This window comes from Pedobacter sp. Bi27 (assembly GCF_918698255.1).
Lineage (GTDB): Bacteria > Bacteroidota > Bacteroidia > Sphingobacteriales > Sphingobacteriaceae > Pedobacter.
The window spans coordinates 346,030-403,700 of the sequence record NZ_CAKKMW010000006.1 but is presented as its reverse complement, the minus strand read 5'-3'; the positions used below and the strand labels follow the sequence as shown (position 1 = coordinate 403,700).

Genomic DNA, 57,671 nt, shown 5'->3' with positions numbered 1-57,671 from the left:
GGACAAGGACAAGTTTTGAGTCCGGAGTCTTAAGTTTTGAGTAAAAACAAAAATCTATAAAAAATATATAATGACTGTTATTGAAAGCGCAGTAGAGGTAAATAAACCGGTTGCAGAGGTTTATGCATTTCTATCCAATATGAACAATCATCAGCAACTGATGCCAGAAAATATTTACAACTGGGAATCTACCGAAGATGATGCACGGTTTACCATCCAAAATATGGCAAAATTGGCCATTAAGATTTCGAGCCGTATCGAAAATCAGGAAATAACAGCAATTCCGAGTGAAAAAGCACCTTTCGATGTAGAATTGAAGTGGACTGTGGCAGATAATGGAAACGGAACAACTACAGCTAAACACATTATCTCAGCTGATCTGAACATGATGATGAAAATGCTGGCATCTGGTCCCCTACAAAAACTGGCCGATCACCAAACGGGAAAACTAAAAGAGATATTAGGTTAATAAGGCTGATTACACAGATTTAAATGATTGCACAGATACAAAAGACGAGTTAAACCTCGTCTTTTTTTATGCGTAAAAATTCCATTGCGTTCTCTTATCAGCACATTATTTTAATACCTTAGTTTTCGAATAACCTTTAAACTATGAACCTCAGATTTCTCCAGGTAACTGCTTTATTTTTTGCCCTTGCTCCTATTTCCAAAACACTTGCTCAATCGCTTGCCGCTTTAAAAACCGAATATCTGGTAAACCCAATCGGCTTAGACAATCCAAATCCGCGTTTTACATGGCAAATGAACGACGCCAATCAGGGTGCAAAACAAACAGCCTACCGCATTCTGGCAGATACCGATTCGGCTCTTCTTGTTAAAGCCAGTGCAAAACTTTGGAATACAGGCTGGGTTAAATCAGATGATAATTTGGTTATTTATTCGGGCCAGTCACTAAAACCTTTTACTAAATATTATTGGAGGGTTGATATTGCTGATGGAGGCCAAAAGAAATCAAACAAGGTGTATATCGCCAGCTTCGAAACCGGGATGATGAAAATGGAAAACTGGCAAGGCGCATGGATTTCGGATAATGAAAATACCAAGCTTAAACCTGCACCCTATTTCCGAAACACTTTTACTACGGTTAAAAAAATCAAGTCGGCCAGGGCTTACATCGCTGCAGCTGGCTTGTATGAACTTTCTATTAACGGCAAAAAAATTGGCAACCATCGCATGGACCCGATGTATACCCGTTTTGATAGACGAACGTTATACGTTACCTACGATGTAACCAAGGCCATCAGCAAAGGCAAAAATGCTATTGGTGTACTGCTAGGCAATGGTTGGTACAACCACCAATCGACCGCAGTTTGGTATTTCGACCGTGCCCCTTGGCGCAACAGGCCAACTTTTTGTCTTGATGTACGCATCACTTATGAAGATGGCACAACCGAAACCATTAAATCGGGTAAGGAATGGAAAACAGCTTTAAGTCCGATTATTTTTAATAGTATTTATACCGCAGAGCATTATGATGCCCGCCTTGAAAAAGCAGGCTGGAACACGCCAGATTTTGACGATACAGATTGGAAAAATGTGATGTACCGTTCAGCACCATCTAAAAATATTGTTGCACAGGCCATGCACCCTATCCTCAATGTTGAAGAAATAGCAAGCAAAAGTTTAAGAAAGTTTAACGACACCACTTATCTTTTCGATCTGGGCAGAAATATTTCAGGTGTAAGCAAAATCACGGTAAGCGGGCCGGCCGGAACTGTTATAAAACTAAAGCACGGCGAGCGTTTATATACCAACGGACACGTAGATATCTCCAATATTGACGCCCATTACCGGCCAACTGATAATACTGACCCATTTCAGACGGATATCCTGATTTTGAACGGAAAAGGTGCACAAAGTTTCATGCCCCATTTTAATTATAAGGGTTTTCAATATGTAGAAGTGAGTAGCTCCGCTCCCATCCAATTAAAAAAAGAAGATCTGGTAGGCTATTTTATGCATAGTGATGTGCCAGTTGTTGGTGAGGTTAAATCTTCAGAACCCATCATCAATAAAATCTATTACGCCACCAACAATTCTTACCTATCAAATCTTTTTGGTTACCCTACAGACTGCCCGCAGAGAGAGAAAAATGGCTGGACAGGCGACGCACAGATTGCGATAGAAACTGGTCTTTATGGCTTTGACGGCATTACCATTTACGAAAAATGGCTCGCCGATCACCGTGATGAACAACAGCCAAATGGCGTTTTACCTTCCATTATCCCTACCGATGGCTGGGGTTACGAATGGGGCAACGGACCCGATTGGACCAGTACAATTGCCATTATCCCATGGAATGTTTACCTGTTTTACGGAGATAAAAAACTGCTTGCCGATTGTTATGGGAATATTAGAAAATACGTGAACCACATAGACGAAACCTACCCAACGGGTTTAACCACCTGGGGTTTGGGCGATTGGATCCCAGTGAAATCTAAATCTCCTGTTGAGCTTACCTCTACCTGTTATTATTATGCTGATGTGCTTATTTTGGCAAAGGCGGCAAAAATTTTAGGTAAAAACGATGATTATGAAAAGTACACAGCTTTGGCTAAAAAAATTAAAGATGCTTTTAATGCCAGGTATTTGAATAAGGAAAAAGGGATTTATGCTTCTGGCGTACAGACCGAAATGAGCGTTCCGCTTTATTGGAAAATTGTTCCGGAAGAATCGATTGCTTTAGTTGCCAAGAATTTAGCCAAACGTGTAGAAGCCGATGGTTTCCACTTAGATGTTGGATTATTGGGTACAAAAGCCATTTTAAATGCACTAAGCGAAAATGGTTACAGTGATATTGCCTACAAAGTTGCCGCTCAAAAAACCTTTCCAAGCTGGGGCTGGTGGATGGAAAACGGAGCCACCACTTTATACGAGAACTGGCCCATTGATGCAAAATCGGATATTTCAATGAACCACATTATGTTTGGAGAAATTGGCGCGTGGTTATACAAATCCCCCGGTGGTATCAAACCAGATGAAAAACAGCCTGGCTTTAAACATGTAATATTGGATCCACACATTATGACAGGCCTAGATTCTTTTGAGGCCAGCCATATTGGTCCATATGGTAAAATTATAAGTATATGGAAAAGAGTTAATAATGGAATCAGGTACGATATTACCATTCCTGCCAACTCCACCGCTACCTTTAATGTACCGACTACAAGTGGTATGAGTGTTTATGTCAATGGTAAAATGACTAATAGCACCAAAATAGATTTAGCTGCCGGTAAGTATATAATTGAACATAAAGCCCGAAAATAATCCGGTTCCCGAGATACCGTCATCCAATAGCTTTCGGATGACGACCCTTCTATGGAGTCTGTCATCCTGAGGCACGAAGGATCTTTAAGCGATAGATTATTGATTTCATCAATTAATATTGCTTCAAAGTGTATGCATTGTAAATAGAGATTCTTCACTGCGTTCAGAATGACACCAATGATTCCGCGTTAGGGATTGTAAGGGTTCAGCACCGATCCTTCATCGGTACCGGAGCGCAGCGCAGCCCTGAAAAGCCCGGACCCTTTCCCGATTCATCGGGATTAGGGTAACACCCAAATCAGTTGGCAGTTAACGGTTGGCAATTTATAACACAAACCTGGTATACTGAAAACAATATACGACAATTTTTCAGTATAAAGTATTACAAATCAGCAATTTAGTCATTAAAAATTAAATCTTACCGACAAAATTTCCGATTGCAAAATCAAAACTGCTATGGCATTTGTTTTGACTTAAACGGAATATGAACTTCAACAATTTTACTATAAAAGCCCAGGAAGCAGTTCAACAGGCTTCTGAAATAGCCCAAGGCAATCAGCAACAGGCTATTGAAACGGCACACCTGCTTAAAGGTTTGCTTACTGTTGATGAAAATGTGGTTTCTTATGTTTTAAAGAAACTGAACGTGAACCTAAATTCACTAAATCAAAACTTAGATGCAGAGATTGCCAAGTTCCCTAAAGTGAGTGGAAGCAATGTCTATCTGTCATCTAATGCCAATAGCGCCCTGCAGAAAGCGCAAACATTTTTAAAAGAATTTAAAGATGAATTTGTCTCTGTAGAGCATTTATTATTAGGCATATTAGCCGTTAACGATAGCACTTCGAAATTATTAAAAGAACAGGGCGTTAACGAAAAGGATCTTAAAAAAGCCATTGTAGAATTGCGTGGCGATAACCGTGTAACGGATCAAAATGCAGAAGCTACTTACCAGGCCCTAAGCAAATATGCAAGGAATTTAAACGAATATGCCGAGAGCGGAAAACTTGATCCTGTGATCGGCCGCGATGAAGAAATTCGCCGCGTGATCCAGATTTTATCACGCAGAACCAAGAACAACCCTATTTTAATTGGTGAGCCCGGTGTAGGTAAAACAGCCATTGCAGAGGGTATTGCCTTCAGGATTATTAAAGGTGATGTACCTGAAAATTTAAAAAGCAAAGTGGTTTACTCGCTCGATATGGGTTCGCTTATTGCAGGTGCAAAATATAAAGGCGAGTTCGAAGAACGTTTAAAAGCTGTGGTTAAAGAAGTTACCCAGAGCGATGGCGAAATCGTATTGTTTATTGATGAGATCCACACTTTGGTAGGTGCTGGTGGTGGCGAAGGCGCAATGGATGCAGCGAACATTTTAAAACCTGCTCTTGCCCGTGGAGAGTTGCGTGCCATTGGAGCAACAACTTTAGACGAATATCAAAAATATTTAGAAAAGGATAAAGCACTAGAGCGTCGTTTCCAAAAAGTAATGGTTGAAGAACCTGATACACAGGATGCGATTTCTATCCTCCGTGGATTAAAAGAACGTTACGAAACACACCATAAGGTAAGGATTAAAGATGAAGCAATAATCGCAGCTGTAGAAATGAGTCAGCGGTACATTTCAGACCGTTTCTTGCCAGATAAGGCCATCGATTTAATGGATGAGGCCGCATCTAAATTGCGCATGGAAATGGACAGCGTGCCAGAAAATGTGGATGCTTTAGACCGTGAAATTATGCGTTTAGAAATTGAACGCGAAGCCATTAAACGCGAAAAAGACGACAGAAAGGTCAAAGAACTTTCAGAAGAAATTGCCAACTTATCAGCCGAACGTGATGAATTTAAAGCCAAATGGCAAGGCGAGAAAGACCTGGTAGATGCGGTAAACAACGAGTTAGAGCAGATTGAGCACTACAAGTTAGAAGCCGAACAGGCAGAACGTGCAGGCGATTATGGTAAAGTAGCCGAAATCCGTTATGGAAAAATTAAAGAGGCACAGGATAAAGTTGAAAAACTGAAAGTCGATTTAGAAAGCCAGCAAAGCGATAGCCGTATGCTTAAAGAAGAAGTTACAGCTGATGATATTGCAGGTGTGGTTGGTCGCTGGACAGGTATTCCGGTAACCAAACTGATTGCCAGTGAACGTGAAAAATTACTTCATTTAGAAGAAGAATTACACCAGCGCGTGGCTGGTCAGGATGAAGCAATCGAAGCCATTTCTGATGCGATCCGTCGCTCGCGTGCAGGCTTGCAGGATAAACGTAAACCAATCGGCTCTTTCATCTTTTTAGGTACAACCGGAGTAGGTAAAACTGAGCTGGCAAAGGCCTTGGCAGAATTCTTATTCAACGATGAAAATGCGCTAACACGGATCGATATGAGTGAATATCAGGAACGTCATGCAGTATCGCGTCTAATTGGAGCGCCGCCGGGATATGTTGGTTATGATGAAGGCGGACAGTTAACCGAAGCCGTTAGGCGTAAACCTTATTCTGTGGTATTGCTTGATGAGATTGAAAAAGCACACCCGGATGTATTTAATATCCTGTTACAGGTGTTGGATGATGGCCGTTTAACCGATAATAAAGGCAGGACAGTGAATTTCAAAAACACCATCATCATCATGACCTCGAACATCGGTGCGCATTTAATTCAGGATAACTTTAAAAACTTGATTGATGAAAACCGCGAGGAGATAATTGCCAAAACCAAAAACGAATTGTTCGAGGTATTAAAACAGACCATTCGCCCGGAATTTTTGAACAGGATTGACGAGCTGATTATGTTTACACCATTAAACCGCAGCGAAATTAGAAACATTGTAAGCTTACAGTTTAAACATGTACAGCAAACATTGGCCGAAATGGGTATAGAAATGGATGCCAGTGATGAAGCTTTAGATTGGCTGGCACAATTGGGTTACGACCCTCAGTTTGGTGCCAGACCGTTAAAAAGGGTTATCCAAAAAAGAATACTAAATGAATTATCGAAAGAGATATTGGCGGGTAAGATAGATAAAGACAGCAAAATTAAGCTGGATATGTTCGATCATAATTTTGTGTTCCTGAACCAAAATGCTGGTTAATATATTCAGCGATTAAACGCCGTCCCGATTATATCGGGGCGGTTTTTTTTTGCTCTTTAAATCTGTATATCTAAGTTTAGGAGGAAGCTTTTTTTAGCTTTTTTTAACACTTACATTGTTGTGATAGCAATTTAAGATGACTAGAATTGTAAAACACAACCTCTTGAAAATGAACACAAAAATCTATCCGCTCTTGATTTTGGCTTTTTTTACATGCAAGGCCTTCGCGCAAAAATTTCAAAAACCGGCACTCTTAAAAAATATTACAACCTTACCCATGCCTGATACTGGCACATTTGTTTCAGTGTTTTACACCACAAATGAAAATCCAGAGATCATTGCAACCCATCGCCTTGTCCCTCAAACCGAAGTTTTAACTACAGTTATAATGACTGGTAGCCTTGGTAAAGGGCAGATTTTTGCCATTGGCTCATCAGATTATTTTAAAAGTAAATTATTGGCCGATCAAAACATCCAGAAACTACTAAAAAATATTCTCGAAAATGCAACTGATCATCCAAAAAAACTAAAAGTAGCGGTAACCAAAACTGCCGACCCTGCTTTGCTTAGTCTATTAAAAGCCAATAAAGCAAAAGTTTACGTAGCGGAAAACACTAAAATAGAGGATAAAACCGATCTTTACTTTTTAACAGAAGATGTAACAGATACCACAGAACAGCATGCACTCGAAAAATTTGTTCGTGATGGTGGCAGTCTGATTTATGGTTCGCCATATCCCTATATTTTTAAGCACCGCGATCAATCCAAATCATATTTAAACGATCTGGTGAAAATCAATAGCGTATTAAGCAAAGCAGGCATATTTAACGCATATACTTTGTTTCTGGTAGAAAATACAAAAGATAGCCTAACATTCAAAAATGAACCTTTTTATCTTAACCTGAAAAATATTACAAGAGAACTGGTCAAACCCGTTCCCAAAGCAATCGACCCAAGCGAGTATGCCTATGTTATAGAACCAACCCTCGAACTCGCTTTTTTGTATAATGCAGATACCAGCCAGATCATAAAAAAAGTAAAGTCGATATTATCAATTAGTGATACACTCGCCGTACCAAGCATAAAAAACCCTCTTGATATTTCTACTCCTGCAAAAAAGGCAGGCTATAAATTTTCCAAATATCTTTTTGATAAAACCCACAATACCAGCGAAGCAGCAAATTTTGTATATCCTGATAGCAAATTTTTTCCCGGAGAGGTGCCTAAAAATGCAAAACGGACTGTTGAGCAGATTAACATAGAAGTAAAAGTAGGATCACAGGGATTAGCTGATCCTTATCCAAATTATTTCAGGCTGCACAGTACCGGGGTTTACGTACCAGCGGGTGAGAAAGTCAATATTGTGGTCGATTCTAAATACAAAAACCAACATTTAAAGGCTCAGATCGGCATCCATAACGACGATTTAAAACACATGGATAATCTAGTAAGGGGCGGTTTTGATTTAACAAGATCGTTCGAACTGGATAAAGATACCACAACAGTTTTTTCCCCTTATGGTGGTCTGTTATACGTAAAGATTTCGGATAGTTCTACCCTAAAATCAATCAATATTACAGCAAGTGGTGTGGTTAAGGCACCTTATTATAAATTAGAAAAGAATACCCTTGCCGAATGGGAAGCAATCAAAAATAACCCAGCTCCATGGGCAGAACTTGCTACCAACAACATTATTCTTACCGTTCCTTCCTACAGGATCAAAAACTTAAAAAATCCAGAATCGTTAATGAAATTCTGGAACCAGGTAATGGATGCTGATGCCGATCTGGCCATCATCAACCGGAACAGGACACATCCCGAAAGAATTATTATTGATAACCAGGTAGCTTACGGTTATATGTTTACCGTTTGGGATAAAATTGTGGCACCTGACGACCAAAGCTGTGCCTGGATGCTTGATGAAAAAATTGTAGGAACAACAGGAAGTTGGGGGCATTTTCATGAGCTGGGGCATCGCCATCAATTTTGGGCACTTGATATGGACCAGGTAAGCGAAGTAACTACAAATCTTTATTCAATGTATGTGTATGATAAGGTACTGAAAAAAGGAATTTATAATCATGATGCAATTAGCAGCAAAGAAGAAGTAAGAAAAAGAATCAAGGGTTATCTCGAAAATCAACCTAGCTTCGAAAAATGGGGGAATGATCCATTTGCCGCCCTAAGTATGTATATCCAGATTATTGAAAGTTTTAGATGGGAACCCATTATCAAAGCCAATAAAATATACCGTGAAATGGACCCCAGAAAATACTACGACCATCCGCTGAGTAATCAGCAAAGGATCGATCTCTGGTATACAACCATCTGTAAAACTACCAATGCCAATTTATCTTCCTTTTTCGAAGTCTGGAAAATACCCGTGAGTGAAAAAGCAAAAAATGATACACGCGGCTATAAAACCTGGCTCCCCACCGAGCTCGTTGCTTATCTTTCGCATTAACGTATATTATCCCGTAGCTAAATCTGCGGGATTTTATCTAAAAAGTAACTAACATGATAGTTCATTTTCTTGTTTTTTGTTTCAATAATGATTATTATTGATTACACACAAAAACACAAATAAAATGAAACCTAAATTAATCATCATGGCGCTGCTATGCGCCGTCAGTTGGCGCTGTTATGCCCAAACTGAAAAGGGCTCGGGCTTTGTTGGCATGAGCGCCAGTTTTGGAACATCCAAACAAAACAGTTCTTCACCAAGCCTTAACACTTTTACCCTAACGCCGCGCGGAGGTTATTTTTTGGCCAATAATTTTGCCATAGGTTTAGAAATCCCTTTAAATCTTTCTAAACTTAGAAGAGAAGATTATATTGTATGGGATGAAGAAGATGGCAGATACGAAGACCGCCATGGCGTAAAGGAATTTAGTATTGGCTTCTCCCCCTTCGTGCGTAAATACATTGACGTTAAAGACCGTTTTAAATTCTTTATGCAGGCCAATCTCCTGCTTCAATTAAACACCTTTAACCGTATTGATGAGGATGGTTACCTCATCCGTACCGATGCCAGAGTAAAGGGATATGGGGCCAGTATAAGTCCTGGTTTCACCTATTTCGTGTCAGACCATTCTGCAATTGAGTTTTCTTTTCCAATCGTAAACTTCTTTCACCAAAATTATTATTCGGAAGGATCGCTCTACAATTACGACAAAACCAATAACCTGAAATTGGCGCTGCAGAATTTCACCCCAACATTTACATTCAATTATCATTTTTAATCTCTGATCAAATGAGAAACATATTCAACTCACTAAGCTTAAAGGTTTTAAGCTTAGTACTGCTTTTAATCTACGCATGTAATGTGAAAGCCCAGACAACAGAAAGCACTGAAATAAAATATTATAAAAGTATTTTCCCCGAAGAAAACGGGAAGCCAGAGTCTATTGGAAATAAAAAAATAGAATATTATCGAAGCATCTTCCCGGAAGAGAACGGAAAGATTAAATCCATCGGAGATAAAAAATTTGAATACAATAGAAGTATTTTCCCTGAGGAAAATGGTAAAGTTAAATCTATCGGCGATAAAAAAATCGAATATTCCAGAAGCATCTTTCCTGAAGAAAATGGAAAGGTAAAATCAGTCGGGGATATGCCAATCGAATATTATCGAAGTATATTCCCTGAGGAGGATGGAAAAATCAAATCAATCGGTAATGTTACCATCGAATATTACAGAAGCAATTTCCCTGAAGAAAATGGAAAGATCAAATCAATAGGCGGTGCCCAGATCGAATACTACAGAAGCATTTTTCCCGAAGAAAATGGAAAGCTCAAATCAATTACAGGTGAAACAGGTAGTGATTTCAATTTCTCTTCTACTGAACTGTACTATTTTATCCTGAATGCAAATTCGAAGTAAAATACAATCCATTCATTCTTATTACCGAACACCGACCTAATAAATCAGATCGGTGTTTTTTTTATTTACTGACATTCAAAAAATTAACATAAAATTAACTAAATATATAGTTTTATATTGTTTTTTATGCTATCATTGAATACACAAAAACACAAATGAAAATGAAAAAACAATTATTAACGTTGGTAGCACTATGCGCTATCGCCATGGCAACTCATGCCCAAACAGAAAAAGGAGACAACTTAATTGGAGGAAGTTTAAGTATTTCTTCGTCAAAAACTGAATCGCCAAATTACGAAAAAAGATATTTTTATGGCATCAATCCGAGTTATGCACATTTTTTTTCTAAAAACTTAGCAATTGGATTAATTGCTGGTGCTGGTTATACTAAAAATTTTAACAGTAGTTTTGATGCTAACACTAACATCACCCATACAAGAACAAGTAAGCAAAAAACTTTCTCAATCGGCCCCGTGGTAAGATATTATGTAGATATTGTTGATAAATTTAAAGCTTTTGGCCAGTTTAGTGGAACAATCGGTTTTGCAAAAATCAATGAATCAGGTAGTATCCGCAATAGCTATAGTATTATGCCTAATACGAAATTTACACAATACAATGCGTCGATTAGACCAGGGCTAGCATTTTTTCCCACTAAAAAATTTGGCATAGAACTTGGCTTCTCTTTGTTGTCATATCATAAAATTGATTACGGTGATCAATCAGCTGCAAATATTTGGTATGAAGCAGAAGCATTTGAGTTTGGCTTAAACACCTTCGATCCATTTCTTGGATTTAATTTTCACTTTTAAGCTAATGGAGGCTGTTCTGCAAAGTTAATTTCGCATCGAATATGCCACGCTGTCCAAAGGACTCCTACGGAGAGCCTGTTGAAACGCTAAAAACATATATTTTGGCTAGTCTTCTATAGGTAACCATTTAAAGATCTAAAAAGAAAAATCGTCATTGCGAGGAACGAAGATAACCGAACGATTGAGCTCATGAATGCCTGTAAAAACAACTGCACAAATGAATAATCTTAAAGCACACGCTAGTAGCGATCGTAGTAAGATTGCTTCGTCGGCTGAAAAAGCCTTCTCGCAATGACGACTCCTCATTGCCTACAGTTCTTCTCTTTTATTTCTTCTTCGTTTCAATGTTCGGTAAGAATCCGGTTAGTAAACCGATTAAAGGCAGAAATGCACAAATATTAAATACGTATCCGATACTCGTAGAATCGGCAAGTTTCCCCAATAGCGCCGATCCTATACCACCCATGCCAAAGGCAAAGCCAAAAAACAAACCTGCAACCAAACCAACTTTGCCGGGAATCAGTTCCTGTGCATAAACTAAAATTGCCGAGAAAGCTGATGCTAAAATCATTCCAATAGGGACAATTAGCACACCTACCCAAAACAGGTTTGCATGTGGCAGTAGCAATGCAAACGGAGCAGTACCTAATATAGATGCCCATATTACATATTTACGCCCTATTTTATCGCCTATTGGCCCACCCAATAAGGTTCCGGCAGCTACTGAAAATAAAAACACAAATAAATAGATTTGTGAGGTTTGCACCGAAACATGAAATTTATCAATCAGGTAAAAGGTAAAATAATTGGTCAAACTCGCCATGTAGAAATATTTGGAGAAAATCAGCAAGAGTAAAATACACACCGAGAAAACCACCTTAGTTCTTGAAAATTGGTTCACAACAGTTTGAATATTGATTTTTTTACTTTTCGAAAGCATAAATCCCCTGTACCAATTGCCTACATAGGTGAGGATAATAATGGCTAAAAGCGCAATTACCGAAAACCAGATCACGCTGAACTGTCCATAAGGGACTATAATCCAGGCAGCCAACAACGGACCTAAAGAACTCCCTGCATTGCCCCCCAATTGAAAAACAGATTGAGCCAATCCCCTCTTCCCGCCTGATGCAGCGTGTGCCATACGTGACGCCTCGGGGTGAAATATAGAAGAACCTATCCCAATAAAACATACAGAAAGTAATATGGTGTAAAAATGGGTTGATTGTGAAAGCGAAATTAACCCGATCAGGGTAAAACCCATGCCAACAGCCAACGAGTATGGTTGAGGCTTTTTATCAGTGTATAAACCCACAAAAGGCTGTAACAGTGACGCGGCTAACTGAAAGGTCAATGTAATTAGTCCGATCTGCGAAAAACTTAAATGATAGCTGGTTTTAATGATGGGATAAATTGCAGGAATTAACGATTGTATGGTATCATTAAGTAAATGCGAAAAACTTAAAGCGAAAAGTATTGGGAAAACGGTTTTTTCAATAATGGAAGTGGTTGTGCTATTCTCAGTCATATCGGTAAATTATACCGCCAAAAATAGTGATTATAAATTTTTAAACTAAACGATGTGTCCTTGCAAAAACCAAACATTTTTATAAAGTTTTGGTTTTATAGCTATGGAAAAGAATAGAAAAATTGTTGGCTTATGCGGAAGTTTAAGAAAGGGATCATACAATGCCATGCTGCTACAGGTAGCAGGCGGGTTAATCCCTGAAGGTATCCAGTTCGAGACGGTTACTTTCGATGATATTCCTGTTTACAATGCAGATCATGATTTACCCGAAGTTGAAGAAAGGCCCGCGAGCGTAACGAAATTCAGAGATGCCCTTGCCACTGCAGATGCTTTTATTATTGTTTCTCCTGAGTATAATTATTCTATTCCCGGTGGATTAAAAAATGCCATCGACTGGGCCAGCCGTGGAAAAGATTCGCCTTTGATGCATAAACCAGTTGCTGTGATGGGCGCAACACAAGGTATGTGGGGAACGGTTAGAATGCAAACAGCGTTTTTGCCTGTTTTTACATTCCTGAATATGAACCCGGTTTTACAACCAGAAGTTTTAGTTGCCCAAGCTCAAAATAAATTCGATGCTGAAGGAAATCTAACCGACGAGAAAACCATCAGTATTATTAAAAAGAAAATAGAAAATTTAATTTCTGCTTGTAAGGTTTAATCCAAAACTGCAACAGGTCCCTTGCCAAAAACCTGACATTTTCGGCATTTTACAATCTGACATTTATACAAAAATAGTCAGATTGTCAATCTGTCATGTCTAAAAAATTAATCAGTCGATTAATTTATAGTCACGCGAAAATAATATTGACTTAACACTAATTTTATATCTGTTTAACAATTAAGTAGTTGACCAAAAACTGATTTTTTGATGACGCAGGTAAAGGTTTTTGGCACAAGTGTTGACTTTTATCCAAATATAGTCAGAAATTAAAAAAGTAAAATTGACTATATTTTTATAACAAATAAATAATAAAAAAGATGAAAAAACTATTATTATCTTTAGTAGCAGTAGCAGGTTTAGTTTATGGTGCACAAGCACAAACTGAAAAAGGAAATTTTATGTTGGGCGGTAACGTAGGTGTAAACTCTACAAAAGTAGACGGTGCTCCAAAAGCAGATTTCAGCTTTAGCGTATTACCAAGTGTTGGTTATTTTATCAGCAACAATTTTGCAATCGGTACCGGTGTTGGTTACGAATACAATAAAGAAGTAAGCAACAAAACTCAGGATGGCGCTTTTAAAGTTGCTCCATTCGGACGTTACTATGTTGGTTTATCTGATCAATTTAAATTCTTCGGACAATTATCAGTGCCATTGGCATTTGGTGAGTTAAAAGCAACTGATGCTAACGGCGACAACGCAGTTAAATTGGGTACTACCACTAAAATCGGTGTAGAACTTGCTCCAGGATTTGCGTTTTTCCCAACAAAAAGAATCGGTATCGAACTTTCGGTTAAAGGTTTAAGTTATGAAAACTATACTTTGAAAGCAGAAGGTACAGGTGCTAAATTAAAAACAAACACTTTCGGTTTAAACGCTGATACTTTCGCACCAAGATTAGGTGTTCAGTTCTACTTTTAATTAATTCTCCCTTAAGGGAAATTTAATAAATGACTTTTTTTTCGAAGAGCGTCCCGGTTTACCATCGGGACGCTTTTTGTTTACTTCTTTTCTCTGATGGCTTTAAATTCAGAGCCGTCTTTCCATTTCGGATACGAATCTTCATTACTGATTCGGTAACCCATATCAAAAAGCATTCTTACATCTTCTACAATACCTGATAAATCCCATGTTTTGGCATCGAAATTATCCTGTGGCGAATGATAACGGAATTTAGTAAAATCGGCTACCTGCTTCAATCCCCATGCCCTGCCGTTTTTGATATTATCTACGCCAGAACCTGTAAACAAGGAGGGTACACCAACCTTGGCTAAATTAAAATGATCGGAACGGTAGTATAATCCCGATGACGGAACAGGATCTGGCACGATTACCCGCCCCTGCTTTTTAGCCGCCGCTGCAGCATAATCTTCGAGTTCTGACTGGCCAAAACCATATACCACAATATCTTTGGTTTTACCTGCTATACCCATCATATCCATATTGATATTGGCAACCGTTTTAGCCAAAGGAAAAGCTGGGTGTTTGGCATAATACTCAGAACCTAAAAGCCCCTGTTCTTCAGCCGTATAAGAAATAAACAAAATCGTACGCCCGAGAGCTTTAGGTAACTTTTTAAAGGCTGAAGCAATTTCGAATAAAGAAGCTACGCCTGTTGCATTATCAACCGCTCCATTATAAATAGAATCACCCTGTATTTTTTCTCCCACACCTAGATGATCCCAATGTGCTGAATAAATAATAGCTTCATCTTTACGCTTATCGCCTGGTATTTTAGCCAGAACATTATAAGTAACCGATTTTTTGATGGTATTTTTAACCTTTAATGAGGTGGTAACATTTAAATCAACAGCTTTAAAACCTTTTTTCCGCGCACTTAAAGCCAATTGATCGAATGATTTACCATCCAGTGCAAATAGCTGTTTCGCATTATCTAAAGTAATCCAGCCTTCTACTACAGTCCTGCTCATTCCATTGTCTTCGCTTTGCAGGGTAAGTTTAGATTTCGACCAGCCACTGCGCACAACTGTCCAGGGATAAGCTGCAGGCTCGGTATCATGAACAATAATAACCCCTGTAGCCCCCTGTCTTGCCGCTTCTTCAAACTTATAGGTCCATCGGCCATAGTAAGTCATATTTTTACCTTTAAACAAGGTAGAATCAGCAAAGCCCGGATCATTTATCAACACCACCACCGTTTTCCCCTTTACGTTTAGGTTTGCATAATCGTTCCAGCCATACTCGGGTGCAACAATGCCATAGCCCGCAAAAACCAGCGGTGAGTTACTTAGGCTTACCTCATTTTGCACACGGCGCGTGCCAGCCACAAAATCGGTTAAATAATTGAGTGTTAAGGATGCAGTTTTTCCTTTGAGAACCATTTTATCTTCTGGCACAGATTTAATTTCTACCATGGGTACCTCCTGAAAGAAACTATCTCCATTGCCCGGCTCCAGGCCTAGTTTTTCGAACTGATTTTTTAGATAATTAATGGTTTTGGTTTCTCCATTGGTAAAAGGTTTTCGTCCTTCTAAACTATCAGCCGCAATTACCGATAAATATTGGGTTAAACTCGAATCGTTAATGGCTTTAATGGCTAAAGAATCAGCACCAGCGCCAGTACTTTTTGCACCTTGTTTACAGGAGACAAAGAACAGGAGCGCACAACTGGAAAGTAGAAGGAGTTTTTTCATTTGTAAAGAATTGAATTTCAATAAAAAATTTCATTTGCTGAAAAATATGAAGAAAATGGCAAATTCTCACAGGTAACTATGAAACGTCCTCTCATCTCAATCGCAGTGTTCCCAAGGAACTCCTTCGGAGGAGAGATCTGAATGAATAAATCTATTGCTTAATCAGCTTAAATTTCCTCAACTGTTGCCCATTTTTATTGATCACACCAACATAAACACCTGTTGATAAAGCGTTGAGCAAAAAACGGCTCGAACTTGTGGCCTTTTCCTCAAAAACCTTCTGTCCTAATATGTTAAAAATAGATAGACTATAATCTTCGAATGATCCACTCAGAATAGTTAAATAATCGGCAACTGGATTGGGAAAGAAAGAAAATTCATTGTCCTTAAGAAACACTGCCGAAACCAGATCGCTCTGCACCTGGCCGTTGGCAGTTTCGAAAGTAACGCGGTAAAACTGGATTCCAGCTTTTGGCTTTTCATCAAAAATTGTATAATCGAGTTGATTTGAAACTGGCTTCGTCTGCTGTAAAACACTAAAAGTATTTGGCCCGGTCTGTTTTTCCCAAATGATATTCTTTAAATCCAAGGTACTTCCAATACTGAGATCTAGTTTTACTTTACCCTCACTTACAGATGCCGATAAATTCCTTACATAACAGGCAATTCCCTGCTGCGTATAATCTATGGTATAACTTTTTAAACCTGTAAAACCTATCCCGTTAGCTGCTATCGCAAAATATTTACTATTAATTTTGCCTGCACCAAGCTTAACTATAGTATCAGTAAGGGTTAGCACCGGAGAAAGAATATTATCCACAATATTGTACAAAGTATAATCTTTTGCACCAGGCTGTGGGTCCCAACTGAGCACAGCACCGTCTTTACATACATAGCCAACTTTCAATGTCCTCGGACTAGAAATCGTAAATGATTGGCTCAATATTACATTTCCATCCACTTCCATTTTTATCATTGCTTTTGCAAACAAATCTGGAGTATTCCAATTGTAAAAACCTTTGCTTAAATCGATCCCCGAAGCAATTGATTTCCATGTAGCCCCTTCATCATAGCTGACCGATAAGTTGCCAGTTTTACTGGTGTAATTATTTTCCCACCTGATATAATTTTGTTCATTGGCAAAAAAATATTCGTTTTTTTCAGGATTGATGAAAGAAAAAGTGTTTTTGAATATAAAACGATAAGCTATTGCAAAGCGCTGGTTATTACCCTGTGTAATCCTGTTACCCTTAACATGAATATTATAAGTACCTGCTGAGGGGTTATCGAGACTAACCTGCTGAATGGTATTGATAACATCGGCTTTACGCACCGCTGGCTTTGAGAGGGAATCTAAATGAGGAAAGCTGCTTAACACCCAGGGTAGCGTTAAATTTCCAGCAGGATTTTCGAGACTTAAATCCAATCCATTAACCAAACTTTGTGCTGCATTTACAACAGCAGGAGGATCGTTCCAGGTAATGGTTAGTTTCACTTCAGCTACATTAGCCGGAATTGCCAAGGGAATAAGCAAATCCTGATTTTTGGCCACTTCATACAAAGACGCCCTGTTTTCATCTAAAGTTTTTAACGATTGGGCCACATTCAATTTGCCATAGCCATATAAAAAATCTAGCTGTGGTGCTCCCAAATCATCAGCCGAATTAATTACTGTTGCTCTAATTAATGAAGCAGAAGCCGCTTTTTTATATTTCTGCTGATAAAATTGTTCTAACAATGCGATTGATCCACTGGTAATTGCAGCAGAGCCCGATGTTCCGTCTTCGCCCAAGGCAACAAGTTCCGGTTTTACGCGCCCATCATAGGCAGGACCTTTGCTGCTCAGATTTTCAGAAACATTTTCTCTGTTAATCCCTCCGATCACCAATAAATTTTTAGCCTGCTTAAAATTGCCTGTTAAGTTGGCCCTGGCGGTTATCCCTTGATAAAAACCAACTGATGGCGTTGTTGTTCCTTTATTTCCGGCAGAAAAAACATGGATCAAAGTATCGGTTTCGTAAATCTGCTTATCGTATGCTGCGGCTTCCATTCCGTAGTCATTATCTATATCGGTACCATACGAATGGTTTTGAACTTTAATCTGAAGCCGATTTAAATCTGTAACCAAATCTGGCATGAGGTTAGAAAAATCAGAATATGCCAATTTGGATTTAGGTGCGGCACCTAAACCACGGATAAATGAATTGCCGTTTCCTAATGCTAAGGTGGCCATAATGGTAGCATGGGTAGTTGGTGTTTTGCCGATAATCGCGCCAGGTAATGTTTTCCCCAGCAGATCAAGATCAGTCGCATCATACATCCCTTCTTTAAAGGAAACATTTATCCCCGCACCTTCGATACCCGGAAAAAGACTGTGGGCATTAGAAATTTGGTTTAAGCCGAGGTCGATGCCATTAATTACAACTTCCTCTTTAGCTACAGGCAAAACATCGGCGTATAAAACATCGTCCAGTTCCAATATCAACATTAAATCAGCCTGCAAAATATTAACCATAATCAGGTTGTTGACATGGTCTATTGATTTTACGCTTAAGTTTTTAGCTGAACCAGGTAAAGCATTTACATTTTTAAAGGATAACCTAACCAGGATGGAATCGTTCTTTTTTGTAGACTTGGCAAGCACTTTAATTAACCGATCGCTGGCCTTCCATAGTCCGTTAGCTTTCTCTTGATAAATTACATGATTAGAGAGGCTGGAGACAGCCGGTTTTTCGACAATAAAATAATCGCCGGCAAGTTTCTTTTTAGGGTTTAATAATTGAATTTCGGTAGCCGTCAACGTACGATTGAACCGGACCAAAATGAGCCCTTCGGTGCCTAATTTTTGCGAATTGCCATTTTTGGAAATATATTTCTCAAAATATTTTTCTATTCCAGCAGGTTGTACTTGTGCGTTTAAACCAAGCACAGACAGACAAAAACATATAACTAAAAATACAGTATTGACTTTCAAAAATTATTTTATTATAAAATTTTGTTTACATCGTTTATCTTCTCTAAATTAGGATTAATAAGGTAATCCACAAATTTTATTAACTAACTTATTCAACCTAAACTAATTTAATTCCAACTAAGATGAAAACAACAAAATTTTTATCGATTGCAGCAGTATGCCTTTTACTCGCTAACCTATACTCCTGTAAGAGTAATAATACAGAAAACGCGGTAGAAAACAAAACTGAAATTTCAGCAGACAAATTATCACAAATCAAATCTCTAGGCTTTAGCACCGACAATATCCGCAAAACAGATGAAGGTTATTTGGTAGAGGGAGATATTCTTTTAACTGATGACAATTTAGCTGAACCTTCTACTGGTGCAAATTTAAACATTGCCGAAACCGAGCAGTACCGAACCACAAACATTGTCAAATCATTACCACGTGTAATTACAGTGTCGGTAACCAATTTACCTCAGGTATATAGCGATGCTGTAAACACCATGATTTCGAGATACAACTCGTTGGGTTTACGTATTACTTTCCAAAGGGCTAGCGCAGGTACAACCGGAAACATTAACGTTGTTGGCTTTAACGAAGGTCCAAGTGGCGGCTTTATTACCTTAGGCTCTGCGGGTTTCCCTACTTCTTCAGGCCAGCCTTTTAACCAGATCAGAATGAACACCAACACAGCGGCTTATGGAACCAATCCTAATTTATTGTACCTCGCTTCTGTGATCCAGCACGAAGTTGGCCATTGTATCGGTTTCCGCCATACGGATTATATGAACCGTGCCTTTAGCTGTGGCGCAAGTGGTGCAGGCAACGAAGGCGCATCGAATGTGGGCGCTGTTAGAATCCCAGGAACACCTTCAACTCCTGATGCAGGCTCATTTATGTTGGCCTGTTCTAATGGTGGTAACCGTACTTTCAATGCAAATGATGTGATTGCGGTAAACTACCTTTACAAATAAAAAAAACACAACGGATTACCTTAACAGATCAGAAGCCCCGAAAATTTCGGGGCTTTTTTGTTTATTAACCACAGATGCACACAGATCAACACGGATTGAATCTGTGTCCATCCTTTTTATCTGTGGTTAAATAAATAACAAAATGTGCAAAAACAAACACTGATGGATAGATTGCCACGGCTAATGAAGGATTAGCCTCGCAATGACGACTTTTCTTATAAAAATGGTTTGTGAGGACACAAACCATGGCGAAAAGGGGAAAAAATTTGCAATAGAAAGGTTTAAATCTGGAACACAACCCTAAGTTAATCAAACCTGATAGCGCCGAATAGCTCCCGATTAAAGCAAATATTTGTATTCAAGAAAATTCAAATCGGGACTATAGGCAATAGCAGGACTGAAATAACCGAAGAACTACCGAAGCTTGCTTTCCAAAAAAAACAGATAAAACTAAAATGCTTTTGTGGGGACATAAGCCATGACAAATCATGTTTTAAAATTTTAGTCGGCTACCGCTTTGATAAATTTCCCACCGGCATCGTACCAAACATTAACATCCGGTGTACCTTCGATATCGATTTTGTAGGTTATTTTTCCAGCAGTATTAATCCAATCTACATCATCGATTCTACCTTTTGGGTATTTTGCTTTAATGTTTTTAGCAATTACTGCCGGCAATTGGGCATTAGGGATATCTTTTTCGAAAGAAACTGCTTTTCCCGAAGCCGCATAGGTGGCTTTATGATCTACCTTTCCCAAATTAAAATCGACCTCATAATTTGCGCCTTTCTTTTCCCAATCTACATCTGTTGCTTTTGGGTAAGCTTTATTAAATGCTGATTTAATAACTGATGGAACATCTTTTTGATCTATATCTTGAGCGCTACTACTGGCAATTCCTCCAACTAAAAGTAATGCTGCCAAAATTGTGCTTTTGTAATTCATAATAAAACAACAGCCATATCCATTAAATTGTTTCTAAACCACTAGAATGGTTTTTGAGCACACAAACCATGGGCGGAAATTTGTTTCCCAACAACAACAGATGACTCGTAGAAAAATGGTTTAACCACAGATGGACACTGATGAACACGGATTGAATCTGTGTTCATCCTTTTATCTGTGGTTAAATAAATAACAAGATGTGCAAAAACAAACACTGATTGATAGATTGCCATGGCAAACGAAGGTAGTCTCAACAGTTACGATTTTTTGGAGCGCAATACCTGTGCAAAACATTTAGCCTCTCCCGTTTTACGCTTATACGCTTCGCCGCCTCGTACCTCGTTGCTGCAGGGTACCGCTTCAACCGGGGCTAGATGGCCAAGACAGTATTCCATTTTTGAGGTTGCAGGTGCACCTACTCTGTTCCTAACACTAAATCGGATAGATTGCCACGGCTAATGAAAAATTAGCCTCGCAATGACGACTTATCGTTATAAAAAATGGTTTGTGAGGACACAAACCATGGCAAGGAAAAATTGTTTCTAAAAAAACAGATGGCTTGCAGTAAAAATATTTAACCACAGATAGACACCAATAAACACGGATTGAATCTGTGTGCATCCTTTTTATCTGTGGTTAATGAAATTTATTTTCCGTTCTGTTCAATATCTCTGTCCATTTCTACCAGATCAACATCACTCGGTTCAGAAAAATCGCCGATTAAATATTTGTTAAAATGATCAGCCAGTTTCCAGAAAGCATACTCCGTCATATCTCCAAAACCATGGCGCTGACCAGGAATAATCAGGAAATCGAAACGTTTACCGGCTTTCATTAGTGCATTGGCCACTCGGATAGAGTTTGCCGGATGGACATTATTATCTACATCGCCGTGCATCAATAACAAATGCCCTTTTAAGTTTTTGGCAAGATCAGGGTTTTTATCAATGCTGTATTTAAATGAAGTATCGCCTTTTAACGAAATGGTTTCTTTTACACCATGGTGTTTTTCGCTCCACCAGCGGTTGTAAATGCTGTTATCGTGGTTTCCTGCGTTCGAAACCGCAGCTTTAAAGAAATCGGGATAAACCAACATAGCAGCTGTTGACATAAAGCCACCGCCAGAGTGCCCCGTAATGCCCACTTTCGATTCGTCGATGTAAGAATATTTGGCTGCCAGTTGCTCAATAGCTGTTTTCTTATCTGCCAAACCGTAATCGCGCAGATTGCCATAACCATACGTATGGTACCATTTAGAACGCGAAGGGTTGCCTCCGCGGTTACCTACCGTAATTACGATATAACCAAATTGAGCTAAACGTTCGGTACGGTCCATGCTTTTGCTAAAAGCTTTGTTTACCGCTTCTGTTTGCGGGCCTGGGTACACATATTCGATAATCGGATACTTTTTATTCGGATCGAAATCGAAAGGTTTGTACATTACACCGTACAGATCGGTAATTCCATCATCTGCTTTTACTTTAAAAGGTTCAGGAAATTTGTAACCTGCTGTTATCAATAATGAAAGATCTGTAGTTTCAAGATCCATCACTTTTTTGCCAGATCCATCGTAAAGCGTGGCTTTTGGCGCTGTGTTTACCCTCGAATAATTATCAACAAAGAAAGTATTGTTATCATTCATATTCGCCACATGGTCAAAATCACCTGCATTTAACAGTTTCATGTTCGAACCGTCAAAATTGATGCTGTATAAATGTAAGTAGTAAGGATCTTCTTTACCTTCCCTGCCATTTGCCGTAAAATAAAGGATACGTTTCTTCTCGTCGATATTTACGATACTCTCGCAGTGGAAAGCACCTTTGGTAATCTGGTTTTTCAGCTTCCCATTTCCGTCAAAAAGATAAAAATGTGCCCAACCATCGCGCTCACTCCAATGAATCAGTTCGTTGCCATCATTTATCAAACCTGGGCGGTTGACTTCAACATAGGTATTAAAACGCTCGTCGATTAAAGGCGTAACTTTTCCGGTAGCAATATCAACCGTACCGATGTCGATACGTTTTAAATCGCGACTGGTGCGTGAAAAATAGAATCTGCTATCATTACCCAACCAAATAGACGGACGGAATTCGTTATCACGGTCTTTATTTAATGATGGTTTGCTCCAAACTGAAACACTTTGATCTTTAAATGCGGCAACACTTAGTTTCTTATAAGATTTTGCAGCAAAGTCGAACAGCAAAACTTCATCCTGAGGGGCTTCAGCCTCTCCCGGCATTTGATATTTATAGGTTTCTAAGGTCGGACGGCCAGGTGTAACACTATTAATTACCCAAAGATCTTTAACCTTACGCGAATCGGTTCTATCCAATACAAAATATTTCGAGTTCGGCGACCAAAGCACATAAGCACCACGGCGTTTTTTATTATTTTTTTCGTTCTCTACGTTATTCTCGCCATCGCCATCACTTCCGTAAGAATAGAATTTTACCCCATCTTTAGTGAGCTGATGTTCTACAATCGTGCTGTCATCTTCATTTTTAACTGCTTTTTTGTAGTTGTCTTTATCCATCCAATACAGGTTGTAATTACGGGAAAAGATAATGGCCGACGAATCGGGCGCTACTGATCCCCATGATGGTTTTGGCTTTGGCTTACTGAAGTTTGGCACCTCAGTTAATTTCGCGCTGGCCAGTTCGTATTTGAAAGAAAATATTTTCTTCTGCATAGAATCTGCAGCTTTTTTATCTTTTCTGTCTTTTTTCAGCTCATCGACAGTACTTTTGATTTCAAAAGAAATACTTTTTTCGTCAGCAGCAAATTTCAGATTTTCAAGCGGCAAATGTTCGGCATCGAATGGATCGCGAACAATCAGGGTAATATCTGCTGCCAGTTTAGCATTATCAAACATCAGCTTTTTGCTTTTCGATGCAGGATCTACAAGGTACCAGAATTTTCCTTTCGGACTTTCGAAAGTATACCAGAAACGGTTGCTCAACTTTAGCCAATGTGGATCTACAGTGGTAGAATAAACCATTTTTTTCAACTTATTTGGCGAAAAACGCGATGCAAGCTGATAATTTGCTTTAGGCGGTGACTGAATATTTTCGGTTAGGGTAAATGTTTTGTTTTGTGCAGCTACAGTTAAGGATAAAAACTGCGCACACAGCAGGAGTTTATAAAGTTTATTCATCAAAATTTGTTTGAGCCGCTAAATTATTTAATTAAAGCATATTAAGCAGGCTTAAATATGTAATAAAAGCGATAGTTAGCTCAATTTTATGCACCAGAAATTAATTATTAACACAATTTATTTTGATGGTTAAATAATTGACGGATTTTATAGTTTTGTAACTATATATCCTCACAATGAAATACAGCTTTTTAACCCTAATAACAGCCGGAGTAATCTTATTTGCCAGCTGCCAATCTAAATCTCAAACAGAAAATTCTGCCGCTAAAGATTCTACTGCACAAAACAGCGAAGCTGCAGCAAGCACCGGAACGCCAGTTGACGTTTCGAAAATAAAAGTTGCCGATGCCAAAACCATTTTAGCCCGGAAACAGGTTCCTATTTTATGTTATCACCAGGTAAGAAACTGGAAAGTAACCGATGGAAAAGTAGGTAAAGATTATATTGTAGAAATCCAAAATTTTAAAGACCAGATGAAAATGCTGGCCGATAGTGGCTACCATACCATTTTACCCGATCAGCTTTATGCCTACCTGAACACTGGTGCTGCCCTACCGAGCAAACCCATTATGCTAACTTTCGATGATACTGACCTGGATCAGTTTACCATTGTGCGCCCCACTTTAGATAAACTGGGCTATAAAGCTGTTTATTTCATCATGACCGTTTCGATCGGCAAAAAAGGCAAATTTGTAGATTACATGAGCAAAGAGCAGATTAAACAACTTGCTGACGAAGGAAATGTGATTGGCAGTCATACCTACGACCATAAAAATTTCAAAAAATATGCAGGTAAAGATTGGGAAGAGCAATTAGATAAACCAACCAAAAAACTGGAAGAAATTACAGGTAAAAAGATGACAGAATTTGCCTATCCTTTCGGTTTATGGAATGCAGAAGGTATTCCTGAGCTTAAAAAACGTGGTTTTAGAATGGCTTATCAATTATCAACCAAACGCGATGAAAAAGACCCATTGTTTACCATCCGCAGGATTATTGCCAGCGGTTACTGGTCGCCAAAAACATTAAGCAACAGCATTAAAAATAGCTTTTAAGCAAAATAACCCCGGCTTTTGCCGGGGACTTTCTTTTTAACGAGTTACTCCACAACATGAAAAAAATTGCAGTATTTATTTTATTGTTCTTTCAGATCATTAAGCTCCATGCACAAACACCACACTTGATCGGAAAAGTAGAAGTTGTAATGGCTACAGGCCAGATTACCTGCGATTTTATACTCAGCAATATCCCCAACCTGGCAAAAGACTATCAGATTGTGTTAAATAAGGGCTTTAACATTAAGGCTATAAAAGATTCTGCAAACCAAACCCTAAAATATTCTGGCTTTTATGGTGGTGCCATGCGTGGTGAGGGTTTAACTTACGTTCCGTTATATAAAGACAGTACACTGGTAAATCCTGGTAAACTACACATTACCTATACAGGAGCATTCCCAATTTATACGGATACACTAAACTTTATAGATTTTAAAGGATTGATTGCTTTTAATGGCAAAACCGTACGGGCTGCTGATCAATCTAAATGGTATCCTATTATTTACGACATCAAAAACGACAAGCTGATTGAACAGATGACCTTCGATATCCAAGTAACAGGTAAGGATGCTAAGATGATTTTTGTAAACGGCGACCTGCCTAAACCGGGCCCAATTGCCAGATTTAAATCGAATATCCCCATTGCGCCGATGCTTTTTGCCGGAGATTATAATGTACAAAAAACCAATGGTGCGCTATTTTTAAACACGCAAATGAATGATAAGCAGTTGAATGTTTTTGAACAGAATATTGCTGAAATGAAAGCCTATTATTATAAGGTTTTAAAAATCCCATACGAAACAAAAAATGTATTTATTGAGCATGCGCCGGTAGAAAAATTTAACAAAGGCAGAAGCTGGGGTTTTGTGGCTTTTCCAACCATTGCTTTTGCAGGCATTAAACTGGGCGATATGATTGATGAGGAACAACATAAACTTAAAAACCAGAACGATTACCCATTTATCGCACATGAAATTGGCCATTATTATTTCGGCAACGTATTACAACCCAACTCTACTTTGTTCTGGTTCTTTTTAGAATCTACTGCAGAGTATTTATCGGTAAAAGCAAGCGAAGAAAAATTCGGAAAAGCTTTCGGCACTAAATATTTTCAGGACAGGGCTAAACAACTGAAAGATTTTAAAGCCAAACCTTTAAATGCCATTAAAGAAATTAATGAGATCTCAGGTACCTACCGCTACACTTACGGTCCGTTTCTGCTCCGTGGCCTGGAGCAAATGATTGGTGAGCAACGTATATTTAAATTCTTAAACACCTGCTTAACTGCTAAAAATGAATTAACTGATTATAACTTCTTCAGAAAAAATGCTTTAAAATCGGGCATTACTCAAAAAGAATGGGATGCTTATGAAAAAGAGTTTATCCTTTCCGAAAACGCCGTTTCTTTGATTAAATAAATTAAAAACTTTGAATAAACATTTAAAATCCGCTACTCACATCCTTTTATCAATTTTATTTTTAGGATCATTTTCGCTGGCTTGTTCGAGCAATAAACCAAAAGAAAAAATTGTTGCAACCAGCACGATCAAAGAGATTAATATCGATTCGGCCAATACCAAACCTGCAGATAACAAAACCATTCTGGCCCGCAGAGAGGTGCCCGTTCTGTGTTACCACCAGATTAGAAACAACATTGCCAGTGACAGTAAAAGAGCGCACGACGATATTATTGCCCCTGACAAATTTAAAGGCCACATAAAAATGCTGGCCGATAGTGGTTACCATTCTATTCTACCCGATCAGCTATACAATTATCTGGTTTATGGTGCCAAGTTGCCCGAAAAACCAATCATGATTACTTTCGATGATACGGATGAAGATCAATTTACCATTGGGAATACAACATTGAAAAAATACGGCTTTAAAGGCGTTTATTTTATTATGACGGTATCGATCGGCAGAAAAGGGCGGATCAACTACATGACTAAAGAACAGATTAAACAGTTATCTGACGAAGGGAATACGATTGCCAGCCATACCTATGATCATAAAAACTTTGCGCAGTTTACCGACGAGGACTGGACAACCCAAATTGATGCACCAACTAAAAAACTGGAAGAGATTACGGGTAAAAAAGTAGCGTATTTCGCCTATCCTTACGGTGTTTTCAAAGCTTCAACCTTACACAAGCTAAAAGAACATGGCTTTAAAGCGGCATTTATACTTTCAACAGCACGGGATGAAAACTATCCACTTTACACCATCAGGCGAATAATTGATCCTGGAAGATATACCGCGAAAAATTTATATTACAGCATCAACAAGAGTTTTAATAAAACAAAATCATAGCAAAAAGGTTTAAAATATAGTGTGTTTAAATGTTGAAAGGTTAAGCACAACGTTTCAACATCCGAACTTTACAGCATTAAAACTTTATACCCTCCCTATGAAATATTATTTGCATTGTTTCCTTTTCGGATTACTCATTATATCTGCCTGTAACAACCCTAAAAATGGAGCCAATACCGCTGAAACTACAAGTGATAGTACGGCGAATGCAAAAACCGAACTTGCAGAAAGTTTTTACAAGCGGTTGGAAGGTACTATTGCAGGCAAAAAAGTAGTGATGCACTTGCAAAAGGTTGATGATGATGTAAGTGGTACTTATTACTATGATGGCTCGTGGCTTAACCTATCAACGGACACTTTAATCGGGAAAGATAGCATTATCCTCGCTGAATATAGTTTTTATGAATCATACTTCACACAGGATTTTAAATCGCCCCATTTAGCTTTAAAATGGAATGGAAGTGGCTTTAATGGCAATTGGGAAAGTGGCGATAAGACCAAAAAATACCCGATAGCTTTAACAGAAAAATATCCTGAGGGCAGTTATCCGTTCAGCGCCGGGATTTACAAAGACTCGGTTAAAGCATTTGCCAATCAGCCAAAATCGCCTGCGGCTGAAATCAGTTTTGAATACCTGGAAAGCAAAAATGATGATGAGTACGGCAATTGGTTAAACTCGGAACTTAAAAAAATTTCAGGGCTAAAGCCAAATATCGACCGCTCCATTGGCTTTAAAAACATAGCCACCGCTTATTTTAAAGATTATAAGATGCAGGTTGCCGAGCAACAAAAAAATGGCCACGACAATGATTTTCAGGCATGGATGAACTACACCAATAACAGCCAGCAATCTATCAATTACAATGATAATGGTTATGTAGTAATCGATTTCCTTGCTGACGCTTATACTGGTGGTGCACATGGCAATTACAGCAGCGTAATGTTTTGTTTAGATGTGAAAAACAAAAAACAAATGGTGCTTAGCGATATCATCAAAATAGATTCGAATACCTTACAAAGTATTTTAGAACGCAATCTTCGTAAAGAATATAACATTAAAGCCAAAGATGCACTTAGCACCGTACTATTTGATGACTTTATTAAACCGAACAAAAATTTTTATTTCAATGCGAATGGGATTGCTTTTATGTACAACCCCTATGAAGTAGCAAGTTATGCACAAGGGCAAATTGTAGTGTTTATTCCTTATTCGGATTTAAAGACTTATTTGGTACCGGCTTTTGCCCAAAGAATGAGTATTAAGTAGTTCTCCAGTTTACAATTGACAGTTCCTCAGATTTCAGTTGATTATTGGTTAATTGATTAACTGAAAACCGCCAACCGAAAACTTACGATCTGTGTTTATCATCTTAAATCAGCGGGAATAACTATAAATTGTCCCCGCAGATTACACAGATTACGCAGACTTTTAACTCAACTACCTGCTGCAAATTGTAAACTGCCAAACTGAAAACTTTATAATATCTCTTTTACGATATATTCTTTACCATTAAAATTAAAGCTTTCATTTATTGCTTTTCCGATCAAAAACCTTCCGATTGGCGAAGCCTGCGATACGGCAAAGAATTTTTGTCCATCGGTATTAAGTTCACCAGCGCTGATGCTGATATAAAAATTACCTTCTGAGGTTAAAACCAAACTTCCGTTTTTAACCAGGCGATCTGATTCTACATTTTCGATCTGTTGTAATGCAATTTTCTGTTGTCCGGCTTCGTACAGTAATTTACTGTTGCGGTCCATCTCCTGCTGCATCATTTCGCGCGTAGTTTCGTATTTATCGCCTGCACTACTTTTTGTATCATCGTTCGAAGCTTGCCTGGCTTGTTGCAGAGAATATTCAATATTTTCTATCCTATTTTGAATGAAAGTTAAGCAAAGCTGATAAAGTTTAGATTTTAATGCAGACATATAATAATGGGTAATAGAAAATGTAAACGGATGATATTAAATGGAAGACAGCCTATTTCCTTAAGGCAAAGGCTTGTTTTAAAATAGATTCGATTTTCTTTTTGGGGATATCTTCGAGGTGGTTGATCAATAAAATTTTCATTCTGGCTCTTTTCTCTTGCAGCAAATCTTCGTGTTCAATTTTATTTCCGTCAACCAAACCGATGTAAGGCTGATGGAGCTTTTTGTGTGTCCAAAGATAGCAGAACATTTTTCCTTTATGGTAATAAAAAGGCATTCCATACTTCCAATGCTCTGTAATATCAGCATAGCCCATTAAAAGCGACCTTAAATATTGAAGGCAACTTTTAATCGGTTCATCTTTTTGCTCGAAATAGTTATCAAGAGGATTTAACATACATTAAATAATGTGAATTTTTAGAAAGATCGTCATTTCGATCCCGAAAATTCGGGAAGAAATCTTTTAAAGTTAACCTATTGGTACTTTTGTTTAAAGATCTCTCCTCCTAAGGAGTTCCTTTGGAACATTCCGCTAAGCTCCAGTCGAGATGACGAAGACGCTTGACTAACCAATAGCCCGAAGTCTTTTGTCCTTAGTTTGAAGTCAATTAACCGATTAACAGTACCTACTAATGAACCATTGACTAATGAACCAATGAACTACCCCTCTATCCACCTCACTTTTTCTTCTATCGAAGTCCGGTTTGGCGCCCAGGGTTTTTCGTTGTGATAGCCCATGTAAAATAAGCCAATGCACTTTTCATTTTCACCCAGACTTAAGAAATCACCTAAATCATCAATTAAAGGTGGAGAGCTCCAATAGGCGCCTACCTGCAGGCTTTCGGCAGTTAAAGCCATATTTTGAACAGCACACGAAACGGCCGCCAGCTCTTCCCACTCCGGTATTTTACCACTCACCTGCATATTGATGGCAATGATGCAATCGGCCTGACTTGTTTTTTCGGCAAAGCTGTCGTATTTTTTCTGTAAAAACTGTTGCGGACTAACCAATTCCTTATATAATTTACCCAGTTCTTCTCCAAGTTTCGTTAATCCCGCTTTTCTGATCACGACAAAACGCCAGGGTTGGGTTAATTTGTGTGTTGGTGCATAATTGGCTGTTTCTAAAATCTGGTTGATTACTTCAACCGGAATTTCTTTTTTTATATAGCTTGCAGGGAAAATACTGCGACGTTCTTTTATAACTTTTGAAACAATATCATATGTTGTACTCATTTGGTAAAAATAGCTAAAAGCTGAAAGACTAAAGCTGAAAGAGAGAGAGAAATTCGACCTCTAATAAAAGATTTGACGCTATGCTAACTGAAAACCTCAAACTGTTAACTGCGAGCTGCCAACTGCTTCCTGATCTGTTTAACTTTCGCAAAAAAGCCAATACTTTCTTTGTCTACCAGGAAATCCATCGTCTGCAAAAGTTCTTCTCTTATCCAATTGTGTTTGGTATTTAAATTGGCCAAAATATTTAAACAATGTGACTTTACGGCTACAGGAATCTTCTCATCAATTAACCAGGCAAAAACAACTTCTACCAAATGATCGGTATCATAACCGGCAAGAATCTTCTTAATTTCTGGAGCGGCATTTTTCTTCGTCATAAAGGCCAGGATTTTAACATAATGCCTCAGTGCAGATAAATTGTTTTGTTGCGGAAATTTCTCCAAAAAATAAAGCGCATAGGGCAGAAATCTTTGCTGATGATTAGTAAATACATTTTCTAAGATCCATGCGGCCCTGAAACCGATCTGATCGTCATGGTAAAAACTTAAATCAATCAGATCTTTCACTGAAAAGGTATCTTCTGAGGCAATTGCGGCTAACTTTTTTACTTTACTTTTCTGAAGGGTTGTTTTTATGGTTTCGAGCAAGAGATCTTTTTGCATAAAACGAAAATATATTTTTTATTAGACAAAATCTCACATTTTTTTGAAACCAGAGAGGTTAGCAAACTAATTTGGGCGTTACCCAAGCTGCGCAAGGGTCGGGCTTTTTCAGGGCTCCGCTTCGCTACGGTACCGATGAAGGATCGCCACTGAACCCTTACAGTCCCTAACGCAAAACTCACTGCCTAAAAATAAATCGAGTTAATAAACCTCGTAGGTTAGGTTAAGAGACAATTGTTTTTAAGCTATAGTGTTAAGCCATTGACCAAAAAGCTTCTCCCCTTCGTAAAATAAACCCGGTAGTAGCGAACACGGAGTGCAACGTAGTAAAGCGGATAACGGGACTGTATGGGTCACAAAGTATCAGGCCCTTCATTTTCAAATTTTCGACCCCAGCCTTTCTACCCTCCCCTCCCGCCTTCAACTTTTTTTTCAGATATTAATCCCAAACCTTTCCTTCTTCTGCCTTTTTACCCTCAACCTTTTTGCGTATCTTTGCGGCTTATTTCAATTATAGCATGATTTCAGTTTCTAATTTATCGTTACGATACGGCAAACGCACATTATTTGAAGATGTTAACCTAAAATTTACCCAGGGCAACTGCTATGGCGTAATTGGGGCTAACGGCGCAGGTAAATCTACTTTTCTAAAAATTTTATCGGGAGAAGTTAACCAAACTTCTGGTAGTGTGGCTTTTACTCCAGGCGAAAGAATGGCGGTTTTAAAACAAAACCACTACGAATTTGATGAGTTTTCGGTATTAGAAACCGTAATGATTGGCCATAAGGAACTTTATGCCATCATGAAAGAGAAAGATGCCATTTATATGAAAGAAGATTTTTCGGAGAAAGATGGCGAACGTGCCGGAGAGCTTGAAAATCTTTTTGCCGAAATGGATGGCTGGAATATGGAAAGCAATGCTGCAACCATGTTGAGCAATTTGGGCATTACCGAAGATAACCACTATAAATTACTAAAAGAGCTAGACAATACGCAGAAAGTACGTGTGTTATTGGCACAGGCCTTATTTGGGAATCCCGATATTTTATTACTGGATGAGCCTACCAACGATTTGGATATCGAAACCATTGCCTGGTTAGAAAACTTTTTGGCCGATTACCAGAATATTGTATTGGTTGTATCGCACGACAGGCACTTTTTAGATGCAGTATGTACGCATATTGTAGATATCGATTTCGCTAAAATGAGCATTTACACCGGTAACTATACCTTCTGGTACGAATCTAGTCAGCTGGCATTAAAACAGCGTAGCGATCAGAACAAAAAAATGGAAGATAAGGTGAAAGAGCTACAGGAATTTATCCGCAGGTTTAGCGCAAATGCATCTAAATCAAAGCAGGCAACTTCTCGTAAGAAGGCTTTAGATAAGATTGATATCACCGAAATTAAAGCATCGAGCAGAAAATACCCAGCCATTATCTTCAATAATACTGGCCGTGAGGCTGGTGACCAGATTTTACAGGTAGAAAACCTGGGCAAAAATGGAAACGATGGTGTTTTGTTCGACAAAATTACTTTCATGGTAAATAAAGGTGATAAAATTGCTGTATTATCTCAGAATAGTTTAGCTACAGCAGCATTTTATGATGTGTTAACGGGCAGAGATACAGACCATAGAGGAGAATTTAAATGGGGTGTAACCATTAGCACTGCAGATATTCCTAACGACAACTCCGAGTATTTTGCCGGTAAAGATGAAAACCTGGTAGATTGGTTACGTGAGTACTCTGGTACCGATGCGGATGAGCAATTTGTACGCAGCTTTTTAGGCCGTATGTTATTCTCGGGCGAAGAGGTACTTAAAAACGTAAAAGTGCTTTCAGGGGGCGAAAAAATGCGTTGTATGTTCTCGAGGATGATGTTACAACAAGCCAACCTGTTAATGTTTGATGAGCCAACCAATCACCTGGATCTGGAATCTATTGAGGCACTGAACAATGGTATGAAAGATTTTAAAGGTGCAATATTATTTACCTCACGAGATCACCAGTTAACCGAAACAGTGGCTAACCGCATTATTGAAATTACGCCAAAAGGCACTATTGATAAGTTAATGACTTACGATGAATATATCAACAGCAGCGATGTTGCGAAACTAAGAGAAGAAATGTATTCTTAATTCTTCAATTAAAATATTGATTTAAAAGCCACATGCACTACATGTGGCTTTTTCTTTATAATAAATTGTATCTGTTGTAGCGTTTTCATCTCATTAATCGTTTTACAAGAAAAAAGCGTTAATGGCCATTAACCAATTTTGTTCAAAAAATTGATTTAAAACATTAAAATGAAAACGAATTTGAAAAATTTTAGCACTACAAAAATTATACTCTCTCTCTTAGCGATAGCTTTAACCATTACGGCTTGTAAAAAAGATTTTAATAACGACCCTATCGAAGCGGCCGGTATTGGCTTTGTTCATGCATCACCTGGAACAGGCGCGCTGGATTTTATCTTGGATAACCAAAAAATAAATAGCTTTACCTACACTAAAGATTTAGGATACTATGCCGCATATCCAGGAACAAGATTGGTGGGTGTTGCTAAAAAAGACTCTTTAAAATATTTAACCACAGCTCAAGCCATATTAAAAGAAGGATCATTCTATTCGGTTTTCGTAGTAGATACTTTAAAATCAACAAAACTTTTAATTCTTGAGGATGATTTAAAAGCACCTGAAACGGACAAGGCTAAAGTTCGTTTTGTAAACTTAAGTCCGGGTTCTGCCCCATTTGATTTAGCTATTGCAGGTACAGATGCACCTTTATTTACTGCAAAAGCATTTAAAGAGTTCACCACTTTCAGCAATATTGCACCGAACGACAGCTATACTTTCCAATTAAAGCAAAGCGGAACAGTTAAAGTGAGCTTACCGGCCGTTAAAATCGAAAAAGGTAAAATTTATACCATCTGGGCTAAAGGCTTATCGAGCAAAACCGATAGTACTGGAGTTGGCTTATCAGTGATGACAAATAAATAAAAATATTTCACTCTACCTGTGAAAACGAAAATTGACCCCACTCAAAAAGTTGGGTGGGGTTATTTTTCTTAAATTTGCAATAATTAATCATGATAAACCTTTAATAAATAGTCCTTTACAGGGGTGATAAAAAAAATACTCAGTTTTGAGGAAATTTTAAAAGGCTGTGTAAAAAACGACAATAGCTGTAAAGAAATGATGTATAAATCATTTTATGGCTATTTAATGGGCATTATTTTAAGGTATACAAAGAACCCTTCCGACAGTGAAGAGCTTGTAAATGATAGTTTTATCAAGATTTTTAAGCATGTTGGCGGTTTCAAAGCACCAAAAAATCCGGAAGAATTACAGCGATCGTTTAAAGGCTGGATTGCCCAGATTGCTTCGCGGACGGCAATAGACAAGATACGAAGTTCGAAAGTTCAGTTTTATGTTGATGATTTAGCTGAAAGTGAACATCCGGTTACCCAGGTTTCGGTCGCTTCGGAACTACACGTTAATGATATTTTGAATTTACTAAATCACTTACCAGATACGCAGAGACTGGTATTTAACTTATATGAAATTGAGGGCTTTGCCCACGATGAAATTTCGAAGATGTTAAACATTCCTGAAAGTTCCAGTCGTGTTTACCTTACACGTTCTAAGAGTAAGTTACGTACCCTTTACCTAAATACCATGGTTAATTCATACGAAAAAAATGGATAAGGAATTAATTGAGCATATTACCGCGCAACTCCAAAACCATGAGGAAACATACCCTGATGGTGCTTGGGAGCGCTTTTCGGAGAAAAAAAATAAGAGACGAGGCATCGCTTTTTGGCCTTTGTGGGCTGCTGCTGCCTTAATTTTGGTCTTAGGAGGTGTATTTTTTGCGCAAAACAATATAGATCAGAAAAAAGATATTGCAATAACTAAACCTAAAGCTCAGCAAAATGCTACAGCCGATCGGAAATCAAATAACAATATTAAAACTAAAATCGATTCTACTTCATTAAATAACGATACAAGCCCTATAAATAAGCTGGCGGCCAATCGTCCAGCCAAAATTACAGGAAGCACAAAACCATTATTAACAGAGCAGACCGGTTATTCGCTTATTAATACATCAGCGCAATTGGCTCCTGTAAACAATAACCTTTTAGATAACAAGCTTGCGGGTGCTAATCTTTCAAACCTGAAAACAAAACAGTTTGATATTTTAACGAAAAAGAAAAAACCTCAACCCATTGCGCAAACAAGTTTTGAAAAACTGCTTGCCCAGGATAGCTATGCGAATCAACAAAAATCGCCATCAAAAACAAGCGAAAATTCTAAATGGCAGCCTGATGTGTATATTGCGCCAGCAATGGGTAACGATAATAAAGTAACCATGAACTATGGCTTTTCTTTATCTTATGCTATTGCCAATAAATTATCAATAAGTTCTGGCGTTTCGTATGCTTCTATTAGCACTACCGAATCGTTAAATGCTTCTGCACCACAAACCTTATCAGGCAAAAACCTCGAGTCGGTTGATGCTAAAGTGCGTGGAATTAACGTTCCTTTAGAATTAAAATACAACATAAGTGATAAACTGTACACCAATATAGGGGTTTCTGCACTGGCTGTTTTAAAAAACTCACAACAGAACAACTATATTGTAAACCAGGTACAGAATTTTTCTTTGACAACAGCAAATGGTTATGCCGATTCGAAGACATTGATTGTGAAAGAAAAAACTACTGAGCCACAGCCCGAAGCCAATATAGATCCTGATAAATACATCGGATTCTACAATTTTTCTTTAGGTTATAAACAAAAGATATCCAAAAAGAACAATATTGCCATCGAGCCTTTTTTAAGGTTGCCGATGAAAACTTTCTCTAAAGAAAACCTTAACCTCACCAATGGCGGACTGCGTTTGAAGATTGATTTTTAGAAAAAAAACTAAGATATTTAGTATATTTGGTTAAATACCTAATATGAAGAATATCAAGCCATATCCTACTGAAGAGGAGCAACCTCCGATTAAAACCCTTAACGAGGTCGATTTTTCTGCAACTTACAGTTATGCAGATTATATGCGCTTCGAATTTGAAGAGCGCTTAGAACTTATCAAAGGGTACATTTTCAAGATGAGCCCTGCTCCTTCGCGAATTCACCAAGGTATTTTAGCCAACATTTTTGTCCCCATATACAATATACTCAAAGGGAAACCGTGTCATGTTTACTGCGCCCCTTTTGATGTACGTTTAGCTAAGAAAACTCAAGATGACAAAGAAGTTTTCACCGTAGTGCAACCCGATATTGCTGTAATCTGCGACCAATCTAAACTGGATAAACGTGGATGTATTGGCGCACCAGATATTGTTGTCGAAATTTTATCACCAGGTAATAATAAAAAGGAATTGATCAACAAATATGAGGTTTATGAGGAAGCAGGTGTTAAAGAATACTGGATTGTAAGTCCTTCTGAAAAAACATTTTTCAGATATATCCTTGATGGCAAAGGCAAGTTTCAGCCAACAAAACTACTCACCGAAGGCGAAGAGGTAACTACAACGATCATACCAGGCTTTAAGCTTGTTCTTGAAGAGGTATTTAAAGACTAGGATAAATTCTATGAAAAATATTAAACCATATCCTACTGAAGAGGAGCAACCTCCAATTAAAACCCTTAATGAGGTCGATTTTTCTGCAACTTACAGTTATGCAGATTATATGCGCTTCGAATTTGAAGAGCGCTTAGAAATTATCAAAGGTTACATTTTCAAGATGAGCCCTGCTCCTTCCAGGATTCATCAAAAAATATCGGGAAGAATTTCCAACCCCCTCTATAATGCATTAAATGGTAAAAAATGTGAAGTATATACCGCTCCTTTTGATGTTCGTTTAGCTAAGAAAACTCAAGATGATAAAGAGGTTTTCACCGTAGTGCAACCGGATATCGTGGTAGTTTGCGATCAGACTAAGCTTGATAGACGTGGATGTATTGGCGCACCAGATATTGTTGTCGAGATTTTATCGCCTGGCAATAATAAAAAAGAGCTGATCAATAAATATGAAGTTTATGAAGAAGCAGGTGTTAAAGAATACTGGATTGTAAGTCCTTCTGAAAAAACATTTTTCAGATATATCCTTGATGATAATGGCAAGTTTCAACCAACAAAACTGCTCACTGAGGGTGAAGAGGTAACTACAACGATCATACCAGGTTTTAAACTCATTTTAGATGAGGTTTTTCAAGATTAAACATGGATATTAACGAAAGAAGTCAAGTTTTATAGCAACTTTGCCATTTAAAACTTGACTTCTTTGAAATCTTTTATATATAACTAGTGACCTGAATGACCGTCAGCTCCGTGAGCATGACCATGAGCCAATTCATCTTGAGTAGCTTCACGTACATTTAAAATCACACCGCTAAACACTAAATTTTTACCAGCCATTGGGTGGTTTAAATCTACTGAAATGGTTTCGTCGTGAACAGCAGTAACACCTGCTCTAAACTGATTACCATTGTTATCTTGTAAAGGAATCACATCGCCTACATTTGGTAATTCGCCACCAGCTTCAGTAAACATGGTTTTTGGAAGATCGGCGAAAGCACCTGGATCGATATCACCGTAACCATCTGCTGCAGATAGCTCGAAGCCATATTCATCACCAGTTTTTAAACCGGTTAAATGTTCTTCAAATTTAGGCAACATCATGCCAACGCCATATAAAAATACTAAAGGATTTTGTTCGTCAGCTTTTTCTACAAAAACTTGTTGTCCTTCTTCGTTAGTAGTATGCAATTCGTAAGTTAACGCTACTACAGAGTTTGGTGAAATATTCATTTAAATTAATTTATTGTAAATACTCTAATGCGTCCTCAACAGTGTTAACCGGCAACTGGCATACTTTATTTCGGCAAATATCTTTTAACTTGATTTTACGTCCGTAGCGCAAAGATAACCTAATTATTAGTTTAACAAAAAAAGTGTTTAATTGTTGTCTGATAGATATAAAAATTAGTACTAGTGCGAATAATAGTACCAATCTTTTCTACATTACATTAGGCACTCATCTGCAAAACTGTAGTAGTTATGCTTGGTAATAATCAGATGATCACAGACTTCAATATCCAGTAATTTACCTCCTTCTTTTAATTTCTCTGTCAACCTTTTATCAGCATCACTAGGACTTAAATTACCACTTGGGTGATTATGTGTCAATATTAATTTACTGCTATTGGTCTTTAAAGCTACTGAAAATATGATCTTCGGATCTGCTAGCGTTCCCTGCACTCCACCAATTGAAATATCAACAATTCCTAACACTCTGTTACTGGTATTGAGTAGAATTACTTTGAACTCTTCAAGTAACTCGATTCTTCCTAATTGCCAATGTTGCATTAGGATTCTATAGGCATCTTGAGAACTATTAATTTTTGGTCGTTCTGTGATGTTGTAGTTTGATTTGTAGCTTACTTCGACTTCAGCCACTTTGAATGGGTTTTGTTCTTGTACCATAAGATTTGAATTAATTATGGTACGATGGCAAGCTTTAAGATCAACTAAGCAAAGGAGGAACGGAATAAATAGGCTGTGCGGTCGACACTTGAGGGTTTATGCCGTAGATCCTTTTAGCATGTTGAGATTACAAGGTTAAATTTGTTTAAATGATTAATAAATAATTTCAACCCACGATTATTCACACTCTAGATAGTCTCCAGAGGATGAAGCAGTAGTTTAAGCATTAGCTTTAAAGGTTGATGTTTTATAAAGTGGATATAGACACAGGAATCTGATATAAAATTATTTAGCCATGGATTTTATATTTTGGAGATTAGTAAACTAAAATCTTCTTCTTCGACGAAATTTGTATCCCCTAAAAAGATGCAATGGTGCTGAAGAAGATATAACTCTATTCGACATACGAAGTTTTGCTTGCAGCTGCTCAGTACGTTCATTTTCAGCTTGGATTTTCAGCTCTTGGATAATTTTTTGCATCTTAATAGTCCATTCCCCATTTATTGTTGATTTTATAAAAGCTTTTCTTGAAATTTCAGCAACCATAGCGTATTTGCTAATTTGCGGAAATAAGCAATAAAGGTTATTTCTAATATTGTCTTCATCCTCCAATTTCCTATCACCTGGGGGTTCCGCTAAAAGTGGCCACTGGTTTTCATCCATCGTGGCCATCTTTTTCGGCCTATATTGTTCACTAGATTTCGCTTGAAAGTGGCCACTCGGCTCATTTTAAGCGGTTTTAAGCTTCTGAAAAGCGGGGGTGGATTCAATGATTGTTTCGCCTAGAGAAATCGAAACGGAGATGTTCTAATAGCCTTAAAATCAAAAATTATATTTCTTATTCTAATGTGTTTTTAAAAGCGGGTTGATTTGCTGTAAATCTTGTTCTGGAAGGCCGTTTTTGTTGCAAAACCATCTTCTGTGGAGGATTGGTTGATCAAATGCAGGAAAGATAGATTGGAAAATGAAGGGAAGGAATCTGGGAGGATTTAATATATTTGGCTCAGTCTTTACGATTCCATCAAGACCGGATGGTAAAAAGCGGGGTGTACAGTTTGGAATGAAAACTGGTGCACACTTTTAGCGAAATCCCCAATCTTTGCTTTATGCAAATGGGAAACTGTTTGTTTTATTCTTTGACATATTGAAAGTAAAATATGGTTGAACAGAGCCACAGTTTAAATTAAAAATTAATTTGATGCGTCTCACTTATTAAATAGCTGTTATTAGTGAGGCTTAAGACATCGAATATTTAATATTATTATTAAAATGGCAAAGCGCATTTTATCAACAGGTAGTTCAGCAACTGCCGTAAGCACGTCCTTGAGTGAGTTATCATTCGGACAAAAATCAAGGTTTAATTATCTTTCTTCAATATTTGAAGATGAAACTACAGTGATCAACATTGTTAAGCATATTGAGCCACGCGGTCAAAATAATTGGGCTCAATTAAATGAAAAACTGCACAGAATTGCAAATGCAGATTCTCAAGGCAGGGTCTACCATAATGCTATAAATCAAGCTTTTGAGATTGATGAGGAATATACTTCCGATGATATCATTAAAATAATTGGAGATATCCGTAGGCGTCTAAATATGCCAACTCATATTGGGAGGTTAAAACGATATTGTGAAGATGATTTCTTTACTGTATTTATGATTCACGATGTAGTAACCACTACTTCAATTGGAAAAAAGCGAGCATCAAGATCTGATGTTATAGCATTTAAACCAATTATTAGCTTAATGCAAGCTTATTAGATAACTTACTTTCAATATGTTTTAGAATATCAAAACCCACTTCTCGTGGGCTTTGATATTATTGCTGTGTTGCTATTATTCTGTTGGTAGTTATCCAATTGATATCGTTGTCTGGAAATTCTTGATTAATAATGTCTGCTACTTGCTGTAATGTAGCTTTTGTAGCCCAACTCTTCTCTGACAACTGGTTAATCCATTCAGAATCACCGTCGCTCATTTTATCCGCTAATAGGTCATGACGGATGGAATAAAAATCTTCCCCATTTTCGTCGTAAAAAACTAATGAGCCATCCTCTAATTTAATTTCTGCTACTTCCATTTAAATATTTGATATTTTAAGACGGAATAGCTTTATTGCCACTCCGCCTTAAATATAATAAAGTATTATAAAGTTGAGGTACTTGAATAGCAACAAACATTAGTTTATCTATTTTATCGCATTTAATTCCTCGACAGTAATTGGTCGGCTGATATTATCGCTTCTATCATATATTTGGGTAGTAGTAACTTTGCTATGTCCCGCCCTCTTTTGAACTTCGTAAACGCTATTAACTTTTAAAGCCTTTGTAATGCTTGTATGCTTGAAATCGTATATTAAAATATGAGCAAATTGTGGATAATCCTCTTTAAATGGCAGTAGAATACGCTCTCTAAACATTGTCTGAGCAAATATCTTTCTCTGTTTAGTTTGATTGTAAAATCCAACAATGTAATCTTCACTTTCGATCGATCTTTCAGCTTTTATGGTATTCTCGTAAATCTTTTGGATTAACTCCTTAACGACTTCGCTTATAATAATCTTTCTCCATTTCCTACCTTTAGCATCAAATACTGTTATGGTTCTATTAGGTAGGTCAACATGTTTTACATTAATGTTTAACACCTGTATTGGTCTCAATGTATTTTCTGCTACAAGCCGAGCCATTAAATGCAATCTCAAATACCTTTCACTGCTCTTTACAACTTCAAAGAATTCAACAAATAACGATTGTTTAATCTCATTAAATTTTGGTTGCTGTTGGGTGATATCAAGTTTCTTTAACTTGCTGGCGTGATTAGTAATGGGTAATTCCATTATTTGGCTTAACCATATATAAAACCCTTTCACATAAACCATTTGTAGATTAATGGTACTATTGCCCAGCCCCCATTTCTTTAGGTAACTACGATAGTCAATCCAGACAGTGGTATTTAAATCAGAAAGTAAAAGGTTAGCGAAATTCTTATTAATAAACGTGGTTACTTTCTTATCTCTTTCAGTATAATTATAAATATCCTTGATCTCCCCTATTTCGTGGCGCTTTGTATGATACTCGAAGAACTTATTTAGAGCATCAATAACCTTGGTTTGGATGGTTATGGTGGAATCTGAAAATGATTCCTCAACCCTTATAGGTTTGACTAACTCGTTTATTTTAAACTCGAACAGATTGCGGAGCAGTAATAGTTTCTTATTGACAGATTTAAATTCTTTTACTTGTTCTAAGTATTTATTATAAATCGTCTTTACACCCTCTTTAACTTTAGATTGTTTACCATTATAAAAGTATTCAATGCAATAGAGTGGATATTTGTCGGTATTAGAATTGTGAGGGGTTACTAAAATAAATCTGACGCCATTAATGATGGCTAATTCAGTTCTTATTGATTTCATTTGATTATGGTTTAAGTTCGTGATAAGTAGTACTAAACTAGTACGAACGTAAAATCAAATAGTACGAATAAGACCATGAAATAAAGCTTACAACAGCTTAAATAAACAGCTGATTTACAGCATATTCATTTAAATTAATTTATTGTAAATACTCTAATGCGTCCTCAACAGTGTTAACCGGTAACTGGCATACTTTATTTCGGCAAATATAAACTTTTGTTTCATTGCTTTGCTTACCTTTTAACAGCGGCAGGTTACTTTTTGTTCCGCCCAATGTAATTTTGTTCGGAATATAATGTCCGCTTAATGCCAACTTAATACTATCGGTTTCTAAACCGGTAATGGCAATTTCGTTTATACCGTAAATTTCATTTAATAGTTGAATAGCCCAGTTTGAGTAGGCAGAGCCGTAACTTTTGATCTTCGGCTGAACCGCAGCAAGCATTTCTGCCGCTTTTTCGGAGTATTGTTCAATATCGAAAAGCAAACCCAACTTTTTTAAATTCTGCGCCATTGTAGAATTTGAAGCGGGAATCACATTATCCATTACTTCGTGTTTACGGGCAATTAAATCTTCACTTTCAGCTGAGGTATAAAAGAACATCGGCGAATCTGTATCCGTAAAATTAGCAATTACATAATCGGTCAATGATTTTGCCTCTTCTAACCATTTTTCATCAAAATCAGCTTCGTATAAGGCAATCAGTGCTTCAATAAAAAAGGCATAATCATCTAAGAAGCCCGTAATAGAAGCCTTTCCGTTTTTATAATTACGGTATAAGCCACCATTTTCTGATTTTAAGTGGCTTAGGATAAAACTGGCCGCAGCTGATGCTTTTTCGTAATATGGCTCATGACTCAGTACCTCTGCGGCATCAGCCAAAGCTTTAATCATCATACCATTCCAGGCGGTTAAACACTTATCATCCAAGCCTGGTCGGATTCTTTTGCTACGCACAGCCATTAATTTTGTTTTGGCTGAATTTACTTTGTCATAAAGCTGTTCTGCATCAACATCAAATTTTGCAAGCAGATCGTCATCGCTGATGGTTTTGCGCAAAATATTGGTTTGCTCTTCTTCCCAGTTACCTTCTTCGGTAATGTTGTAGTAAGCGCCGATTAATTTGGCATCTTCTCCTAAAACCTGATCGAATTCTGCTTTATCCCAGATGTAAAACTTGCCTTCTACCCCTTCGCTATCTGCATCTAAGGCCGAATAAAACAATCCATCTGCTGAAGTCATCTCTTCAAAAACCCAATTTATGGTTTCAACTACTGTTTGTTTAAACGAATAGAACTTGGTGCACTGATAAGCTTCAGCGTATAAACTGATGAGTTGAGCATTATCGTAAAGCATTTTTTCGAAATGCGGAACATGCCATTTATCATCAACGGAATAACGGGCGAAACCTCCGCCAATCTGGTCATAAATACCGCCTCTGCTCATTTCTTCGAGCGTATGGCAAACCGCTGTAAAAACAGATTCATCATCTTTTAAAAAGCCATACCGCAATAAAAACACCCAATTATTGGGTAAAGGAAATTTTGGAGCGCGGTTGTATCCCCCGTAACCGATATCGAAATGGCGTTTCCAGGGTTCAATGATTTGGGTAAGGTGTTCGTTTGTATATTCTTCTTTTTCGGGCGCTGGGATTATCTTTTCGCTGTCTTTAATGCCCGAGGTTAACCGCTCTGCATATTGGATAGCCTTATCGGGTTCATTTGTCCAAAGTGTGGCAACATTTTCCAGAATATTGATCCAATCGTTTTTCCTGAAATAGGTTCCGCCATAAATTGGACGCTGATCTGGCAAACAGATACAGTTTAAAGGCCAGCCACCGCTTCCTGTCATGAGCTGGATGGCATACATATAAATCTGATCAATATCTGGGCGCTCCTCACGATCTACCTTAATGCAGATAAAATGACGGTTCATCACCTCGGCCACTTCATGATTCTCGAAACTTTCGCGTTCCATTACATGGCACCAATGACAGGCCGAATAGCCAATGCTCACCAAAATGAGTTTATTTTCCGTTTTTGCCTTTTCTAACGCTTCTGCGCCCCACTCATACCAATTAACAGGATTATGGGCATGCTGCAACAGATATGGAGATGAGGCGTGGATTAGGTTATTGGTATCAGACATGGCAGCTAATGTAAAATGTAAGTGGGAAAAAGGAATTTTAATTTGAGGCGTAAATCTATTAATAATCTACAAACCTGTTTCGATTTAGTTTTTGTTTTTATACTTTAGTTGGAAATCTAGGCTTACAACAAATGAAAATCACCCATACCGAAATATACCGCTTTAGCATCCCAATGGAACCTTTTGTTATTGCAACCGGAACCATGCATTTTGCCCAGAATGTATTAGTGAGGATTTTTACCGATACAGGCATTCATGGAATTGGAGAATGTTCTGCTTTCCCAATGATTGTGGGTGAAACGCAGGAAACCTGCATTGCGATGGCCAAAGACTTCGCCGCCATTTTAAAAGGGAAAGACCCCTTAGAAATTCCGGAGCGGATGAATGATTTATTGGGTTATGCCGATCATAACAATACCATTAAAAGTGCTTTCGATATGGCATTATTTGATATTGCGGCCAAAAATGCAAAATTACCATTGTATAAATTTCTTGGTGGAACCAAACGCACCATAGAAACTGATATGACCATTGGTATCGACACACCGGCGGGAATGGCAGTAACAGCGTTGAAATATAAAAGCCAAGGCTGCCGCATCCTAAAGATTAAACTGGGCAAAAAAGTACATGATGATATAGAAAGGGTAAAACATATCCGCGAAGCAGTAGGCGAAGATTTAATTTTACGACTGGATGCCAATCAAGGCTGGAGTTTTGATGACGCTTTATTTGCTTTAGGTGAGCTAGAAAAATACAATATTGAGTTTTGCGAACAACCTATGCGCACCTGGTATGATGATAAACTGCCTGAATTAAATGTAAATTCTCCGATTAAGCTCATGGCCGACGAAAGCTGTTACAACCATCACGATGCCCGTAAATTGATCAATAGCCAGTCTACAACTTATTTAAACATTAAATTTTCGAAATCCGGAGGCATTTTAGAAGCGCAAAAAATCCATGAGGAAGCCTTACAACGCGGCGTAAAATGTATGATTGGAAGTATGCTCGAAACCAGGATTGCTTTAAGCGCCAATTTACATTTTGCATTGGCCAGCCCAAATGTGGAGTTTTTTGATTTAGATACTGCCTTGCTGGGCCATTTGGTCGATCCTGTGGTTGGTGGCCTCACTTATAATGGATACTTCCTTGATGTGCCCGAAGAAATTGGCATTGGTGCTGAAGCTGATGAATTTTTCTTGGCGGAATGTGAAAGTTGGACTATTTAGTTGAGTTGTTCATTAGTCAATAGTTTCATTGGTTTCTAGCGAGCCTACTAGTGTAGCCCATTGGCTTTCCAGTATGATGTAAATGACCTAGAACAACTATTTAAACTATTAAAGGATTGTAAAATCATATATAATAGATCCTGAAACAAGTTCAGGATGACGACGCGCAAGTATATGACTAATGTACTGATGACCAGTGAACCAATGACTAATGAACTACTAACCTATCTAACGCTAAACTATCTCCATTAAAAGCATTGAAATCAACCACATGGCCGATGCCGTTAATTTTGGCTTTATCAGAGTGCTGCCAAAATTTCCAACGGCTTTTATCCATCCTTAGTTTTGGTTGATAATAATGGGCAATCCACAAGGGGTAATCATCAAAATGATCAACTAAATAATCCTCATAAAATTTAAGCCCGGTATAAACAATCGGCCTAACTTTGGTTTTCATTTCTACATAATTGAGAAAATCAGACAGTTCTGCCCTCATTTTCAAAGGAGAAACGCCATCCAGGGATTCAATATCCACAACTGGTGGTAAATCCCCTTTCTCGATTTTCACCACCTGTAAGAAAAATTTAGCCTGTGTTCTACCATCCTTTTTCGGTCTGAAAAAATGATATGCTCCACAAATAATTCCCGCTTTTGGGGCTTCGCGCCAATTGCGCTGAAAATAGGGATCAACCAACATTAATCCCTCTGTAGCTTTGATAAAGGCAAAACGGATACTAACCTCATCTTCTTTCATTTCCTTTACTTTTTGCCAGTTTATTTTACCCTGATAGTAGGAAACGTCGATACCATGAACGGTATATTTTTTTGGGATTTTGATATTAAAACTTTCGTAAGTTCTGTAATTTGGGTCTTGCCCCCAATCTTTAACCCAGCGCCAGGTAGACACAAAACTTCTTAAAACATAGCCATAGTAAAATGGAGAGAGTAAAATCAACAATAAACCTGCAATAACCAGTTTAAGTTGAACGGAAATACCACCTTTCTTTTTTTTGCCTGTTGCAGGTTTTCTTGCTACAGGTTTCTTAACGGCAGGTTTTCTGGCAACAGGGAGCTTGTTTATTGGGGTTCTTTTCTCTGGCGGCATTTGATCGGTTTCCGGATGCAAATTTGTGAAAAATTATGGGATATTTTTGCTCATCTTTTTAAATCTAAAAAGCGGATATTGAATTCAGATGATTAATTAATATCTGGCTTTTGCTATTTTTACCTCATCTAAATACAACATGTTCAAACTTATTTTCAACACCTATAAAACATCATTCAGCGGATTAAGCAGAGAAACCTGGTTATTGAGCATTGTAATGATGTTTAACAGATGTGGAAGCATGGCTGTTCCATTTATGGGCTTGTACGTTACCCAAAGTTTACACCGCTCGGAAATGGACGCGGGTTTAATCATCACTTTATTTGGTGTGGGTTCGATTCTGGGTTCGGCAACAGGAGGAAAATTGACCGATATGATTGGTTTCCGCCCGGTACAGATCCTTTCGTCGATAGTAGGTGGTTTACTTTTCATCCTCTTTTCTACCATTACTCACTTTTATAGTTTATGCATTTTAACTGTTGTCATCAGCTTTTTTTCTGAGGCATTCCGCCCTGCAAATTTCACGGCTGTTGCACACTACGCTGCAGAAGGCACTATAACAAGATCGTACTCTTTAAACAGACTCGCAGTAAATATCGGTTGGTCGGTAGGCATTAGTTTGGCAGGAATTATTGCTTCAATTAATTATAAGCTTTTGTTTATTGTTGAAGGTGGGGTAAGCATTATTGTTGGTTTATTAATCCTGTCGTTTTTACCGCAAGTGAAAGATTTTATTAAAAAGGCTAAAGAAAACGCCAGCAACATGATCATTCTGAAACCATGGGAAGATATTTTCTATGTAAAGTTCATTCTGCTTACCACTGTTTTTATTACCTGCGCTTTTTTAATGTTTAGGGTTGTTCCGGTATTTTTTAAGGAACAATGGCATATTGATGAGTTTCAAATCGGTATTATTATTGGCATAAACGGAGCAGTAATTGCGCTATTCGAAATGATTATGATCAACAAGATTGAAGCAAAAAGATCACCCATGTTTTTTATTATCGTTGGTGCGGTTCTATTTGCAGTTTCGTATATTATATTAAGTGCGCCGGTTAGTTTTCATATTGCTGCAGCAATACTTACCATTGTCGTTTTTACCTGTGGAGAGATGCTCACGTTACCTTTTATCAATACAATCGTAATTAGCAGAAGTAACGAACATAACAGGGGCTTATATGCAGCCGGTTATACCTTGAGCTGGTCGTGTGCTCAGGTTTTCGGCCCATATTTTGGCTTCTTGATCGCCAAAAATTTCGGTTATAACTGGCTTTGGATAGGGCTTGCGGCTATGCTATTACTATGCACCTGGGGTTTTAATACACTTAATAAAAAGCAGGCAAAAACTGTTTTACAAAAAACTGAAGCGTAGCTGGAAATTGAATAAAACCTCCAGCTGAACAGCAACTATTTAACTTTCTGGGCTTTTACCCCTTCATTTGTAATTTTTACGGGAAGAATATTACCATCTGCATCAAACTTCATTTCATCAATACAGGTAACCCGATGATTGCCATCAGTTTCGGTTAAGGGGCGACGGTGGTAAACAATATAATATTGTCCTTTTTTCTCGTTAATAATTACAGAGTGATGGCCTGCACCGGTAGCAATAGCCGCATCTTGCTTTAATATTTTGCCAATCCGCTTAAACGGACCGAATGGCGAATCGCCAACGGCATAAGCTACTGAGTAATCGGGACCAGTCCAGCCGCCTTCGCTCCACATGAAATAATATTTACCGTTTCTGATGAACATATATGGGCCTTCTACATAATTATCAGGTGTAATTTCTTTAAAAGTTGTACCATCTTCAAATGGCAAAAAGCCGGTAAAATCTTTATTCAACTTTGCAATATTGCAGTGTTTCCAGCCACCATAAATTAAATAATACTGGCCGTCTTTATCTTTAAACACAAACTGATCAATAGGTTGCGCTCCATTATGGAATTTATCTACCAAAGGTTTCCCTAAATGGTCTTTATATGGTCCCTCTGGTTTATCGGCAACGGCTACGCCAATTCCACCAATTTCTTTATCGCTTTGAATATCGTTAGCACCAAAAAACAGGTAATACTTTTTGTCTTTTTGAACAATTGCCGGTGCCCACATGGCTTTGTTGGCCCATTTTACAGCAGCAGTATCTAAAATATGCGGATGTTTTTTCCATTTCACCAAATCATCTGATGAAAAGGCATCTAAAAAAACCTGTTCTTTATACCTGGCCGAGTAAGTGGGATAAACCCAATACTTATTGTTAAAAATAGCAGCATCAGGGTCTGCATACCAACCTTGAAATATTGGATTTCCAGACTGGTTAATCGTTTTAGTATCTTGAGCTAAAGAAGTAAGTCCAGATAAAAGTAAAAGAGATGAGAATAGATATTTCATGGCAGCAATTTAGAAAAAAATAGCTATTAAAAAAATTTAGGTTATTCTATTGTCTTCGACTCCGCTCAGACTGACAATAGAAGTTAAATTGACTTAGTTGTTTTGGAAAGCAAAATCCCAAGCTAGTTGGTTAAACCTGCCCTGCCCTCCGTTTCAAATCCTCGGCCTCATGCTTTGGCCTGTGGGTTTTACACTACGGTCAGGTTTAGCTTGCAGGGCTACCATTACTATTCAGGGCTGCAGGACGCATAATAGCACATTGCATGAACAGGTTTGCTTCGAAGAACCGACAGCTGTTAAATAAACCCGACAGTAGCGGGCATCCCGATTTTTTCATCGGGATAAAGCGAATGGCGGGACTACAGCACCTATGAAAAACCAACCGTTCATTTACAAAGAATCAATATTCGCTCTCAAAAAAAATCCCTGCTTATATTAAATAGGCAGGGATGGTCTTCGACTCCGCTCAGACTGACAAATATAATATTGTTCAGCCTGAATGCGCGGTTAAGCTTATTTGCTCAGCTCTGCGAAATATTTATGGAATAACGGCAAAGTTTCTATTCCTTTATAATAATTGTAGATATCATATTTCTCATTTGGCGAGTGTAAAGCATCACTATCTAAACCGAAGCCAAAAAGCACCGATTTAATACCCAATGCATCTTCAAACAAGGCCACAATAGGGATACTGCCTCCGCCGCGTGTTGGAATAGCTTTTTTACCAAAACTATCTTCAATTGCTTTTTCGGCTGCCTGGTAAGCAATACTATCAGTTGGGGTTACTACTGGTTCGCCGCCATGATGAGGCGTAACTTTTACCTTTACATTTTTAGGCGCAATGCTTTCAAAGTGTTTGGTAAAAATCTCTGCAATTTCTTCTGAGCTCTGGTGTGGAACCAAACGCATAGAAATTTTCGCATTGGCTTTACTCGGCAATACCGTTTTTGCTCCCTCACCAATGTAACCGCTCCAAATTCCGTTCACTTCTAAAGTTGGGCGGGTACCCGTACGTTCAAGGGTTGTATAACCTTTCTCACCCCAAACTTCTTCGATATCTAAGTCCTTTTTGTATTCGGCTTCGTCATAAGGTGCAGAATTTAATGCTTTTTTCTCCTCATCTGTTAACTCAAGCACTTTATCATAAAAGGCAGGGATAGTGATGTGGTTATTTTCATCGTGTAATGAAGCGATCATTTTACAAAGGATAGTTGCAGGATTGGCTACTGCCCCACCGTAAACTCCAGAGTGTAAATCGCGGTTCGGACCAACTACTTCAACTTCCATGTAAGCTAAACCACGCAAACCCGTTTCGATTGATGGATGTTCCATGCTGATCATCGAAGTATCAGAAATTAAGACTACATCGGCTTTTAAACGCTCGGCATTCGCGTTTACAAAAATGCCCAGATTTGCAGAACCCACCTCCTCTTCACCTTCGATCATAAATTTAACATTGCAGGCCAAAGTATTGGTTTGCATCATCAGTTCGAATGCTTTTACGTGCATGTAAAACTGTCCTTTATCATCGCAAGCGCCGCGGGCATAAATTTTACCATCGCGTATTGTAGGCTCAAAAGGTGGTGTATGCCAAAGTTCCAATGGATCGGCCGGTTGAACATCGTAATGACCATATATTAAAACAGTGGGTAAAGAAGCATCTATAATTTTTTCGCCATAAACAATAGGATATCCTGCGGTTGGGCAAATTTCTACCTGATCTGCACCTGCATCTTTTAATTTCTGCGCAACATAATCAGCTGTTTTTAAAACATCGCCTTTGTATTTCGGATCAGCACTTACCGATGGAAAACGCAATAACTCAAACAACTCATCTAAAAAACGTTGTTTGTGCGTTTCTACATAATTTTTAATCTCTTGCATAACAAAATGAATTTGGACAAATATAGGCTTTACCAAATAAAAGGTACTTAAGCGGTTAATAAATTATCCCCATATCAGGGTAAAATTTTGCTTATAGCCAGAAGGTTAATGGGTTTAATTATTTTTTTTAAGATCCAAAATCACGTCTTTATTTTTTAAACTTAAAACGCGTCTTTTAACAAATACAAAAAAATGATTTAATGTTTGTAAAAAAATATAGCACAGCATTAATTATATTTACTTTTTTGTAAATTGCGCCAATAACAGATATCCTTAAATCCTGTACGAAAGAATTTTAACAATGAAGTTTAGCGCAAAAGTATTTCTATCTCTGCTGCTGCTTCTTGTTGTCCGCATTTCTTCCTTAGCTCAGGGGCCGCCCCCTACTAGAGTAAGTTGCCCGGAAGCAGCCCAATATTATTCGAAAGACAGTATAAATATTGTAACCTTTGGAGCCAGTACCGTAGAAGGTGTTAACGGTGTTGGTTTTCAAACCATGCTTCAGAATAATTTTATAAATTGTTATACGAATAAAATCGTGGATATTACCAATCATGGTATTGGTGGTCAGACTACCTTTCAGGGATTACTCAGAATTGATAATGCAATTGCCGATAGAACCGGCTTTATTGTAATTGATATGGGCATTAATGATGCTGTTGCAATGACTACTGGTAAAGGAAGTATAGCAGAAACCGTTGCTAATATGCGGGTATTGATTACGGCAAGCCTTAAACAGAAATTAGTTCCAATTTTGTGTACACTCCAGTTTGTTGATGATAGAACCATTAAAAGTTATGTGGCGGTAAATACCAACATCAGAAACCTTAATACAGCCTACAGAAAATTAGCTGCAGAATATAAAATATATTTAGCCGATATAAACGCGGCCATGAGGCGTGATTTTTCGCTTTATCAGGATCCCTTTCATCCAAATGCACGCGGCTACAGATTGGTAAGTTATGTAATTTTCGACGCCATCAATAAGGCAATTTTTGATAAATTCTTAAAATTTACTGTTTCTCAGAATTACCCTAATCCTGCAGCCATGCAAACCTTTATCGATGTGGTTTTACCCGAATCGGATAAACTTAACATTCAGATTTTTGATTTAATGGGCCGCTTGGTTAAAACAGTCGTAAATGAATACCTCAATACTGGAAAACACACCTTAGAAATCAACACCTCTACCTTTGTTCCCGGCATTTATTTCTTTAAAATCTCTTCCGATTCAGGTCAATATAATTCTGCAAAAAAGTTTATTGTAGCGAGGTAACAAAAGATTTAAATATTAGTCTATTTATAGATTAATAATGTTTTATACCTTTAACCATGACTACTGAGACATTTTTCACCAATGAAGTTATTGATCTCGATCTTCTTCCAAAATACGAAGAAATTCAGTTAAGCCGGCCACACCCCGATTATTGGAAAATCATCTGTATTAATCTACTGATCTTTTTTGGCTTGCTGGGAATAGCTATTGGTATACTCCTATTCTTTGTTGATGAAGTAAAATCAAATGCCAAATGGATTATCCCCCTTTATTTAGCTTTATTTACTATCTTTTTGCTACTCTTTCGCGCCAGTTTTAAAAAACGGGGGTATGCCATCCGCACACATGATGTAATATACAAAAGTGGCATTATTGCCGAATCGACAACAATTGTTCCTTTAAACAGGATTCAGCATATCGAATTAAATGAAGGGATTTTTTCCAGAATATATAAACTGGGATCCTTACAGCTTTTTACTGCAGGTGGCCAAACAGGGCATATCCATATTTCAGGGATTGCAATTAATGATGCCATGCGTATCAGGGACCTGCTTTTGAAAAAACTAGACCTGCTTGAAAATCCAACAACAGAATTGAATGCCAATGCATAACGATTTTAGTAAACCGCAGCGGGAATCGGCCTTTGGTATCATTATAATGGGTGCTCATACCATGCTAAAAATTGGTAAGGCGAGTTTTTTCTTATTCATTATTGCCTTTGTAAAGATGTCGAGCACTTCTTTCACCTACCTGATATTGGGCATTTCTGCGATAATTGTATTCAGTTTTATATTTGCTTATTTATGGTATTTGAAATTTACGTTCTTTTTAGATAAAGAAAAGCAGGAATTTGTGGTAAATAAGGGCATATTCAACCGCGATCAGGTAATTATTCAGCTCGATAAAATACAGCAGGTTAACATTAACCAAAATATTCTGCAGAAAATTATCGGCGTTTATGGGCTAAAAATTGATACAGCCGGTGCTCATGGAGAAGAAGTAAGCATAAAAGCAATTGACGAAACTTCTGCCTATAACCTTAAAGAACATTTATTAAATACAAGAACCGTAACTGAAACACAATCGGAAATTGAACATGAAAACCACAAGACAGCAGAAACACCATTTTTAAGAATAAGTGCCTGGACTTTGTTTAAAGTAGGACTAACCTCTAACTATGGGCAAAGTTTGGCCTTACTTGCTGCTTTTTTTTATACCGTTATTTACGAGGGCAGGCAACTGCTTGATGCTTTTAAAATTAATAAAGATGAAATTCAGAGCGCAGTAACGGGTATGCTGACTATAGTTACAATTTTTATCTTAATTGCCTGCCTTTTAATTGTACTGTTAATTATTAACCTGGTTAGAACCTTTTATAAGTATTTTGAGCTGGAAATTAGCGAACATAAAAACACACTCTTACTCTCTTCAGGGCTGATTGCCAAGAAAAACACCTTGATTAGTCCGAATAAAGTCCAGATTACCAAATACAGCCAGAATTACTTTCAGAAAAAGATGAATATGCTCAATATGAGCTTAAAGCAGGCTCATTTTGGTCAAAGTAAAAAAGGGCATGAAATGCAGGGGAACACTTTGGAAATTCCGGGATGTAACCCTGGCGAAAGGGACGAATTGCTAAAAATGATATTGGGCCAAACACCTTTAAGGTCGAAAATATTTATCCCCGACTGGCGTTTTTTGAATTTACCTATTTTCTTTAAACTGATTTTGCCTGTGGTGGCATTTTTAATTATTGCGTTTAACGTTCCTGAGGTTAAGCCGTATATCGGCGTATCAATTGCTTACTTAATCATCGGTATTTTGATGATTTATATCAGTTATCGCCGACATCAGATTTCAGTAAGTCAAGATTTCATCATCAAAACCAGCGGGATTTGGGATATTTCAAATGAAATTGTAGTGCCAAATAAAATTCAGGCCATTACCACTTTTCAATATCCATGGCATAAAGGGGTTGATGTTGGTCACCTCACTTTACACACGGCTGCGGGTCAGATTCATTTTAAATATGGCAATTATACCGAAATTAAACAGCTGGTAAATTATTGGCTGTATCAGGTAGAGCGTAAAAACGAGAATTGGATGTAATTTAAAGAAAAAAACAATTAATATGAATACCAGGGAACAGATCATTTTAAATGAAGATAGATTATTAACAGCCATACAGCATGGTGATATTGAGGATCTGGATCTGCTTTTGCATGAAGATTTACTTTTTAACCTGCCCAACGGTGTAACCATAACAAAGGCAATGGATATGGAAACTTATACATCCGGAAATTTGGTTGTAAATTCTATTTTACCTTCCGAACAGCGAATTAATCTGATTAACGATATTGCGGTTGTTAGTGTGAAAATTGAGCTAAAGGCAATATATACTTCACAATCCATCGAAGGTATTTTCAGATATTTAAGAGTATGGAAATTGTTTGATCAGGAATGGAAAGTAATTGCTGGAAGCTGTGTGGCCATATAAAATAACAGCTGCCAGGTTTAAATCCAGGCAGCTATTATAACCCAATTAATTCTGGTATGCCGCGGCAAACTCAGCAGCAAAATCTTTAAGCTTAATGTTACCTAAAACAGGTCTGTTTTTATAATAATCTACAAAAAGTTTATTGCTTCTGATCGCATCGCCCATTTCTACATAGTTTTTGGCTATTTCTTCAGGTAAACCTGCTCCTACCATTCCGTTAAATGCATCTTCATTGCTAAATTCTATCCATGGCAATGCTGGTTTACCGACTGCAGTACCTAATACTTTTGCAACATCAGCTGGCGTACTTTCATCATCACTGGCCACATACTGTATGGTTTTGCCTGTAAAATTACTTTCCAATACTTCAGCAGCTACTTCAGCAATGTTACGGGGATGCACCAAAACAAGTTTTGAACCGGCGCCAAAATTAGACCCTAATATGTTTGCATGTTTAACCATATCGATATTAGCTAAAAAATTAATGTAAAAATAACCAGCACGTAAATGTTTCACATCTACCCCATTTAATTCGGCAAAAATATTTTCTACATCATGTAATCCTGCAATTGGGCCTGTTCCATCTGGCAGATCTGCACCTACGCTACTTAAATTCACTACTTTTTTAACGCCCGACTCTTTTATGGCAGCCGCATAATTTTCGCCGATACCTTTAATATATGCCCTAAATTTTGGTGCTGCAAAATTTGGTGGCACCATGGTGTAAATGGCATCAGCCCCGGTAAAAGCATCCTTTAAAAATCCGGTATCGCTCACACTACCAATCAAGGGCATTGCACCCAGCGATTTAATTTCTTCGGCCCTATCGGGGTTACTGCTAATAATTTTTACTTCATGGCCTTTGGCTACCAGTATTTCGGCAAGGGGTTTAGTAATATTACCTGTTGATCCTGTTAATGTTATTTTCATGATTTTTTGTTTTTAAATATTGAATACAAAGCTATATTTGTACTTACTTTTATACAAGTACTTACCCCAAAGTATGCAACCATGACAGCTGTTAAAGAAAGTTCGACCCGTAATTTTAACAAAGGCGTAGCGCTAACCAGCTGCCCAGTTACTTTTGTAATGGAAAAAATTGGTGGTTATTGGAAGCCGATTATTATTTTTCATTTAATGAGTGGCCCAAAACGTTATAGTGAGTTAAAACGTGCGATACCACAGATAACTGAAAAAATGCTTATACAGCACTTAAAGCAAATGCAAAATGATGACCTCGTTCATCGGGATGCGCAAGCCGTTATTCCGCCAGTAGTCACGTACAGCCTCACCAAATCGGGGCAGGATCTTTTTCAGGTATTAGATTCGATGGTAGATTGGGCCGTTAAAAATGGCTCTGTTTAACTATTACACTAAACATTCCCATGCAGTAAGGAAGCACGACGAATCAAATTGTAAAGCGAAACTGGAACCAACTTGATTACCTGCCCAGGCGTCGCGCTCCGAAAAGAAAATTAATCGATAAATAGGCAATATTTTTTTATTGATTGGAAATGAAAGGATGGTTTTTCATCGGATATTGCAGTCCTGCTGCTCGCTATAGCCCTCATGCTTCGGGGCTGCCGCTGCCATCAGGTTTATGAACAGCGTAGGTGCACAAGCAGTCTTAAAAAGAAATGTGAGGAATTTAAATGAGGCATGGCGCATAGCGCTAAAAGATTAAATCTCCTCAGATTATCGTCATTGCGAGAAGGCTTTTTCAGCCGACGAAGCAATCTTTATGGCAAGGATCACTAGCGTGAAAGATTGCTTCGTCGTTCCTCCTCGCAATGACGACCTTTCTTTTGAATCTGTTATTGATAGCGTAGTCGAAGGGCTTTCGTTTGCGATTTATGAATCTCAAAAAATCTTCGATCGAATCATGTATTTGATATACAGAAGCCTACAATGTCATAATCCCTTTGATGTTTCCTGCTTGCTTATAAATAGCAATCACCTCATCAGCATTTTGCATTGTCTTTTTTACGGTAATCGAAACATATTTCCCTGTTTTTGAAGCTTGCTCAATAAACTCGTCATCAGGTAAAATGGCACGTAAATCTTGTATTTTATCTAGCCCGCCAGTGATAATAAATTTAAAATTGTAAACACCCGGAAACTGCTCAACACTCTCCAGTTTCTCTTTTAAATTAGCATAAATATCTCCACTAGCCCCGTCCGGGATATCAGTAAACTCAATATCTTTATTATTATTCTCATCCATAACGAAAGCATATCAAATTCTATACCTAAATAAACAGGGTGCAATTCTGACAGCATGAACGTTTATTTTAGTTGAAATACCGCCATTTAAGCGCATTGAAGAGAAGCTTTATTACGGAACCCAGCGAAATACAGCTGTGGCTTTACCCCTAAATTCCCTAAAGGGGACTTCATACCCAAATTTAATGGCATGATGGATTCTGAACCAAGTTCAGAATGACGACCAATGAAATAAGGCTATTGGTTTTAAACCTTTAATAGTAGCACAAACTCAATTTACATAAACCTTGGCGAAGCGGATACCGGCCTTGTGGGCAATGCCTGCAGGCGTATGAGCAAAGCAAAGGGCTACACAACCCAATGAAATACAAGTTGGGCTTTACCCTAAATTAAACTTCATAGCCATAACTAATGGCATGGTGGATTCTGACCGAAGCAGCTATTAGACCTAAAAACAATAGGAACGACTAATAAAACAAGTTCAGAATGAAGAACGGTTAGGGCGACCGATTAGGTTTTAAACTAATTACTAACAACTTTGGCAAAAAGCGATAGGAATTGTTATTTTTGAACCTCAAAAAAACAGGAGCCGATTTGGATTATTTAGCAGGATTAAACCCACAACAAAGAGCAGCAGTAGAGAACACAAAAGGACCGGTAATGATTGTTGCAGGTGCAGGTTCGGGCAAAACCAGGGTAATTACCTTTCGTGTAGCCCACCTTATTCAAACCGGTACCGATCCATTTAACATCCTGGTTTTAACCTTTACCAACAAAGCAAGTAAGGATATGCGCGAGCGTATCAGTAAAGTGGTTGGTGCAGAGGCAAAGAACATTTGGATGGGTACATTTCACTCTGTTTTT

51 protein-coding genes (2 of these 51 only partly in view) are annotated in these 57,671 nt (G+C 37.9%); 31 read left to right on the top strand and 20 right to left on the bottom strand.

Translation table 11 applies throughout. The annotated features are described in order from the left end of the window. The 8 genes from pyrE to LQ227_RS20780 all read left to right on the top strand — a co-directional run. Positions 1-33: the 3' end of an orotate phosphoribosyltransferase gene (pyrE, locus tag LQ227_RS20815; RefSeq protein ID WP_230145196.1), read on the top strand. 633 nt of this gene lie to the left of the window's left edge; 33 of the gene's 666 nt are visible here — the last part of the coding sequence; its start codon lies beyond the left edge, outside the window; its stop codon occupies positions 31-33. Positions 34-70: 37 nt separating this feature from the next. Continuing rightward, positions 71-469: an SRPBCC family protein gene (locus LQ227_RS20810; RefSeq protein ID WP_230145195.1), complete on the top strand. Its 399-nt coding sequence runs from the start codon at positions 71-73 to the stop codon at positions 467-469. Positions 470-612: 143 nt separating this feature from the next. Further along, positions 613-3,288 (top strand): alpha-L-rhamnosidase, encoded by a 2,676-nt coding sequence (locus LQ227_RS20805; protein WP_230145194.1) that lies wholly within the window; start codon positions 613-615, stop codon positions 3,286-3,288. A 484-nt stretch (positions 3,289-3,772) separates the two neighbouring features. After that, positions 3,773-6,373 carry an ATP-dependent chaperone ClpB gene (gene clpB / locus LQ227_RS20800; protein ID WP_230150850.1) on the top strand — a complete coding sequence of 867 codons (2,601 nt, stop codon included), beginning with the start codon at positions 3,773-3,775 and terminating at the stop codon, positions 6,371-6,373. Positions 6,374-6,542: 169 nt separating this feature from the next. Beyond that, positions 6,543-8,837 (top strand): M60 family metallopeptidase, encoded by a 2,295-nt coding sequence (locus tag LQ227_RS20795; protein WP_230145192.1) that lies wholly within the window; start codon positions 6,543-6,545, stop codon positions 8,835-8,837. Between the two features lie 124 nt (positions 8,838-8,961). After that, positions 8,962-9,615, top strand: coding sequence for a hypothetical protein (locus LQ227_RS20790; RefSeq protein WP_029278565.1), 654 nt, complete (start codon positions 8,962-8,964; stop codon positions 9,613-9,615). 11 nt (positions 9,616-9,626) lie between these two features. Beyond that, positions 9,627-10,256 carry a hypothetical protein gene (locus LQ227_RS20785; RefSeq protein WP_230145191.1) on the top strand — a complete coding sequence of 210 codons (630 nt, stop codon included), beginning with the start codon at positions 9,627-9,629 and terminating at the stop codon, positions 10,254-10,256. A 161-nt stretch (positions 10,257-10,417) separates the two neighbouring features. Continuing rightward, a complete protein-coding gene (locus LQ227_RS20780; RefSeq protein ID WP_230145190.1) occupies positions 10,418-11,068 on the top strand; it encodes an outer membrane beta-barrel protein in 651 nt (216 codons plus the stop codon). 325 nt (positions 11,069-11,393) lie between these two features. On the opposite strand, the gene LQ227_RS20775 is transcribed toward LQ227_RS20780, so the two are convergent. Further along, positions 11,394-12,596, bottom strand: coding sequence for an MFS transporter (locus LQ227_RS20775; RefSeq protein WP_230145189.1), 1,203 nt, complete (start codon positions 12,594-12,596; stop codon positions 11,394-11,396). 103 nt (positions 12,597-12,699) lie between these two features. Here LQ227_RS20775 and LQ227_RS20770 point away from each other — a divergent pair, with 103 nt between their 5' ends. Beyond that, on the top strand, positions 12,700-13,257 hold the full coding sequence (locus tag LQ227_RS20770) for an NADPH-dependent FMN reductase (RefSeq protein WP_230145188.1): 558 nt from the start codon (positions 12,700-12,702) through the stop codon (positions 13,255-13,257). A gap of 320 nt (positions 13,258-13,577) precedes the next feature. After that, a complete protein-coding gene (locus tag LQ227_RS20765; protein WP_029278561.1) occupies positions 13,578-14,180 on the top strand; it encodes an outer membrane beta-barrel protein in 603 nt (200 codons plus the stop codon). An 80-nt stretch (positions 14,181-14,260) separates the two neighbouring features. Here the strand turns inward: LQ227_RS20765 and LQ227_RS20760 are convergent, their stop codons facing one another. Further along, complete coding sequence (locus LQ227_RS20760; protein WP_230150849.1) at positions 14,261-15,913, bottom strand: M28 family metallopeptidase; 1,653 nt, start codon at positions 15,911-15,913, stop codon at positions 14,261-14,263. A gap of 151 nt (positions 15,914-16,064) precedes the next feature. After that, complete coding sequence (locus LQ227_RS20755) at positions 16,065-18,842, bottom strand: S8 family peptidase (protein ID WP_230146689.1); 2,778 nt, start codon at positions 18,840-18,842, stop codon at positions 16,065-16,067. A gap of 167 nt (positions 18,843-19,009) precedes the next feature. Here LQ227_RS20755 and LQ227_RS20750 point away from each other — a divergent pair, with 167 nt between their 5' ends. Continuing rightward, positions 19,010-19,846, top strand: coding sequence for a M57 family metalloprotease (locus LQ227_RS20750; RefSeq protein WP_230032697.1), 837 nt, complete (start codon positions 19,010-19,012; stop codon positions 19,844-19,846). A 501-nt stretch (positions 19,847-20,347) separates the two neighbouring features. Here the strand turns inward: LQ227_RS20750 and LQ227_RS20745 are convergent. After that, complete coding sequence (locus LQ227_RS20745; RefSeq protein ID WP_230150848.1) at positions 20,348-20,791, bottom strand: PepSY-like domain-containing protein; 444 nt, start codon at positions 20,789-20,791, stop codon at positions 20,348-20,350. A 231-nt stretch (positions 20,792-21,022) separates the two neighbouring features. Here LQ227_RS20745 and LQ227_RS20740 point away from each other — a divergent pair, with 231 nt between their 5' ends. After that, a complete protein-coding gene (locus LQ227_RS20740; RefSeq protein ID WP_230145184.1) occupies positions 21,023-21,250 on the top strand; it encodes a hypothetical protein in 228 nt (75 codons plus the stop codon). Positions 21,251-21,437: 187 nt separating this feature from the next. Here LQ227_RS20740 and LQ227_RS20735 read toward each other — a convergent pair whose 3' ends face one another. Further along, the gene (locus LQ227_RS20735) at positions 21,438-23,945 is read right to left on the bottom strand and encodes a DPP IV N-terminal domain-containing protein (protein WP_230150847.1); all 2,508 of its coding nucleotides are present in this window, start codon (positions 23,943-23,945) and stop codon (positions 21,438-21,440) included. A 176-nt stretch (positions 23,946-24,121) separates the two neighbouring features. Between LQ227_RS20735 and LQ227_RS20730 the strand changes: the two genes are divergently transcribed. From LQ227_RS20730 to LQ227_RS20715, 4 genes are all read left to right on the top strand, one after another. Beyond that, positions 24,122-25,000 (top strand): polysaccharide deacetylase family protein, encoded by an 879-nt coding sequence (locus tag LQ227_RS20730; protein WP_230150845.1) that lies wholly within the window; start codon positions 24,122-24,124, stop codon positions 24,998-25,000. 56 nt (positions 25,001-25,056) lie between these two features. Continuing rightward, positions 25,057-26,418 carry a M1 family aminopeptidase gene (locus LQ227_RS20725; RefSeq protein ID WP_230150842.1) on the top strand — a complete coding sequence of 454 codons (1,362 nt, stop codon included), beginning with the start codon at positions 25,057-25,059 and terminating at the stop codon, positions 26,416-26,418. A gap of 10 nt (positions 26,419-26,428) precedes the next feature. Next, complete coding sequence (locus LQ227_RS20720; protein ID WP_230150839.1) at positions 26,429-27,310, top strand: polysaccharide deacetylase family protein; 882 nt, start codon at positions 26,429-26,431, stop codon at positions 27,308-27,310. Between the two features lie 97 nt (positions 27,311-27,407). After that, positions 27,408-28,577 carry a DUF3298 and DUF4163 domain-containing protein gene (locus tag LQ227_RS20715; RefSeq protein WP_230145179.1) on the top strand — a complete coding sequence of 390 codons (1,170 nt, stop codon included), beginning with the start codon at positions 27,408-27,410 and terminating at the stop codon, positions 28,575-28,577. A 209-nt stretch (positions 28,578-28,786) separates the two neighbouring features. Here the strand turns inward: LQ227_RS20715 and LQ227_RS20710 are convergent, their stop codons facing one another. The 4 genes from LQ227_RS20710 to LQ227_RS20695 form a co-directional block, all read right to left on the bottom strand. Then, the gene (locus LQ227_RS20710; protein ID WP_230145178.1) at positions 28,787-29,239 is read right to left on the bottom strand and encodes a 3-oxoacyl-ACP synthase; all 453 of its coding nucleotides are present in this window, start codon (positions 29,237-29,239) and stop codon (positions 28,787-28,789) included. A gap of 52 nt (positions 29,240-29,291) precedes the next feature. After that, complete coding sequence (locus LQ227_RS20705; protein ID WP_230145177.1) at positions 29,292-29,636, bottom strand: DUF1801 domain-containing protein; 345 nt, start codon at positions 29,634-29,636, stop codon at positions 29,292-29,294. Between the two features lie 263 nt (positions 29,637-29,899). Beyond that, positions 29,900-30,475 (bottom strand): nitroreductase, encoded by a 576-nt coding sequence (locus tag LQ227_RS20700; RefSeq protein ID WP_230145176.1) that lies wholly within the window; start codon positions 30,473-30,475, stop codon positions 29,900-29,902. Positions 30,476-30,579: 104 nt separating this feature from the next. Next, entirely contained in the window at positions 30,580-31,140 is a 561-nt protein-coding gene (locus LQ227_RS20695; RefSeq protein WP_230145175.1) for a hypothetical protein, read from the bottom strand. Between the two features lie 518 nt (positions 31,141-31,658). Here LQ227_RS20695 and LQ227_RS20690 point away from each other — a divergent pair. The 6 genes from LQ227_RS20690 to LQ227_RS20665 all read left to right on the top strand — a co-directional run bounded on the left by LQ227_RS20690 (position 31,659) and on the right by LQ227_RS20665 (position 37,376). Beyond that, on the top strand, positions 31,659-33,281 hold the full coding sequence (locus tag LQ227_RS20690; RefSeq protein WP_057933412.1) for an ABC-F family ATP-binding cassette domain-containing protein: 1,623 nt from the start codon (positions 31,659-31,661) through the stop codon (positions 33,279-33,281). Between the two features lie 168 nt (positions 33,282-33,449). After that, positions 33,450-34,142 carry a DUF4397 domain-containing protein gene (locus LQ227_RS20685; RefSeq protein WP_230145174.1) on the top strand — a complete coding sequence of 231 codons (693 nt, stop codon included), beginning with the start codon at positions 33,450-33,452 and terminating at the stop codon, positions 34,140-34,142. A 123-nt stretch (positions 34,143-34,265) separates the two neighbouring features. Continuing rightward, positions 34,266-34,850: an RNA polymerase sigma factor gene (locus tag LQ227_RS20680; protein WP_230145173.1), complete on the top strand. Its 585-nt coding sequence runs from the start codon at positions 34,266-34,268 to the stop codon at positions 34,848-34,850. Then, positions 34,843-36,063 carry a hypothetical protein gene (locus tag LQ227_RS20675; RefSeq protein ID WP_230150836.1) on the top strand — a complete coding sequence of 407 codons (1,221 nt, stop codon included), beginning with the start codon at positions 34,843-34,845 and terminating at the stop codon, positions 36,061-36,063. The genes LQ227_RS20680 and LQ227_RS20675 overlap by 8 nt, the downstream gene beginning before the upstream one ends. Positions 36,064-36,106: 43 nt before the next feature. Continuing rightward, positions 36,107-36,736, top strand: coding sequence for a Uma2 family endonuclease (locus LQ227_RS20670; protein WP_230145171.1), 630 nt, complete (start codon positions 36,107-36,109; stop codon positions 36,734-36,736). A gap of 10 nt (positions 36,737-36,746) precedes the next feature. Further along, complete coding sequence (locus LQ227_RS20665) at positions 36,747-37,376, top strand: Uma2 family endonuclease (RefSeq protein WP_230145170.1); 630 nt, start codon at positions 36,747-36,749, stop codon at positions 37,374-37,376. Positions 37,377-37,459: 83 nt separating this feature from the next. Here LQ227_RS20665 and LQ227_RS20660 read toward each other — a convergent pair whose 3' ends face one another. The 3 genes from LQ227_RS20660 to LQ227_RS20650 form a co-directional block, all read right to left on the bottom strand. Next, positions 37,460-37,966: a peptidylprolyl isomerase gene (locus LQ227_RS20660; protein WP_057933416.1), complete on the bottom strand. Its 507-nt coding sequence runs from the start codon at positions 37,964-37,966 to the stop codon at positions 37,460-37,462. A 213-nt stretch (positions 37,967-38,179) separates the two neighbouring features. Next, complete coding sequence (locus tag LQ227_RS20655; RefSeq protein ID WP_230150833.1) at positions 38,180-38,641, bottom strand: RadC family protein; 462 nt, start codon at positions 38,639-38,641, stop codon at positions 38,180-38,182. A gap of 324 nt (positions 38,642-38,965) precedes the next feature. Beyond that, the gene (locus LQ227_RS20650; RefSeq protein ID WP_230150831.1) at positions 38,966-39,304 is read right to left on the bottom strand and encodes a hypothetical protein; all 339 of its coding nucleotides are present in this window, start codon (positions 39,302-39,304) and stop codon (positions 38,966-38,968) included. Between the two features lie 606 nt (positions 39,305-39,910). Between LQ227_RS20650 and LQ227_RS20645 the strand changes: the two genes are divergently transcribed. Further along, on the top strand, positions 39,911-40,402 hold the full coding sequence (locus tag LQ227_RS20645; RefSeq protein WP_230150828.1) for a hypothetical protein: 492 nt from the start codon (positions 39,911-39,913) through the stop codon (positions 40,400-40,402). A gap of 58 nt (positions 40,403-40,460) precedes the next feature. On the opposite strand, the gene LQ227_RS20640 is transcribed toward LQ227_RS20645, so the two are convergent. From LQ227_RS20640 to LQ227_RS20630, 3 genes are all read right to left on the bottom strand, one after another. Then, positions 40,461-40,721, bottom strand: a complete 261-nt coding sequence (locus tag LQ227_RS20640) for a hypothetical protein (RefSeq protein WP_230150826.1) — start codon at positions 40,719-40,721, stop codon at positions 40,461-40,463. A gap of 108 nt (positions 40,722-40,829) precedes the next feature. After that, entirely contained in the window at positions 40,830-42,056 is a 1,227-nt protein-coding gene (locus tag LQ227_RS20635; RefSeq protein ID WP_230150824.1) for a site-specific integrase, read from the bottom strand. Positions 42,057-42,195: 139 nt separating this feature from the next. Beyond that, entirely contained in the window at positions 42,196-44,205 is a 2,010-nt protein-coding gene (locus LQ227_RS20630) for a thioredoxin domain-containing protein (protein WP_230150822.1), read from the bottom strand. A gap of 131 nt (positions 44,206-44,336) precedes the next feature. On the opposite strand from LQ227_RS20630, the gene LQ227_RS20625 reads away from it, so the two are divergent. Then, positions 44,337-45,434: a mandelate racemase/muconate lactonizing enzyme family protein gene (locus LQ227_RS20625; RefSeq protein WP_230145168.1), complete on the top strand. Its 1,098-nt coding sequence runs from the start codon at positions 44,337-44,339 to the stop codon at positions 45,432-45,434. Positions 45,435-45,642: 208 nt separating this feature from the next. Here the strand turns inward: LQ227_RS20625 and LQ227_RS20620 are convergent, their stop codons facing one another. Next, on the bottom strand, positions 45,643-46,539 hold the full coding sequence (locus tag LQ227_RS20620) for a glycoside hydrolase family 25 protein (RefSeq protein WP_230150820.1): 897 nt from the start codon (positions 46,537-46,539) through the stop codon (positions 45,643-45,645). A 139-nt stretch (positions 46,540-46,678) separates the two neighbouring features. Here LQ227_RS20620 and LQ227_RS20615 point away from each other — a divergent pair, with 139 nt between their 5' ends. Beyond that, positions 46,679-47,911: an MFS transporter gene (locus tag LQ227_RS20615; RefSeq protein WP_230150818.1), complete on the top strand. Its 1,233-nt coding sequence runs from the start codon at positions 46,679-46,681 to the stop codon at positions 47,909-47,911. 35 nt (positions 47,912-47,946) lie between these two features. Here LQ227_RS20615 and LQ227_RS20610 read toward each other — a convergent pair whose 3' ends face one another. Both LQ227_RS20610 and LQ227_RS20605 read right to left on the bottom strand, forming a co-directional pair. Further along, positions 47,947-48,927 carry a glycoside hydrolase family 43 protein gene (locus tag LQ227_RS20610; protein ID WP_167295064.1) on the bottom strand — a complete coding sequence of 327 codons (981 nt, stop codon included), beginning with the start codon at positions 48,925-48,927 and terminating at the stop codon, positions 47,947-47,949. Positions 48,928-49,440: 513 nt separating this feature from the next. After that, the gene (locus LQ227_RS20605) at positions 49,441-50,811 is read right to left on the bottom strand and encodes a dipeptidase (RefSeq protein ID WP_230145164.1); all 1,371 of its coding nucleotides are present in this window, start codon (positions 50,809-50,811) and stop codon (positions 49,441-49,443) included. Between the two features lie 301 nt (positions 50,812-51,112). Here LQ227_RS20605 and LQ227_RS20600 point away from each other — a divergent pair, with 301 nt between their 5' ends. From LQ227_RS20600 to LQ227_RS20585, 4 genes are read left to right on the top strand one after another with little or no spacing between them, the layout of a single operon-like run. Further along, positions 51,113-52,087, top strand: a complete 975-nt coding sequence (locus LQ227_RS20600; protein ID WP_230145163.1) for an SGNH/GDSL hydrolase family protein — start codon at positions 51,113-51,115, stop codon at positions 52,085-52,087. 56 nt (positions 52,088-52,143) lie between these two features. After that, entirely contained in the window at positions 52,144-52,698 is a 555-nt protein-coding gene (locus LQ227_RS20595; protein ID WP_230145162.1) for a PH domain-containing protein, read from the top strand. Then, complete coding sequence (locus LQ227_RS20590) at positions 52,691-54,196, top strand: PH domain-containing protein (protein WP_230150815.1); 1,506 nt, start codon at positions 52,691-52,693, stop codon at positions 54,194-54,196. Before LQ227_RS20595 ends, LQ227_RS20590 begins: the two co-directional genes overlap by 8 nt. 22 nt (positions 54,197-54,218) lie before the next feature. Then, the gene (locus tag LQ227_RS20585) at positions 54,219-54,584 is read left to right on the top strand and encodes a nuclear transport factor 2 family protein (RefSeq protein ID WP_230150813.1); all 366 of its coding nucleotides are present in this window, start codon (positions 54,219-54,221) and stop codon (positions 54,582-54,584) included. A gap of 45 nt (positions 54,585-54,629) precedes the next feature. Here the strand turns inward: LQ227_RS20585 and LQ227_RS20580 are convergent, their stop codons facing one another. Then, on the bottom strand, positions 54,630-55,514 hold the full coding sequence (locus tag LQ227_RS20580; protein ID WP_230150811.1) for an NmrA family NAD(P)-binding protein: 885 nt from the start codon (positions 55,512-55,514) through the stop codon (positions 54,630-54,632). Positions 55,515-55,595: 81 nt separating this feature from the next. On the opposite strand from LQ227_RS20580, the gene LQ227_RS20575 reads away from it, so the two are divergent. Beyond that, positions 55,596-55,949 (top strand): helix-turn-helix domain-containing protein, encoded by a 354-nt coding sequence (locus tag LQ227_RS20575; RefSeq protein ID WP_230145158.1) that lies wholly within the window; start codon positions 55,596-55,598, stop codon positions 55,947-55,949. Between the two features lie 538 nt (positions 55,950-56,487). Here LQ227_RS20575 and LQ227_RS20570 read toward each other — a convergent pair. After that, positions 56,488-56,808, bottom strand: coding sequence for a DUF493 family protein (locus LQ227_RS20570; protein WP_230150808.1), 321 nt, complete (start codon positions 56,806-56,808; stop codon positions 56,488-56,490). Positions 56,809-57,401: 593 nt separating this feature from the next. On the opposite strand from LQ227_RS20570, the gene LQ227_RS20565 reads away from it, so the two are divergent. Then, positions 57,402-57,671: the beginning of an ATP-dependent helicase gene (locus tag LQ227_RS20565; protein ID WP_230145372.1), read on the top strand. It continues 2,034 nt past the right edge of the window; the window shows 270 of its 2,304 coding nt (coding positions 1-270); the start codon lies at positions 57,402-57,404; the stop codon falls past the right edge of the window.

Bases quoted from the DNA above. Each gene is read 5' to 3' on its own strand.
- LQ227_RS20670 (WP_230145171.1), top strand. From the start codon at position 36,107: ATGAAGAATATCAAGCCATATCCTACTGAAGAGGAGCAACCTCCGATT.
- LQ227_RS20810 (WP_230145195.1), top strand. From the start codon at position 71: ATGACTGTTATTGAAAGCGCAGTAGAGGTAAATAAACCGGTTGCAGAG.
- LQ227_RS20775 (WP_230145189.1), bottom strand. From the start codon at position 12,596: ATGACTGAGAATAGCACAACCACTTCCATTATTGAAAAAACCGTTTTC.
- LQ227_RS20765 (WP_029278561.1), top strand. From the start codon at position 13,578: ATGAAAAAACTATTATTATCTTTAGTAGCAGTAGCAGGTTTAGTTTAT.
- LQ227_RS20735 (WP_230150847.1), bottom strand. From the start codon at position 23,945: ATGAATAAACTTTATAAACTCCTGCTGTGTGCGCAGTTTTTATCCTTA.
- LQ227_RS20620 (WP_230150820.1), bottom strand. From the start codon at position 46,539: ATGCCGCCAGAGAAAAGAACCCCAATAAACAAGCTCCCTGTTGCCAGA.
- LQ227_RS20660 (WP_057933416.1), bottom strand. From the start codon at position 37,966: ATGAATATTTCACCAAACTCTGTAGTAGCGTTAACTTACGAATTGCAT.
- LQ227_RS20600 (WP_230145163.1), top strand. From the start codon at position 51,113: ATGAAGTTTAGCGCAAAAGTATTTCTATCTCTGCTGCTGCTTCTTGTT.
- LQ227_RS20595 (WP_230145162.1), top strand. From the start codon at position 52,144: ATGACTACTGAGACATTTTTCACCAATGAAGTTATTGATCTCGATCTT.
- LQ227_RS20585 (WP_230150813.1), top strand. From the start codon at position 54,219: ATGAATACCAGGGAACAGATCATTTTAAATGAAGATAGATTATTAACA.
- LQ227_RS20575 (WP_230145158.1), top strand. From the start codon at position 55,596: ATGACAGCTGTTAAAGAAAGTTCGACCCGTAATTTTAACAAAGGCGTA.
- LQ227_RS20605 (WP_230145164.1), bottom strand. From the start codon at position 50,811: ATGCAAGAGATTAAAAATTATGTAGAAACGCACAAACAACGTTTTTTA.
- LQ227_RS20655 (WP_230150833.1), bottom strand. From the start codon at position 38,641: ATGGTACAAGAACAAAACCCATTCAAAGTGGCTGAAGTCGAAGTAAGC.
- LQ227_RS20805 (WP_230145194.1), top strand. From the start codon at position 613: ATGAACCTCAGATTTCTCCAGGTAACTGCTTTATTTTTTGCCCTTGCT.
- LQ227_RS20785 (WP_230145191.1), top strand. From the start codon at position 9,627: ATGAGAAACATATTCAACTCACTAAGCTTAAAGGTTTTAAGCTTAGTA.
- LQ227_RS20665 (WP_230145170.1), top strand. From the start codon at position 36,747: ATGAAAAATATTAAACCATATCCTACTGAAGAGGAGCAACCTCCAATT.
- LQ227_RS20780 (WP_230145190.1), top strand. From the start codon at position 10,418: ATGAAAAAACAATTATTAACGTTGGTAGCACTATGCGCTATCGCCATG.
- LQ227_RS20650 (WP_230150831.1), bottom strand. From the start codon at position 39,304: ATGGATGAAAACCAGTGGCCACTTTTAGCGGAACCCCCAGGTGATAGG.
- LQ227_RS20570 (WP_230150808.1), bottom strand. From the start codon at position 56,808: ATGGATGAGAATAATAATAAAGATATTGAGTTTACTGATATCCCGGAC.
- LQ227_RS20675 (WP_230150836.1), top strand. From the start codon at position 34,843: ATGGATAAGGAATTAATTGAGCATATTACCGCGCAACTCCAAAACCAT.
- LQ227_RS20715 (WP_230145179.1), top strand. From the start codon at position 27,408: ATGAAATATTATTTGCATTGTTTCCTTTTCGGATTACTCATTATATCT.
- LQ227_RS20580 (WP_230150811.1), bottom strand. From the start codon at position 55,514: ATGAAAATAACATTAACAGGATCAACAGGTAATATTACTAAACCCCTT.
- LQ227_RS20615 (WP_230150818.1), top strand. From the start codon at position 46,679: ATGTTCAAACTTATTTTCAACACCTATAAAACATCATTCAGCGGATTA.
- LQ227_RS20745 (WP_230150848.1), bottom strand. From the start codon at position 20,791: ATGAATTACAAAAGCACAATTTTGGCAGCATTACTTTTAGTTGGAGGA.
- LQ227_RS20635 (WP_230150824.1), bottom strand. From the start codon at position 42,056: ATGAAATCAATAAGAACTGAATTAGCCATCATTAATGGCGTCAGATTT.
- LQ227_RS20770 (WP_230145188.1), top strand. From the start codon at position 12,700: ATGGAAAAGAATAGAAAAATTGTTGGCTTATGCGGAAGTTTAAGAAAG.
- LQ227_RS20685 (WP_230145174.1), top strand. From the start codon at position 33,450: ATGAAAACGAATTTGAAAAATTTTAGCACTACAAAAATTATACTCTCT.
- clpB (WP_230150850.1), top strand. From the start codon at position 3,773: ATGAACTTCAACAATTTTACTATAAAAGCCCAGGAAGCAGTTCAACAG.
- LQ227_RS20705 (WP_230145177.1), bottom strand. From the start codon at position 29,636: ATGTTAAATCCTCTTGATAACTATTTCGAGCAAAAAGATGAACCGATT.
- LQ227_RS20640 (WP_230150826.1), bottom strand. From the start codon at position 40,721: ATGGAAGTAGCAGAAATTAAATTAGAGGATGGCTCATTAGTTTTTTAC.
- LQ227_RS20630 (WP_230150822.1), bottom strand. From the start codon at position 44,205: ATGTCTGATACCAATAACCTAATCCACGCCTCATCTCCATATCTGTTG.
- LQ227_RS20760 (WP_230150849.1), bottom strand. From the start codon at position 15,913: ATGAAAAAACTCCTTCTACTTTCCAGTTGTGCGCTCCTGTTCTTTGTC.
- LQ227_RS20625 (WP_230145168.1), top strand. From the start codon at position 44,337: ATGAAAATCACCCATACCGAAATATACCGCTTTAGCATCCCAATGGAA.
- LQ227_RS20725 (WP_230150842.1), top strand. From the start codon at position 25,057: ATGAAAAAAATTGCAGTATTTATTTTATTGTTCTTTCAGATCATTAAG.
- LQ227_RS20710 (WP_230145178.1), bottom strand. From the start codon at position 29,239: ATGTCTGCATTAAAATCTAAACTTTATCAGCTTTGCTTAACTTTCATT.
- LQ227_RS20790 (WP_029278565.1), top strand. From the start codon at position 8,962: ATGAAACCTAAATTAATCATCATGGCGCTGCTATGCGCCGTCAGTTGG.
- LQ227_RS20590 (WP_230150815.1), top strand. From the start codon at position 52,691: ATGCATAACGATTTTAGTAAACCGCAGCGGGAATCGGCCTTTGGTATC.
- LQ227_RS20740 (WP_230145184.1), top strand. From the start codon at position 21,023: ATGGCAAACGAAGGTAGTCTCAACAGTTACGATTTTTTGGAGCGCAAT.
- LQ227_RS20750 (WP_230032697.1), top strand. From the start codon at position 19,010: ATGAAAACAACAAAATTTTTATCGATTGCAGCAGTATGCCTTTTACTC.
- LQ227_RS20695 (WP_230145175.1), bottom strand. From the start codon at position 31,140: ATGCAAAAAGATCTCTTGCTCGAAACCATAAAAACAACCCTTCAGAAA.
- LQ227_RS20610 (WP_167295064.1), bottom strand. From the start codon at position 48,927: ATGAAATATCTATTCTCATCTCTTTTACTTTTATCTGGACTTACTTCT.
- LQ227_RS20690 (WP_057933412.1), top strand. From the start codon at position 31,659: ATGATTTCAGTTTCTAATTTATCGTTACGATACGGCAAACGCACATTA.
- LQ227_RS20645 (WP_230150828.1), top strand. From the start codon at position 39,911: ATGGCAAAGCGCATTTTATCAACAGGTAGTTCAGCAACTGCCGTAAGC.
- LQ227_RS20795 (WP_230145192.1), top strand. From the start codon at position 6,543: ATGAACACAAAAATCTATCCGCTCTTGATTTTGGCTTTTTTTACATGC.
- LQ227_RS20730 (WP_230150845.1), top strand. From the start codon at position 24,122: ATGAAATACAGCTTTTTAACCCTAATAACAGCCGGAGTAATCTTATTT.
- LQ227_RS20700 (WP_230145176.1), bottom strand. From the start codon at position 30,475: ATGAGTACAACATATGATATTGTTTCAAAAGTTATAAAAGAACGTCGC.